A 57671-nucleotide genomic window follows, 5' to 3' on the forward strand; every position below is an offset into this window, starting at 1 on the left:
CATTGAACGAACTCTCTTTTTAATAAAACGATGATCTTGCTCTACAATGTTATTAAGGTATTTTACCTGCCTTATTTGGATGCCTACAGGCATCTTTTTCTCTGTCTTCAACTCTTCAATCGCTATAGGATAGGCCGGGTTTTTGTCCACTGTAATCACACGGGGCTTTGAAACATGAAAAGACTGCAAAGCTTTCTTGAAAAAACGCTTTGCAGCCCTATGATCTCTTGTTTTGCTTAAATGAAAATCAATTGTATTTCCTTTCGAATCAACAGCACGATATAGGTACATCCATTGACCTTTGACTTTCACATACGTCTCATCGACTCGCCAAGAATCATTGGTTGACTTAAGATGACGTCGTACTCGCTTATCTAATTCGGGACCATATTGATGAACCCATCGCATGATAGTTGTATGAGCAAGGGATAGCCCGCGTTCTTCCATCATTTCGACTAAATCACGAAAACTGAGGTTATACCGTAGGTACCATCTCACGGTTAATAAAATAATATCCGGTTGATAATGTTTCCACTTGAATAGATTTTTCTTTTCCATACCAATCACATCCTTTTTTAGAGTACTAGTATCAGTATGTCCAAGTTTAGGAGGTTACTTACAAGCGTTTTGGAGTGTTTGCACCAGAACCAAATTAAGTGTGATAGAGTGATAGATTGAAAGAAAAAACTTTTTCAATAATTTTCTGATAATTCAAAGGGTAATTAGAATATAAATAGAAATTCAACTAGGATTCCTTAGGTGGTGATCATTTATTTATTGTCAAAAAATAAGTGAATCGAGCAAGTATGACTATTGCACTTAAAATAAATAACAGCCTTTTTTTAAAGTGAATCTACATAAACTGATTCAGAATCTTATAAGAATCCATATGGAAAGTATTCATTCAAATAACAAACAGCCCAAGTTCCAATGAGGAACTTGGGCTGTTTGTATGTTTTATTTTCTTAGTATTGTAAATAAGCATTTTACTCCATCGCCATCAAGATAAAAGAACGAGTGACCCCACTTTATGGTTATATGCAAAACTTAAAAAACATAAACCAGCAGAATCTTTGTATTTTGCTATCCTACGCATTTCACCCTGCACAAAAAAATATTTCTCAACATTTCATTCGTTGAAAAATATTGAATATTCGTATTATAACGAATATTATGTTGTTATCGACAAAAAAACGATAATTTGCAGACACTGGGGAGGAAATGCATTGAAAAAGAATAAGAAGTTAAAACCGTTATCAGTATTAGCAACAGCGGCAGTGCTAAGTAGTAGTTTTGCTTTTGGAAGTCATGCAGCGTATGCTGATACACCGACACCATCTCTACCAATAGATGAGCATTTAATACCGGATGAGCGTTTGGCAGAAGCACTAAAACAACGGGGCGTAATTGATCAATCTGCATCACAAGCTGAGACGTCAAAGGCTGTCGAAAAATATGTTGAGAAAAAGAAAGGGGAAAACCCTGGTAAAGAAATCTTGACAGGAGATAGTCTTACGCAAGAAGCTTCTGATTTTATAAAAAAAGTAAAAGATGCAAAAATGAAGGAAAATGAACAGGCGCAGCAGCCTACAGTAGGGCCAGCAGCTGGACAAGGTGCTGGATTGAATTCTAGTAAATTAAATGGAAAAGTACCTACTGCACCAGCGAAGCAAGAAGAGTACAACGGTGCTGTTCGAAAAGATAAAGTACTTGTTTTACTTGTAGAATTTAGCGATTTTAAGCATAACAATATTGATCAAGAGCCAGGATACATGTATTCTAAGGACTTTAATCGTGAACATTATCAAAAAATGTTATTTGGTGATGAACCATTTACGTTATTTGATGGATCGAAGATTAATACATTTAAACAATTTTATGAAGAACAATCTGGCGGGAGCTACACAGTTGATGGAACTGTAACGGAATGGCTTACTGTTCCAGGGAAAGCTTCAGATTACGGTTCGGATGCGGGTACTGGTCATGATAATAAGGGTCCTTTAGGGCCACGTGATTTTGTGAAAGAAGCATTAAAGGCAGCGGTAGCAAAAGGAATTAATTTAGCAGACTATGATCAATTCGATCAATATGATCAAAATGGTGATGGAAATAAAAACGAGCCAGATGGCATTATTGATCATTTAATGGTTGTACATGCTGGCGTGGGTCAAGAAGCTGGCGGCGGTAAATTGAAAGATGATGCGATTTGGTCTCATCGTTCAAAACTTGGATCAAAACCATATGCGATTGATGGCACAAAATCTTCTGTTTCAAATTGGGGCGGAAAGATGGCTGCATACGATTATACAATCGAGCCTGAAGATGGAGCAGTTGGTGTGTTTGCGCATGAGTATGGTCATGATTTAGGCTTACCAGATGAGTACGATACAAAGTATTCAGGACAAGGTGAACCTGTTGAGTCATGGTCTATTATGAGCGGCGGCAGCTGGGCTGGAAAAATTGCAGGAACAGAGCCAACAAGTTTCTCACCACAAAATAAAGAGTTTTTCCAAAAGAATATGAAGGGCAACTGGGCGAATATCGTTGAGGTAGATTATGATAAACTTCGCACAGGAGTCGGTGTTGCAACATATTTAGATCAAAGTGTTACAAAATCAAAACGACCAGGAATTGTTCGTGTTAACTTACCAGACAAAGATATCAAAAATATCGAATCGGCATTTGGTAAGAAGTTTTATTACAGTACAAAAGGAAATGACATTCATACAACACTTGAGACACCAGTATTTGATTTAACAAATGCAAAAGATGCTAAGTTCGATTATAAGGCATTCTACGAACTTGAAGCGAAGTATGATTTCCTTGATGTATATGCGATTGCAGAAGATGGAACGAAGACACGTATTGATAGAATGGGCGAAAAAGATGTAAAAGGCGGCGCGGATACAACTGATGGTAAGTGGGTTGATAAAACTTACGATTTAAGCCAATTCAAAGGGAAAAAAGTAAAACTGCAATTTGAGTATTTAACAGATATTGCAGTAGCTTATAAAGGATTTGCGTTAGATAATGCAGCATTAACTGTAGATGGCAAAGTTGTTTTCTCTGATGATGCAGAAGGCCAGCCAGCAATGACGTTAAAAGGATTTACTGTATCTAATGGATTGGAACAGAAAAAAAATAACTACTATGTAGAGTGGAGAAATTACGCTGGTTCTGACACGGCGTTACAACATGCGCGTGGCCCGGTGTTTAATACAGGAATGGTTGTATGGTATGCGGATCAAAGCTTTACAGATAACTGGGTAGGCGTTCATCCAGGTGAAGGATTCTTAGGAGTAGTAGATTCTCATCCAGAGGCAATTGTAGGGACATTAAACGGACAACCGACTGTGAAGAGCAGTACGCGTTATCAAATTGCCGATGCGGCATTCTCATTTGATCAAGCGCCAGCATGGAAAGTGAATTCGCCAACTCGCGGTATCTTTGACTATAAAGGATTACCAGGAGTTGCAAAGTTTGATGATTCTAAGCAGTACATCAACAGCGCTATTCCAGATGCAGGACGTAAGTTGCCGAAACTAGGATTGAAGTTTGAAGTAGTAGGTCAAGCTGAAGACAAGTCTGCAGGTGCAGTTTGGATTCATCGATAGAATAAGGTGAAATTAAGAGGGAGCTGCTTCATAAGTTGGTGAAACCGACTTATGGACAGCTCTATTTTTATTGTAGAAACGGGCAGTTTAGTTTAGAAACCAGTTCATTGGAAAGGAAGATATAAAATTCATTTTCAATAAAAACGAGAAATGATATTGTTAGACAATTTCCTTTTCCTTCCACATTCGAGGTATAAAACAAAGGGAGAAAGTCAGTAGCGGTCCTGTTATATTCTGCATAGCAGCGATTTATATGTCGAGAAATCAAAATAGATTTATGTAGCATGTCGCTTTAGTTTTAAAAGTGGAAATAAATCATTAAATTACAATATAGAATAATTCAAATTAAATGAAATGCATGAGCAAAAATACATTCTCATACGAGATTTTTATTAAATTACAAAATACTTATCAGACTTGATTGTAAGAAATGATAAGTATCGTTGGTATAATTGTATTGTTATTATCCTTAAGACCATGTAAAGAAGACTTTGATAATTGATTTTTTATGATGTAAAGAAAAAACTAATTATCACATCCTTTTATTTTCACGCTAGAACCTAAAAAGAGGTTCTGTTACAAAGTTTCTTAACAAGAAAAAGTTATGTTGCAAAAAGGGTTGTGCCTATTAATTATATGAAGAGAGGCATGTATTGTGTTGCTAGACAAAAATACTTAATACACCAATGTTACCTTCACTCACCCTCCTCATTATTATAAGCTAATAGTGGTTCGTACATCATTATAGCGTGATTCTCCGTTACATATTGGTCTTCTATAAACTGTTTCTGTTGATTATATACTCTACGTTGAATAACATTATGTCGTATATAACCACCCCAGTATGCAGATTGGATTGAGTGTTCTTTTTCATATACTTCATATTGATAAAGCTGCGGATGGGTAACTCTCCATTCACCGACTAAATGCTTATCTGTAATATAAAGGTGAAGTTGATACGATTGGTCCGTTTCATTTTTGATTTGTAAATCCAAATAGTTATAAGAACAAGTCGCACCACTTCCAAATGGTTGGGTCCGCTTGGAATCAGGAAAGACATCAAAACTATGACGATATCGCTCTGTTACTGTCAATGGTGTATGTAAGGTCATCCAATATATTAAATTTGAAAGCTGACAAAGCCCTCCTCCAATGCCTGCTTGAAAAGATCCATAGTGTAGTATCATGCCCTCTACATACCCTTTTCTCTTCGTGGGCTTACCTATTAAACGCCAGTAAGAGAATGTTTCTCCCGGTCTAATGACGATACCATTTAGTTGTTTAATAGCAATCTTCAAATTAACAACTTTATTCTGTTGATACCACATATCTACATCTTTGAGCTTACGAAGTAGTATCGTTCGGTGCTGAATCGCTGTATAGGGTAACTTTTCTTGTTGAAACGTTTTTGCATATGTTTTTCCGTCTGCTAACCACTGAATGTACCTCTTTGTAGAGTAATACCATGTCCCTAGTAGAATGCGATACTTAGACCGCTGTTTAGGACGTAAGTTCACTAAATTCATTTTATTTCCTCTCTCCATCGTTTTCATATGTTACCATTTCCGTAATTACGATCCCAATCAATTGCCGTATTAATGCCTTTGAATTTACCCAAGTTTTCCCGCACAGAACTGTAATATTAATTGTCGCATTCTCTCGTTTTTTAACTACATTCCTATATGTATATCCATCAATAAATTGTACTTTTCTTAGCTGAATAGTAATTAACATAAATAGATAAAAGACGCAAAAAAACAGTATAATTAATCTAATGGGGACCTTGTTTTTTCCATTTTTCGAATTGCTTATAGTCATGTGAAACTTTGCTTCAATACGATAAATTCAAATAAACACATTATAAATATAAAGGATAACCTTTAATAAAGAATAATGAAAATTAAAGAAATTCTAAAGTATTAATATATTTTTACTAAATATTGATTGATAATAAGTTGTTTTTTGAGACTTTACTAGGTTCTGTTGCAAAGTTTCTTAGCAAATAAAAAGTTAAGTTAATTACAATGAATCATGTTAAAAGGTATGTTCTCAGGATTATATTGCGATTTTAATGGAGATAGTATTGTTTTTTAGGCTACATTTTAGCGAAATAAAAGCTCAAAAAGCGATATGTATATTAACAATGTTACATTCGTGTTTTTCTTTTTATTTATATATTCGCAAGTAAAATAGCATAATATCAGTATGAATCCCTATAGTAATATGAATTTTTGCATATTTTGAAATTCAGTATATCCTCCGAAAACTTTTGACTGTATAATGTGTTTTGTCATATTCTTTTAGATTTTTCGACAAAAAATAACAAAAAATAGAAGACGTATTGGGAGAAGGCATTATGTACACAAAACTATTAAAATCAATTACATCATTATCACTAATAGGTGGTGCTTTATTATATACAAATGGCAGTGATGTGAAAGCTGCTGAAGCGGGCGTTTTTTCTGATGTGCCTACATCGCATTGGTCGTATCCTGCGATTAAAGATTTAGCGAGCAAAAATATTATTTCAGGTTATGGAAATGGGATATTTGGCTTTGGGGATGTTGCGACGAGGGAGCAAGTTGCAGCTTTAATTTATCGAGTGCTAGTGCCGAATAAGCAAGGCGGTTCGTTTAGTAATGATGGAACTCGTTACGTATTAAAAGATGGCTCTACGTTTAAAAATCCTTACGGTGATATTAATACCTCTTCTACAATGTTTCCAGAAGAGGTATTAACTTTAACGAATTTAGGGGTTTTTAAAGGTGATGAAAATGGCCGGTTTAGACCTAAAGCTTCTGTGAGTCGTGCGGAAATGGCACAAATTCTTACAAATGCTTTTCATCTTGCTGCTAAACAAAAACATACATTTAATGATGTTCCAAGTCCATTTTGGGCAGAAAATGCGATTAGTGCGGTGCAATCAAACGGAATCGCAGATGGTACAGGCAACGGGGAATTTGAACCATATGGCACAGTAACACGTGAACAGTATGCACAGTTTTTATATAAAACTTTGAAATATAAAAATACTGATGTAAAGGATACAGGAGATGCGGCATTATTAACAGCATTCAAAAATGAAGTACAAAAGCGTATTAATACATACGAAACGAATATTACACTTCCATATTACACGAGAAATAGTAATAAAGAAGAAGTTATGAATACACTTTTTAACGCATATAAAGAAGTCGCAAATAAAAATGAGTATACAAATTATAATAGATCGAATGTTTCATACTCACTATCTGGATCGCCCGGGAATTATACGTTTACGCTACATATTACATATCGCGAAACGAAAGAACAAACCGAGTATGTGATGAAAGAAGCGAAAGCGATCGTTTCTTCTATTATTCAAGTCGGTATGGATGATCATGAAAAAGTGAAGGCGGTTCATGATTACGTAGTAAAACATGTTTCTTATGATACGTCTTATAAAGCGTATACAGCATATGAGGCACTCGCGAATCGTTCTGCCGTTTGCCAAGGTTACACCCTATTAACCTATCAATTATTAAAAGAAGCTGGAATTGAGAATCATTTTGTAGTAGGAACTGGAGACGGTCAGCCTCATGCTTGGAATTTAGTTAAAATCAATAACAAATGGTACCATCTTGATACAACATTCGATGATCCTGTGCCAGATGAACAAGGGCGTGTAACGTATTCATATTTCAACTTATCAGATGAGCAAATTGCAAGAAATCACGAGTGGAACCGGGGAGACTATCCGCAGGCTACAACAAATTATTATGATACACTGACGAGTAAAATTGCAGGGGGTAGCTCGAAATCAGCTGCATACGGACAAATATTAAAAGATACAAAGTTAAATTATTTAGGAAATGAATACATCGCAAATAGCTATAACGAATTAAAAAATAAAATGCAGCAGCGTTATAGTGCAAAACCAGAGAAAATTGAAATTCTGTATAAGCAATCAATGGACGGCGCACTGCAAGATGTGAAGAAGGCAATTGGAGAAATAGGTTTTCCAAAAGGAGCGAACCGTGTTTCTTATAAAGCGGAGCCGTATAATGCGAAAGAAGGATATTCTTTAGTGACGATTACGTTTATGTATTGAGAATGAGAAAAAGCATCTGTTTCAGATGCTTTTTTATTATTTTGATTCGACATAATGTGATAACGGAACATAACCGCATCTGTTATGATAACCTTTGAAATTTTACATTTCGGAGGATTAGTAATGAACAAAAAGAAGATTTTTGCTGCGTTAATAGGAATCGTGGTTTACTTGCTTTTGTTATCCATCCAGGAGTCCCAGACAAACGTGTCCCTCTAAAAAATAAACTTGCAGTAATCCTTCCGTTGATTGTTATATCCGGTTTAATTTCCTTATATAGAATTAAAACAAGTACTTATCAAGTAACGTTAAAGATATCGATATAGTTAACTGGAAAAATGCATCTCACGCAATCAATGGTGAGTTCTCTAACGAAGTTAATGCCAGGATTCTTGATTTTGTAGAAAAACATTCTAATGACAACTAAGTTGAAAGTGGAAAATATGTTGTAATAACAACTTTATCTCTATATAGCTATTTAAGGGGATTTAGCTCATTTTTTATTTTGGGATATTTTAAAATCTTAACTTGCTGGAGATAGGGTATCGCCAGCATTTCGGAAAAAAACACGCTAAGAGTATGCTTTTGGTCTTGCTCATAACGATATTAGTACAAGTGTAATGCGTGATAAATGGCCGCAAGTACTTGCGCCAAGTAAAGCTGATTTAGATGAAATTACAAGGATGTACCCATAATAATTAATAGGAGGACCTTAAAATGAAAAAATATATTCCATTTTCTATAATAACAACAGTTGTATTATTGGCTTCTGGATGTTCTCAGTTTAATAGTAAAACCGATGCAACGGTAAATAAAACTCAGATAAAAACTGCTGAGGTAGCAAATAACTCCCAGTCAAATGATTTTCCTGTAATTAATATGGGTGGAAAAATGGTGAAATACTATGACGACACATCCACTTTGGTAAATGACAGCTCCTCTGCAATTGAAGGGAATATAGTTAAAAATAAATATATTATATATAACGAAGTATATTTTACCATTTCAACAGTTGTTGTCACAGATGTATTAGAAAGTAATGATAATATTAAAGTAGGCGATAAAATAACGGTTCTTCAAACTGGTGGAGTTTTCGAATATAAGTCCGATCCAAAAAATAAAAAGACATTTGATACGGAGCAATCAATGAAAGATGGCCAACAATTTGAAGTAGTTTTTGAGAATGCTCCTGTGATAAAAGAAAATAAAAAAGTAATTCTTTTTTTGGAAAAATATAAAGGCCCAATTAGTTGCCAATATGTAACTAGTGGTGATTTCCAAGGGAGATTTCCAGTGGATGAAAATACAGATACTGTGAGTCCGCAAAATAAAGATTTTAAAGAAAAATTCATAAAAACAAATGACTTAAAAGAAAAAATTAAAAAGTTAAAAAAGGAAAAACAATAAAACGAAAATAATTAAGCTACTAAATAATAGAAACGAAACCAACTGTGCTATTTAAAATGGTACAGTTGGTTTCGTTTTGGTACTAACGCTTGCGAAGGTAAAGTTTTTTGCGATTTTGGGCATTTTTTCATGAAGAAAAGACACTCACATGAGTGTCTTTTCCGATAGTTTTTTAGCAGAAGCAAGAAGCTCCAACTATGATTAATAAAATAAATAATACAACTAATAAAGCAAAGCCGCCGCCACAACTACTACAACTACCACCAAAGCCCATAACAGTTCCTCCTTTAGATAAGAGGAGAAAACAAGAGGTCACTCATGTATTTTAACGGATTCAATTTACTTTATGTTTTTACGCATGAATTGAGCAGGTCCTTTTGAAAATAAAGAAAAGACACCTTCTAAGGTGTCTTTCTCCGCTTTGAACCATCTCAAGTTTAATGATAGGGGGTCTCGCCACATACCTATCAAGCTGAAGGGGATCTTTTTTAGCTTTTAAAGAAATCCTTCATCATTTTAGCGCCTTCAATGTTCAATGTCACACCTTCTACTTTATCTTTCTTTTCATCTTTAGCGATCGTAATTTGCTCCGTATTATCAACCCACACAAGAAATTCTTCTTTTGAGTCATCTTTATATGTAACGGTTATAGTAGAATGCGCAGATGCCCTCTTTTTTTGATCTAGTGTGATTGTTTTAGGTGTTCCATTTTGAACTGCCGAAACGATAGATTGTATCATTTTTTCGTTATCTGTTTGAGATTTGGAACTAGTATTACTTGATGTTCTAAGCATCTCAATGTTTGTAATGTCTGCAGAGTTTAATTGAATGGTATTTTTCGTATTTTCTTGCTTAGTTTTTGGAGTATTATTTGTAGTAGAAGTGCTTGTACAACCTATTAAAGTGAAAGATAGAACACTTAGAGCACATATATAAGTGATTTTTTTCATTTTATCTCCTCCTCTAATTTAATTATAACAATATTCTGTTAATTTAGGTAGTTATTGTAAGGGGAAAGGTAAAATAATATCTCATCCTTACAAAATTGTCACACTCATGTAAGGTAATTCAATAGATTCGTTACTTTTTCCATGTCATAATAAAGACATAAGAAAGCTAATCAAAAAACTATAAGTTATTAGGAGAGTGTCAGTCATGATTGTAACAACAACGTCTGGAATCCAAGGTAAAGAAATTATTGAGTATATTGATATTGTAAATGGTGAAGCTATTATGGGTGCAAATATTGTTCGTGACTTATTTGCTTCAGTTCGTGATGTTGTCGGTGGCCGTGCTGGCGCTTATGAAAGTAAGTTAAAAGAAGCTCGTGATATTGCAATGGGAGAAATGAAAGAACTTGCAAAACAAAAAGGTGCGAACGCTATCGTTGGTATTGACGTAGATTATGAAGTTGTTCGCGATGGAATGTTAATGGTTGCTGTAAGTGGTACAGCTGTACGTATATAATTAAATAAAAAACAGGCTCACCCCTTGAAGCGTATGCTTTGAGGGGCTTTTTTTGTTTTCAAGTAGTAGAAGTAAAAAGAATGAGCTTGATCCTTTAGGAAAAAGCTCATTCTTTTTATTTAAGCTATAAGATCTTTTGCTTCTACTTTCTTTTTGTTCATGACTAAAGTTAAAATGAACAAAATTAAGCTTAAAAGTGCCATTATAATAAAAACTTGCGTATAACCATCAAAATAATCACGAGCGATTCCTGCTAAGACAGGAATGAATCCGCCCATAATATATCCTCCTGACTGCATCATAGCAGTCCATGCACTCGCATCTTCTGAAGTTTTTGTTTCATATAGCGGTAGCATAAGAGCGAGTGGGAATACGCCGCCGAGCCCGATACCTAGTAAAATAGAAGGGATCCATGGTGTAGTTAGTGGATAAATCATAAGCGATAAACCTACGAGTACGAAGCATATACTCCCTAATAACCAAAGTGCTCGGTTTTTATAAATATCCGCTAATGTTGGAATTAAAAAGCTGCATATCATTTGAATAACTGTAAAAACAGTTATAAGAGTACCAGCTTGTTCGCTACTGACACCCATACTTTGATTTGCTGGCGCAAGCCACGTCGTAATGGAGTAAAAGATTCCTGATTGTAGTCCGAAAAAGATTGTGAACAACCATGCTTTTTTATTTCTTAAAGGTAAACTATTATTCTTTTTATCTTGTGTACTCGTATTCTTTTTTCGTTTCATAACCGGATACCAAAATATAATAGCGATAATAGTAAGTACACCCCAAAAAGCGAGTGCCATATTCCAAGATCCTTTTAATACATGTTGTAAAGGAATCGTTAATCCTGCACTTAAAGAAGCGCCAGTTCCCATGCCTACTGAATATATTCCAATCATTAAGCCGATTTTCGTAGGGGATTTTTCTTTAATAAAACCTGATAGTAACGGACCTGCAAGTGCGATCCCAATACCGATAAATAAAGAGCTCGCGAATAATGTGGAAATGGAAGAGGTAAAAGCCCTCATACATGTTGCGAAGCCAATTAAAATAAGACAAGCCATAATTGCTTTTTCTGCCCCATATTTTTTAATGACCTTCCCAGTCAGTAAGGCGAATGTCCCCATACAAAAAACAGGAATAGCTGTTAAAAAACTAACGGAAAAATTGCTTATATTTAAGTCTTGTCGGATTGTTTCTAATAAAGGTGAAATAGATGTAATTCCGATACGTAAATTAATGGAAACAAAAAATAGTGCTAGTATATACAAATAAGTTCGTCCTTGATGTTTCAATTTAATTTTCTCCCCTCTTAAACATCAGACGTTATTGAGTATATCATCTGATGTTTGAGTGTAATATATAAGGAGCTTATTTCAGCTCCAAATTTTGAACGGCGTATGTTCGTGCCTCTTCGGCATTTTGTTTAAAAATAGCTTGGAATAACTTTTCATGAATGTCAGAGTTATCTTCATAGTTCACTGTATTTAATATTAATTGGCTTAAAATGTGGCGAAGGGCAGGTACGAAAGATTGATATAAATCAAGTAGAACTTCGTTTTTGCTCGCCTTTGCAATTGCTAGATGAAACTGAATATCTGCGTCTATGTATGCTACATAATTTCCTTCTTGAAGGGCATTTTTTCTTTTATTCAAATGTCCTTTTAAGTATAAAAGGTCCTCTTCACTTCGGCGCTGTGCCGCTAACATCGCTACTTCTTTATCCAACATATTTCGTGCTTCATATACATGATTAATATTAGCTGTTTGCAATCGTTTTTCAAATGAATCCTGTGTTGTATTTAGTGAGACAATACGAGTACCTTGTCCTTGTCGAACTTCTAAGATGCCGGCATGTACTAATATCTTTATGCTTTCTCGCAGCGTCGAACGCCCTACACCTAACTCTTCCATTAATTGCGGCTCTGTAGGGAGGCGATCACCAACTTCATACTCGCCAGAAAAGATTTTTTCTTGTAAACGTTCCAACACTTCATCGACTAATTTCCGTCGAGAAACTTTTGAAAAAGATTTCTTTTCGTTTATATTCATCTGCTCATCTCCTGTTATATTCGCTTTTATGATAACCAATTTAAGTTCTGTTGACAATGTTATTTTTTAGATAGTTGGAGCGGGAGGGGATAACGTTGATGAATAAATGAAAGGACAGCACATATTTTATATGACTCATATGTACTGTCCTCGCTTATTCCACAATTGTGTTTGTTTTTAGATTATGAAAAATCGTTTCCTGTCTTGCTATAAATTTCATAAGCAAAAAATCCAAATAAATAGCCTATTCCAGCTCCTAAACCAACTGTAAACAGTGAATAATCCGGGGAAAATATGTCGACAATTATACCGATTAAACACCCTAAAAGCATTCCCATTGGTATTAAACTATCTAATAAAACTTGAGCATTTTTTGATTTTTTCTTACCTAAGTTACCGTTGTTATATTTATGTTTAAGCCTTCCAATTACAAATAATATAATTCCTCCGACTATTACAACAGGCGCAATTGCTGTGATTAACCACATGTTAGAATCTCCTTTCACCTTTCAATAGAATTATACCAGATACTTACAATTTTGTCGGGTGGGAGGATAGTTGAACGTACTATCCTCTTATTAATTTAGTCTATTTAAAAGATCAATCAAAATGAATCTAATAACTCGTTAAAAATACTTTTCCTTTTGTTTTCTCGGCAGACTGCACAACATCAACCGCAGTTTTCAAATCTGCTAAGTCATACGTAGAATGTACTGTCATGAAACGTAATTGTTTATCTTCTACTAAGCGAATTAAGTGACGAAACGTTTCTTGCCATTTATATGCGGACACTTCTTTATTCCAATGTCGTAAATGAAATATATTCGCGTGCACTTTTGCTTTCGTGACAATCTCTGCCCAGTTTACTTGTATTCCTGATAGAAGGCCTATAGTTAAAAAGTGCCCGTTTGGACGTAAAGAAAAAGCTAATTCATTTCCATCGGATCCTCCAATAGAATCAATCGCAGCATCTGCACCTAGCCCATTTGTTAACTCCATAACTGTTTCATAAAGAGGGGTAGTGGAAGTATCTATTACATATTCGGCACCGAGCTGAAGTAATGCCTCTGTATGTTTGCTATTTCTAGTTACTGCAATTAATCGGAAGTTTAAAATTTGTGATAACTGAGCAAATAGATGTCCAATAGCAGATCCACAAGCATTCACTAATAAAACATCATTACATTTTAAGTTTAGAATTCCTGTACATGTGACCCATGCCGTAAGGGGATTAATATACATTTGTGCCGCTGTAAAATCATCAATGGAATCAGGAATAGGGACTACAAAGTCAGCTGATGTTGTAACAAACTCTTGCCAAGTACCTTCTCCGCGTAATGGCAAAACACGTTTGCCGATAAGATCTCTAGAAACGCCCGCGCCTACATCTTCTACAATACCAACACCTTCATAACCAGGTACGTTAGGTAAAGGGATTCTATGTGAGTATGCTCCACTTACTGGAATTAAATCAGATGGATTAATCGGTCTGACTAGCATACGAACTAAAACTTCATTATCTTTTAATGGTTCTATATTTTTATATTCAACTTGTAACACATCTTTCGGATTGCCAAACTCATGAAATTGAATGTATTTTACAAGCAAAATAAATGTGCCCCCTTAGTGTGATTGGATTAATTATAGCATTTTTGGTTTAAATGATTATTTCATTAGCACTAAATAAAGAGGAACAGACAGTCGTCGTTTATACATTTGATAAAATCGTAGAAAATGGTATTGTTGTGTTTAAAAAATTTAATGAAAAATAGGCTCGACCCTTGAAGTTTATGCTTTGAGGGGATTTTTATTGTGCAAATTTCAAAAAAACACATGAATTATGTAGCATTGTATGAATTGTAGAATTGATTTTCTAAATAAGTTATTAGGTACATAGTAATATAATAAAAAGACGCCCTTGTGAGCGTCTTTTTCCAACTTGAGATAGATGTATCATTATTGTTCTGCTAAGGTACATAATTCTCGTTTAAAGCTTTCTCACACAAATGATCTGTGTATCAATTTTTTTGATATACAGATCATTTGTATGATAATTCTTATAGATAATTGCTGAATAATAATTTTACATAAATGCTTTTAAAAGTTCTTGAACCAATGGAATTACTCCACCTACAAATTTTAAAACTGCCATTGCGATTTCCATATGATTGCCTCCTTTTTTTAATAGTAAGATGTAATGAATCTTTATACCCTCATTATAGTAAGCGTTTACAAATGCATCAATGCATTTCGATATGCAATATTTCATATTTGTATTCGGTAATGAGGATAAAGAGGAATCAGTAACCTATCAAAATATAAGTCGCATCTTGTATAGTATAATGTAATGGTGGAGGTCAGATATGAAAAAAATAAGTTCAAATATAGATTTGGATACAAATGTATTGGAAGCGGTATTTATTCCAAGAAGGTTTATTATTTTATGGATCACACTCGTATATATAGCTTCAATGCTTTTAGAATTTCGTAATAATATTTTCTCTATGGATAGTTTTTTCTTTACAATAGTCATTGTTATTCATACTATTTTTCATTGGTATTCGAGTTCATTAAAAAATAGGCAATTGTTGTACTTCTTTTTTGTACAACTTTTCATTGTGTTTTTGGCTGCATTTATTGCAACAAATGCTTCGATAGCGATTTTTGTTGGATTAACTCCTATTTTAATCGCTCAAAGTTTATATGTTTATCACAATATATTTAAAGTAATGATAGTTTTTACTCTCATGTATGCAATATTTTGTGCTGCAATTAGTATTAATTATGGTGTGAATAAATTAGCTATTCTTATCTCTATGTTTCTTTTAGTGTTAGCAATTATTATTCCTTTTTCTTATATTAATAAGCAGCAATTTGATGCACGTAATCGTATACAGAGCTATATTCAAGAGTTAGAGTCTGCATATATGAGAGTGGAAGAATTGACATTGGCTAATGAAAGGCAGCGTATGGCAAGAGATTTACATGATACGTTAGCGCAAGGTGTAGCGAGCTTAATTATGCAATTGGAAGCAATAGATGCCCATATGCAAAAAGGGAATACAGGACGATCTCAAGAGATTATGAAACAAACTATGATAAGAGCGAGACAAACTTTACATGATGCAAGGTTGGTTATTGATGATTTGCGTCATACTACTAATTCATTTAATGAAGCAGTAAAGGAAGAGGTTCAACGTTTTTCTGAAGCTACGTCTATACATGTGAGACTTACTATTCAAAGTCCACCGTATATTTCAAGCGTAGTAAAAGAGCACTGTTTATATGTAATTAGTGAATGTTTAACGAATATCGCAAAACATTCGCAGGCAACAGATGTAAATTTAAAAGTTGAATACATCGCTGACATTGAAAAGCTTACTATTGAAGTTGAAGATAATGGAATTGGTTTTGACACTGGATATATCGGTAAGAATCCTGGACACTATGGTTTAATTGGCTTAAATGAGCGTGTTCGATTGATTAAGGGAGAAATACATATATTGAGTGAAAAGATGAAGGGTACGAAAGTGTATATTCAAGTGCCTATAAATAAAGAAGGAGATAGCCATGAAGTATAACGTATTAATTGTGGATGATCATTTCGTTGTAAGAGAAGGTCTGAAATTAATAATAGAAACGAGTGATTCATTTCAAATTATAGGTGAGGCTGCAAACGGAGAAGAAGCCCTTTCTTTCATAGAAAAAAAGAAACCCGATGTTATTTTAATGGATTTAAATATGCCTAAAATGAGTGGTTTAGAAACGATTGAGGCTTTGAATAAAAAACAAAATCATACGCCGATTATTATATTAACTACTTATAACGAAGATGAATTAATGTTAAAGGGAATTGAGCTAGGAGCAAAAGGATATTTGCTAAAAGATACGGATCGTGAGAATTTATTTCGAACGTTGGAAGCGGCTATTCGAGGTGAGATTTTACTACAACCAAATATTATGGAAAAGATAGTGAAGTATAAAAGGAAAGAAGTACATGCTGATAAGGTTGCAGAAAATAACTTAACAGATAAAGAATTGTTTGTGTTGAAAGCTATTGCGCGCGGATATAAGAATAAAGAAATTGCATTTGATATGGGGATAGCTGAGCGAACGGTAAAAGCGCATTTAACAAATATATACAATAAATTAGGCGTTAACTCACGGTCAGAAGCAGTAGCTGTGTCTATTGAAAGGAAGTTAATTCATTTTTAAAACATTATATATGCCCAATCGTACATTATAGGCTTGCCCTTTTGTACGATTTTTTTATTTCTTCCTTATGTTATGCTTCAGAAAGTATGAGAGATCTAAGAACAGTACAATTACAGACTTTTTCTTTTATCCCAACATAGAACGTATTGCTGTAAATTCATTCAAAGATTGCAGTTGATAAGAAATGGGGGAGTTAACACAGATGTTTCTACCTATTACTACATTTGATAGGTTTAGTTGGCTGGGAAATGTTGCATTCTCTTCAGAAAAGATTAGCAGGAATCGAGCGCTTTCGAGGGCCGAAGAACTAAATGCTAATTTGTATGAAGAGAAATGTATAGATTCAGTTAGTAATATTCATGAGGAAATAACGATAGATTTTGTGAAATATGGTGATAATTATGTATCGGGTCATGCGGAACCTTATGCAACAATTGTCATAACGAGCGGCGATATGCTTGTTGGAAGTGGACGGGTTAATGAGTATGGAGAATTTAAAATATATACGAATAATCATCTGGAAGAGTATTTGATAATAAAAGTTCAGTTGATATTAGGTGGTTTTTATCAAGATAGTATAATAGTAAAGGTAGATTGTTAATTTATAATGATTCCAGTTTTCATTTTCTAAATAAAAATGAAAGGAAGCAACAAATTGTTGCTTCCTTTTTCTATTAAGCCGAAGCTTTCTTCATTCTCTCAAGTAAACTAGATAAAATATGCGTACGATAAGATTCTAGTTTTTTACCTTCGTAAGTACGAATACCTAATTTTTTAAGTTCTTTTACATACCAACCTTTGCTTCCGAAATACATGTGATCGCTCCCCTTCAACTTTTTTTATTTGTCCTGATTGTACTTGGAGGTACGGGCAATATAATGAAGGAAATGAATTTCGCGCGAAAATGGTTAACTTTGTTGCAAAAGACATATATACTAAAGGTAGTATACAACGAGGTGGGCAAGACGTGATTATAGAGAAGCACGAAATTCAAATTGACCAAATTACGAGCGGTAAAGTGAATATCTTTACTTTCTATAGAAATAGAAAGCAAGTTGATGATCATTTTTTACGATTGCAAGAACCATCGCTTACAGCAAACTACTTCTTCCATTTTCATTTTGATGCAGAGAGCTTACATCTTCTGCAGGAAGAGTTTCCGAGCGTATATCCGTACGGCGGTAGTGAAACGATTCACGACTGGACGGAAAAGATGAAAGCGGAATTGCAAAATCAGATCCAAACAGGAAAATGGAATAAGCGCATACGTATCGGTAATCGTATTCTAGATGTGGTGTTTACGTGGTGTGACGAAGATATAGTAGAGTGAAAAAGAAGCGGATGACGCTTCTTTTTTTAGCGCTGGAATAAAACGAGCTTGCCTGCAGTAGATGTGCAGCGATGTGTTTTTTCGTACAATCCTTTTTCTTGTAAAATAGATTCACCTTTTGCTTTCGCTTCTTTTTCAGTTGCCGCCTCGAATGATTCATCTAATGCTTTTGAACCATCTTTTTCAAAGACTGTTAGAACGTATACTCCCATGAAAATTCCCTCCAATGATTAAAATCAGAATCTTATAACTATTTTGTCATAAATCAATAGAATATGCAAAGAAATATATGACATTGCGTGGTAAAATAAAGTGAAACTTTAATTAGTGGGAAGTCTTTTCACTCCGCTAATTATTAGTTTTTAGCTATTTTAATATTGATAAAATGAAACTTTTGAACTATAGAAAGGATCGTTATTTGTGAAACAAGTGAAGTTTATACATGCGGCTGATTTGCATTTGGATAGTCCGTTTAAAGGGATGGAAATGAATGTTGCGCAGTCTGTTTGGGAAAGAATGAAGCAAAGTACGTTTGAATCGTTCGAGCGTATTGTTGATAAAGCGATTCAAGAGCGCGTTGATTTCGTATTACTAGCTGGGGATTTGTATGATGCGGAGACGAGAAGTTTGAGGGCGCAAGTGTTTGTGCGTGAGCAAATGAAGAGACTTTCGCAGTACGATATTCCTATTTTTATTATTCATGGTAACCACGATTATTTAGGAGGAAGCTGGGCAGCGATTGAGTTTCCAGAAAATGTTCATGTGTTTACGGAACCTTATGTAGAAGAGAAGTCGTTTTATAAAAATGGTGAGTTGTTAGCTTCTATTTACGGGTTTAGTTATTTGCAGCAAGCAGTAACGGATAATATGACAGCGCAGTATATGAAAATGAGTGATGCGCCTTTTCATATTGGGATGCTTCACGGGAGTGTGGAAGGGGATGCAGAGCATAATCGCTATGCACCGTTTCAAATTCGTGAGCTGAAAGAAAAGCAGTTTGATTATTGGGCTCTTGGCCATATACATAAACGTGAAATTTTATCAGAAGAGCCATGCATTATTTATCCAGGTAATATACAAGGTCGTCATCGTAAGGAAATGGGCGAGAAGGGTGCATACCTTATCGAGTTAACGAAACAAGGATCGCAATGTTCGTTTTTCCATACGGCGGATGTTGTATGGGATGAGATAGAAGTGAGTATCGATGGACTTGAAACTGTTGATGATCTTATGACGAGCGCGTCAACTGCGATGAATGAATGCCGAAGAGAAGAGGAAGGGACGCTTTTAACTGTCGTATTTACAGGGCAGGGACCACTTTCTCCATATTTACGTGAAGACAAGCGTGTAGAAGAGATTTTTCATATTTTAGCAGCTGGCGAAGAGCGAAAAGACTTCGTATATGCGATGAAGTGGAAAAATGAGACGGTTTCTTTTGCGGAAATTGAACGTTTGAAAGAAGAAAATCATTTCGTCGGTAGTGTGCTAAAAGAGTTAGAAGCTTTTACAAATATGGACGGAGTGTTGCGCAGTATTTGGACATCTCCTGTAGCGCGTAATAGTATTGAATCTTTTACAGAAGAAGAGAAGAGAGAGATTCAAAAGGAAGCGGAAAATATTATTTTAGAGCAATTATTCCAGCAAGAGAGGGATAAGAAATGAGAATTGAAAAACTCCATATTTATGGGTACGGAAAATTAGAAAATGTGGAAATGGATCTTTCATTGCTGACGGTGTTGTATGGTGAAAATGAAGCGGGGAAATCAACGATTCGCTCGTTTATGAAAAGTATTTTATTCGGTTTCCCAACGAGAGGACAGCGCCGTTATGAGCCGAAAGAAGGCGGAAAGTACGGCGGAGCGATGACTGTGCAAACAGAGAAGTACGGCCGTTTGAAAATTGAACGATTGCCAAAGACGGCAGCAGGCGAGGTGACCGTTTATTTTGAAGACGGGAAAACTGGCGGCGAAGATATTTTAAACGATATATTAAGCGGTGTGAATGAAAGCTTATTTGATTCTGTTTTTTCATTTGATATGCATGGTCTTCAAAATATTCATCAGCTTGGCGAAGCGGATATCGGTAATTATTTATTTTCGGCAAGCGCAGTCGGAAGTGATGCGTTATTGCAGTTAGATAAAAAGTTAGAAAAAGAAATGAATCAGCGTTTTAAGCCGAGTGGTCGTAATCCTGAAATTAACGTGTCACTGCAAGAGATGAAGAAAATTGAGGAAAAGATGAAAGAGTGGCAAGGAAAGATTGGCACGTATGAAAAACAGGTCGAGCAGTTAAAAGAAAGTGAAGAGAAACTTGCTTCTGTTCGTGCGGAGAAAGAGAGTGCGGAAAAACGAAAGCAAGACTATGAAATATTAGCGGCGCTTGAGCCTCTTGTTATTGAAAAGAGTGCGCACGAGAAAGTGTTAGAAAACGAGCACGGGCAGTTTCCTGTAAACGGGATGGCGCGCTATGAAGCGGTAAAGGCAAAGATGGAGCCGCTGCAAGTACAAGTAGATTCACTTCAAAAAAAGATAGAAACAGTGCAATCAGAAATTGATTCCACAAAAATAGATGAAGCATTTTTACAAAAAGAAAGTTATGTAGAAGAACTTCGTATGCAGCATATGTCTTATGAAAATGCACGTCAAGAAATGCGTGATATGACAGGAAGTATTGCGAATATAAAAGAAGAAATCGCAGAACTACAGCAACAAATTGGTGCTACTTGTGAACAAGAGACTGTTCTTTCATTTGATATAAGTTTAGCGACGAAAGAATTAATTACGCAAACTGTGCAAAAGGCGCGCGAATTAGAAACGCAAAAAGCACAACTTGATGATCGTTTTAAAACGGCTCAAGAGCAATTAGAAGAGCAAGAAGAAAACATAAGACAGATCAAGAAACAAATGCTAGCTGATGAAGAACGAAATACGTTAGTTGAGAAAGAAAAATCATTTCAAGATGCGGCGTTTATCGGTATGGGCGCAGAGAGAATGAAGCGTAAGTATGAGGAAAAAGCAGGAGCGGCTACGCAAAAGAAAAAGCAGTGGCAAAGAATTTGTCTTCTGTTACTTCTTATTAACACGCTTGTTTTATTCACGAGTCTATTTATAGATAACCGCGTGCTGTTATTTATTAGTGTGATTGTTTTTGTAGGGATTGTCCTTGCTCTTGTTTTATACAAAGATCCATCAGGTGGATTACAAGAAGAGCTTCTTACTCTTCAGCAAAGTGCTGGCGGACGTCAAAGTGAAGAAGTGATGTCGGTTCGCTATCGGTTAGAAAAGGATGAAGAGATTCGAAAATTATTTGAGCGAGAGTCGTATAAATTACAGCAAATGGAACGTACATATGATAAAGTCGTTTCATCTTATGAAGAATGGGAGAGAGAAACTTTCCGTACGGGAGAACAAGTAGATGCGTATAAAACGCGCTATATGCTCCCTGAATTTTATACGTATGCGCACATATTGCCGGCGTTTGAGCGTATTGAAAAAATGCAGTCATTATATCGTGATTTAGAGAAGCAAAGTAAGCGAAAATCTGCATTGTATGAAATGATTTCGCACTTTGAACATAAACTAGAAACTGTTATCGGTAGTAAAGAGTATAGTAATTTGCATGAGGCGCAAAGTCGTATGCAAAATGAGAAAGAAAAGCGCCAAACTTGTAAGCAGCTGAAAGAGAAGCTGGCGGAATGGCAAGAAGAATATGAGTTCATGCAAGAGCAATTAAAACAACTGCTAGTAGAACGAGATGGATTATGGCATATTGCAGAATCTACAGATGAAGAGATGTTTTTAGAAGCAGGTAAACTGGCAGAGAAACGTGAAGATGCGGATAAGCAAGTGGGGCGTTTATTACCTCAAATTGATCTTTTAGAACAGCGCTTAACGAGTTTGTCATTAGCTGAGCATTATGAGGCTGACGGTTATGATGAAAAATTAAAGCAAGAAATTACAGCCGCGCAAAACTGTCTTGCACAAGAGAAAGAATTGACAGAGCGTATTGCGAAGCATCGAATAGAAATTGCGAATTTAGAAGAAGGCAGTACGTATGGTGATTTACTACATGAGTGGGAAATGAAAAAATCACAAGTGCGTGAACAAGTGAAGAAGTGGGCTGCATATGCGGTCGCAAAGACGGTGTTAACGAAAACGAAGCAATATTATCATGAAGTGCATTTGCCGCGTATTTTACAAAAATCAGAAGAGTATTTCGTGTATTTAACGGGCGGACGATATAGTAAAATATTCTCACCGTCAGAGGCGGAACCGTTCATTGTCGAACGTAACGATGGTATGCGTTTTTACAGCCATGAACTAAGCCAAGCGACAGCGGAGCAGTTATATTTATCGTTAAGATTTGCACTAGCGAAAACGTTTGAGCATGATTATCCATTTGTTATTGACGATAGTTTCGTGCATTTTGATGCGGTAAGGACGAACCGAACGATTGAACTAATAAAGGAAATTGCGAAAGATAGACAAGTTATCTTCTTTACGTGCCATGCGCATTTATTAACATATTTTACAGAAAAACAGATTATAAAATTAACGCGTAAGCGTAAAGAAAATGAGTTGTAGTATGCTATACTAAAAGTAATTGATTTGGTGGAGGAATTCGAATGAAAAAGAAAATTGTAGAATATGAAGTTGGAGAACAAGTCGATGTTTTCTTGTTAATTAAAACAGCGACAAAAGGTCTCGCAAGTAATGGGAAGCCGTTTTTAACAGTGATTTTACAAGACCCAAGTGGAGATATTGAAGCGAAGCTATGGGATGTATCACCAGAAGTTGAGAAACAATATGTAGCGGAAACGATCGTTAAAGTAGCTGGCGATATTCTAAACTACAAAGGACGTATTCAATTACGTGTGAAACAAATTCGAGTTGCGAATGAGAATGAAGTAACGGACATCTCGGACTTTGTAGAAAAAGCTCCAATAAAAAAAGAAGATATGGTTGAGAAAATTACGCAATACATATTTGAAATGAGAAACCCGAACATTCAGCGTCTAACAAGACATTTGTTAAATAAGCATCAAAATGAATTTTTAGAATATCCAGCAGCGACGAAAAATCATCACGAGTTCGTATCTGGACTAGCTTATCACGTAGTATCGATGTTAGATTTAGCGAAAGCTATCTCGGCTCTATACCCATCGTTAGATAAAGACTTACTATATGCGGGCGTTATTTTACACGATCTTGGTAAAGTATTTGAGCTATCTGGACCAATTTCTACGACGTATACGTTAGAAGGAAATTTACTTGGTCACATCTCTATCATGGTGAACGAAATTGGTAAAGCAGCAGAGGAACTACAAATCGATGCAGAAGAAGTATTAATTCTTCAGCACATCGTCCTTTCTCACCACGGAAAAGCAGAATGGGGTAGCCCAAAACCACCATTAGTAAAAGAAGCAGAAATTCTGCACTACATCGATAACTTAGATGCAAAAATGAACATGATGGACCGCGCATTAGGACGTACAAAACCAGGCGAATACACAGAACGTGTCTTTGCACTTGATAATCGTTCGTTCTATAAACCGACGTTCCATAATTAAGATTGTAAATAGAAGGGCCTCATTAAGTGTTAAAAAACTTAATGAGGCTTTTTTTGTATGAATAACATATTAAAAATATCTCGAATTCGAGATAAATCACTTGCTTTTTAATCACTTGAGTTGTAAAGTGATAGTAACGAAAGGAATTACTACTTTCGTACGAATCGTTTTACACATTGAATTATTTTTTTAACTATCACTTGACTAGTAAAATGAATTGATTACTTATTATAAACACGTGCTTCGTTGACCAGCGAGCCGAAATAAAACCATTAAATATAAATTAAAATTATTGGAGGAATATATAATGAACCAATTAAAAGGAATACACCACGTTACAGCGATTACAAGTAGTGCAGAAAAGAACTATGAATTTTTCACTTATGTGTTAGGAATGCGTTTAGTTAAAAAAACGGTAAACCAAGATGATATTCAAACGTATCATTTATTCTTTGCAGATGATAAAGGTAGTGCAGGAACAGATATGACATTCTTTGACTTCCCGGGCGTTCCGAAAGGTGTACACGGGACAAATGAAATTTCAAAGACTTCATTCCGAGTTCCAAGTGATGCGGCATTAGCATATTGGGTGAAACGTTTTGATCGTCTTGAAGTGGAACATACAGGAATTAAAGAGCAATTCGGTAAGAAAACTCTTTCTTTCGTTGACTTTGATGATCAACACTATCAATTAATCTCTGACGAATTGGATAAAGGGATAGAATCAGGTACACCGTGGCAAAACGGTCCAGTTCCATTAGAATATGCAATTACTGGATTAGGACCTGTATTTATTCGTATCGCGAACTTTAGTTATTTCAAAGAAGTACTAGAAAAAGTTCTATTATTTAAAGAGATTGCTCAAGAAGGAGAATTCTATTTGTTTGAAGTAAACGAAGGTGGAAATGGTGCCTCTGTCATTGTAGAACATAATACGGTTCTTCCTGAAGCACAACAAGGTTTTGGTACAGTGCACCATGCTGCATTCCGCGTAGAGGATCGAGCTGTATTAGAAGAGTGGATTGAGCGACTAAGTCGAGTTGGACTCCCTTCATCTGGTTATGTAAATCGTCACTTCTTTGAGTCATTATACGCAAGAGTTGCGCCGCAAATTTTATTCGAGTTTGCAACAGATGGCCCTGGTTTTATGGGAGATGAGCCATATGAAACGCTTGGAGAGAAATTATCTTTACCTCCGTTCTTAGAGCCAAAGCGTGAAGAAATCGAAAAATTAGTTCGTCCGATTGATACAGTGAGAAGTACTAAGGAATTTATTAAAGAGTAAAAATAGAGATAATAAGTAGAAGAGCAAGTAGTTTTAGCGAATCGCTAGAATTGCTTGTTTTTTTATCATTAAAATAATTGACTTACTTTTAATGCGTAACTATAATGGTTACATAACAACCATCGGTAATAGCGGTGAGTGATATTTTTTTAGTATAATTGTAACTATAACAGTTACAATTAAAAAAGAACATAAAACAACCAAAAAATGTAAAAACTTTAAATAGCAACATGAGAAAGGAGACTTGAATTTTGAAACGGTTTAAGTTTTATATGATTAGCGGTATTGTTCTTGTTTTATTAATAGTATGTAACTTCGTTGATAAGCCGATTGCGAAGGTTGAAGAAGTGAAGGATACTGTTATGATGAAGATAAATACGAAAGAGAAGATGGCACAGATTGATGGACAGACGATTTATTTTAAGCAAATTGGTGAGGGAAAACCGCCCTTACTTATGCTTCACGGATTCGGTGGTTCTTCAGATGGATTTAGTGATATTTATCCGGAACTCGCGGGAGACCATACGATTATCGCTGTTGATATTTTAGGATTTGGGCGTTCTTCTAAGCCGATTGATTTTCAGTATTCGTTTCCTGCGCAAGTGAATTTATATTATAAGTTAATGAAGAAACTTGGATATGATCAATTTGCGGTACTTGGTCATTCGATGGGGGGAGAGATGTCCCTTAATTTAGCGTACTTATATCCGGACGCGGTTACGCATCTTATTTTAGCGGATTCTACAGGGATTGAATCTTTCCAGCAAAAAGAAAGTTATGAAGTGACGCCACTATCGACGGACTTACAAACTGTAACAGAGATTACGGATTATAATAAAAATGAAGTGAAAAATAGTCGTGATGATAAAGAGCATTATGATCAGCTTACGAAAATGAGAGAGCGCCGCATTGCGATGGAAGCGGATAAAATTAAGGTGCCGACTCTAATTATTTGGGGTAGGCACGATAAGAGCGTTCCTTGGAATAATGGTGAGCTGTATCATCAGTTATTTGCAAATAGTACGTTTCATATTATTGAAAAAGGATACCACGCGCCGTTCCGTCAAGAGCCAATCGAGTTTATGGAATATGTACAAGCGTTCTTCGCGAAGAATCCACAATGAAAAATTTAAGCATAAATCCACTTCTTTCCTCATAGAGTGAAACTAATAAGGCTTGTCTAAGGAAAGGGATGAACGAAAGTGGAAATTTTACCATGGTGGATTTATCTTGTAATCATTGGGATTGTATTGAGTGGCTACATGGTTTTATATACTTCGAAAAAAGAGCAAGAGATGGATAACGATTTTATCGAAAAAGAAGGCGAAGTATATATGAAGCGCTTAGAAGAAGAACGAGAGAAACGTAATCAGGATAGCGATAAAGATTCGGTATTGCTTTAATAGAAATTTTTGAAGAAGAGAAAAGGATTTTGTTTCTCTTCTTTTTATTGTTCGGGAAATTATTATAGGAAAAAAACATGTGAAATCTGCATGACATAGAGTATGAAATGGCGCCATTATAAAGTGTAACGCACAAGTTGCACAGGCTATGCAACAATAACTAGCTTTACTCGTCATCATTTATTTGACCATACTAGACGTAGAGAGGTGATAAACACAGTATGATTTTTAGCGAACGCTTAAAAGAAGAAAGGGAAAAAAGAAATTGGTCGCAAAATGATTTGGCTGAAAAAATTCATGTAAGTAGGCAGTCTGTTTCGAAATGGGAGACGGGAAAGAACTATCCGAGCATTGAAATTATTATTCATTTAAGTGATCTGTTCGGTATTACGATTGATGAGTTATTGAGGAGTGATGAAGAGTTGACGCAAAAAGTAATTGAAGATAGTAAACAATTAGCGCATCCAAAATGGAAGGTGTTTTTTGATAGTCTATTTATGATGGGAGTATTTTTGTTTATTACAAAAATCGTTGTATGGATGTTAAATAAGTTTGCAGGAGCAAGCATTACAATTGTAGCAGATGCACCATATGTAATGAATTTTTTACCGCTCATACTGATGGTTATAGGTGGCATGGGATCTGATAAGTTGAAGAAAATATATAGGTAGAGGAAAGATTCGAAAGAAATTCCCCACACTAGCTGTTCTTTCTATTCAAATTGTGTACTATAAAGGATAGATAGGAAGGGGACATTTAGAATGGAATTTCATGAACAGAAGATTTTGCCGGCAGTGAGGCAAATTAAAGATTTGGAAAAGCTATTACATAGTTCGTATGAGTATATTGTTATTTTAGATATTCATGTTGGTCAATTGAAGAGTGTTGTGTCACTCGCGAAGCAGCATAATAAAAAAGTATTTTTACATGTTGATTTGATCCATGGATTACAAAGTGATGGGCATGCGACGGAGTTTTTATGCCAAGAATATAAACCGTACGGGTTATTATCGACAAAGGCGAGCGTAATTATGAAGGCGAAGCAAAAAGGTGTCGTCTCCATTCAACGCATCTTTTTAATTGATTCTAGCGCAATGGAAAAGAGCTGTAATTTACTAGAAAAGACGAAGCCGGATTATATAGAGGTGCTTCCTGGTGCGTTAACGGGTGTCATTGCTGAGGTGAAAGAGCGTACAGGTGTACCGATTTTAGCAGGTGGTTTTATTCGAACTGTAGAAGACGTTGAAAGAGCGTTAAATGCTGGTGCGACAGCAATTACGACATCGAAAAAAGAATTATGGAAACATTACCAAAAAAAGTGACGGAAATGTGAAAAAATTCTGTTGACACCGCTTTCATTAGAGGTTAACATTATAGACAAGTTAATAAACGTGACGGAGAAAAGAAGAGATCCACATTTTATTGTTTCTATATATTATATAGAAGCATGTAAGCTGTGGATCTTTTTCTTTTGAAAAAAAAACGAATGGCCATTCATTTTACCTCTATCGCATTTGAAAACGTTAAAATTGATAGTGGAGGGATACTATGTCAGCATTTTTAGGAGAGTTAATAGGGACTGCGTTGTTAATCTTACTTGGTGGCGGTGTTTGCGCTGGTGTAAGTTTAAAGAAATCGTTTGCGAAAGATTCTGGTTGGATTGTAATTACAATGGGCTGGGGCTTAGCGGTAGCGATGGCAGCGTATGCAGTTGGATCAATTAGTGGGGCACATTTGAATCCGGCTTTAACGATAGGACTTGCTTTTAAGGGAGCGTTCCCATGGAGTGACGTACCTATGTATATCGCAGCACAAATGATTGGGGCAATTATCGGGGCAGTTCTCGTATATTTACATTACTTACCACACTGGAAAGAAACAGAAGATCCAGGAACAAAGTTAGGCGTATTCGCAACAGGTCCAGCAATTCCGAACACATTTACAAACCTTTTAAGTGAAATGATTGGAACATTCGTTTTAGTATTTGGTATATTAGCAATTGGAGCAAATAAATTTGCAGATGGTTTAAATCCATTTATCGTAGGTTTCTTAATTGTAAGTATTGGTTTATCATTAGGTGGAACAACAGGATACGCAATCAACCCGGCTCGTGATTTAGGTCCGCGTATTGCACACTTCTTCCTTCCGATTGCAGGAAAGGGCGGTTCAAACTGGAAGTATGCATGGATTCCAGTAGTTGGTCCGATTCTAGGTGGATCACTTGCAGGATTATTCCATCAAGTTGTATTTGAAGGAAAACAAAATTCAGCACTTATTTATGTGATTATTGCAACTGTGATTGTACTAGCAATCTCTTATATGACAAGTAAAAAAAGTGAAACTACTACAAATAGTAGAAAAGTAGCATAGGGGGAAACTGATATGAAAAAATATATTCTTTCATTAGACCAAGGAACAACAAGCTCACGCGCAATTCTTTTCAATAAAGAAGGAAAAATCGTTCATTCAGCTCAAAAAGAGTTTACGCAACATTTTCCAAAGCCAGGCTGGGTTGAGCATAATGCACAAGAAATTTGGGGATCTATTTTAGCAGTTATCGCAACTTGCTTAAGCGAAGCAGATGTGAAGCCAGAACAAATCGCTGGTATCGGTATTACGAACCAACGTGAAACAGCGGTTGTATGGGATAAAACGACTGGAAAACCAATTTATAACGCAATCGTATGGCAATCTCGTCAAACAGTTGAAATTTGTGATGAGTTAAAAGAAAAAGGTTATAGCGAGATGGTTCGCGAAAAAACAGGTCTTTTAATTGATGCATACTTCTCTGGTACGAAAGTAAAATGGATTTTAGACAACGTTGAAGGTGCAAGAGAAAAAGCGGAAAACGGCGAGTTATTATTCGGAACAATTGATACATGGCTTGTATGGAAATTGTCTGGCGGGAAAGCGCACGTAACAGATTACTCAAATGCATCACGTACATTAATGTTTAACATTCACGACTTACAGTGGGATGATGAGCTTCTAGACATGTTAACAGTACCAAAGAGCATGCTTCCAGAAGTACGTCAATCATCTGAAATATATGGAGAAACAATTGATTACCACTTCTTCGGTCAAAATGTACCGATTGCAGGTGTAGCTGGTGACCAGCAAGCAGCATTATTTGGACAAGCTTGTTTCGGTGAAGGTATGGCGAAGAATACTTATGGGACTGGTTGCTTCATGTTAATGAACACAGGCGAAAAAGCAGTAGCTTCTGAGCATGGCCTATTAACAACAATTGCATGGGGTTTAGATGGTAAAGTGAATTACGCATTAGAAGGAAGTATTTTCGTAGCAGGTTCTGCAATTCAGTGGTTACGTGACGGAATGCGCATGTTTAAAGATGCGAGTGAGAGTGAAGTGTATGCTAGCCGTGTTGAATCAACTGAAGGTGTATACATAGTACCAGCATTCGTAGGATTAGGTACACCGTACTGGGATAGTGAAGTACGCGGCGCTATGTTTGGTGTAACGCGCGGTACGACGAAGGAGCATTTCATTCGTGCAACGCTAGAATCTTTAGCATACCAAACGAAAGATGTACTATGCGCGATGGAAGCAGATTCAGGTATTGAACTGAATACATTACGCGTTGATGGCGGGGCAGTTAAGAATAACTTCTTAATGCAGTTCCAAAGCGATATGTTAGACGTTCCTGTAGAGCGTCCAGTGATCAGTGAAACGACAGCTTTAGGTGCAGCATACTTAGCTGGTCTTGCGGTTGGGTATTGGAAAAACCAAGATGAAATTAAAGCGCAGTGGAATATGGATAAACGCTTTACACCGGCAATGGAAGCGGAAACAAGCGAAGAGCTATATGCTGGATGGAAAAAGGCAATTGAAGCAACTAAAGCTTTCAAATAATCATAAACAGTGTTATAATGATGACAAGTTAATAATTCGGTAGGAGATTTGGAGAGACCACAACACGCTATAGAGGCGAAATCTATAGCGGAGTTCGTGGTCTCTTTTTTCGTTATCAAAGGGAGGAATTACCATGAAATTTTCAAGTAAACAACGTAAAGACGTATTAAACGGAGTAAATAAACAAGAGTTAGATGTGATCGTAATTGGTGGAGGTATTACTGGTTCTGGTATTGCATTAGATGGGGCAACACGCGGTTTATCAACAATTGTGTTTGAAATGCAGGACTTTGCAGCAGGTACATCAAGTCGTTCAACGAAACTTGTACACGGCGGTTTACGTTATTTAAAACAACTTGAAGTGAAAATGGTAGCAGAGGTGGGGAAAGAGCGTGCGATCGTATATGAGAACGGTCCCCATGTAACAACACCAGAGTGGATGTTACTTCCGTTCCATACAGGCGGCACGTTCGGGTCATTTAGTACATCAATTGGTCTTCGTGTATACGACTTCCTAGCAGGTGTAAAACGAAGCGAGCGCAGAAAGATGTTTAACCGTGAAGAAACGCTAAATAAAGAGCCTCTTGTAAAACAAGAAGGATTAAAAGGCGGCGGTTACTACGTAGAATATCGTACAGACGATGCGCGTCTTACAATTGAAGTAATGAAAGAAGCGATTGAACACGGTGCGAAAGCTGTTAACTACGCAAAAGTAGACAGTTTCTTATATAAAGATGGAAAAGTATGCGGTGTACGTGTAATCGATTTACTAGACGGAGAAGTGTACGAAGTTTACGGTAAGAAAATTGTAAACGCAGCTGGTCCTTGGGTAGATACACTTCGTGAAAAAGATAACTCTAAAAAAGGGAAAGTACTTCAATTATCAAAAGGTGTGCATTTAGTAATTGACCAAAAACGTTTCCCATTAGGGCAAGCGATTTACTTTGATACACCAGATAAACGTATGGTGTTCGCGATTCCTCGCGAAGGAAAAACGTACGTAGGTACAACAGATACGTTCTATGATAAAGACGCAGCTGTACCGCACATGACAACAGAAGATCGCACATATATCATTAATGCGATTAACTACATGTTCCCAAGCGTGAAAATTACAGAAAAAGATGTGGAGTCAAGCTGGGCTGGTGTACGTCCGTTAATTTATGAAGAAGGTAAGAATGCATCTGAAATTTCTCGTAAAGATGAAATTTGGACTTCTGAATCTGGTTTAATTACAATCGCAGGTGGTAAATTAACAGGATACCGCAAAATGGCTGAAATGGTAGTAGACTACGTAACGAATCTATTACAAAAAGAAGGACATAGCGCATATCCGAAGAGCGATACGAAACATATGCCAATCTCTGGTGGTCATGTAAGTGGTTCACACGGATTCTCAGCATTTATCGCGAAAAAAGCAGGAGAAGGTACGAAATATGGTTTAACGACAGCTCAAGCTGAAGAATTCGCGAAATTCTACGGCTCTAACGTTGACGTACTGTTCGACTTAGCGAAAAAACATAAAGACGAAGCGAAAGAATACAACATGCCGTTAGATGTTCTTATCCCGCTTGTATACGCAATGGATTACGAAATGACAGCAAAACCAGTTGACTTCTTCGTACGCCGCAGAGGCGCTGTATTCTTCAACATCCACTGGGTATACGAGTGGAAAGAAGCAGTAATCAACTACATGGCTGCGAAACTTGGCTGGAGCAAAGAAGAGCAAATGAAATACACAGCTGAACTAGAAAAAGCATTAAGAGATGCTGTAATTCCTGTAGATCAACAAGAGCAGGCAGCTGCGTTAGCGTAAAATAGAGAACCACCTGAAGGGGAGCCTTTAGGTGGTTTTCTTTATGGTTTATTTTTCTAACTATGTTGCATAGCGACATATGTTGTTATACGATGTATGTAAGGAGGTGGTATTGTTGGACAAAGAAATCTTGAAGGGAAGTATAGATATTTTATTACTTTCTATCATTGCAAAACGTGATACATATGGATATGAAATAGCCCAAAGTTTAAAGGATGCAAGTGAAGATTTGTATAGTATGGGGCAGGGAACTTTGTATCCAGCTTTAAAGCGATTAGAAAAAAAGGAATTTCTTGAATCTTATTGGAATCAATCTGAGAATGGGTTGAAAAGGAAATTTTATACTATTACAAGTAAAGGGAAAAAAGAATTGCAGAAGAAAGTGAACTCTTGGGAGCGTGTAACATCATTAATTCAAACTTGTCAGAAAGGAGTTATTTATGAGTGAATTTGATGAGTATATTAAGTCCATTTTAGCTTATTCAGAACTTAGTAATATTGAACAGGATGAGCTATTTCTAGAAATATATGATCACTTGAACAGCTTGAAAGAAGAATATATGGAACAAGGTATGAATGAAAAAGAAGCGGTGTATAAAGCGATTCAAAGTTTTGGCGAATCAAAAGTTATTGGTTTAGGGATTAATCAATCGGTATACGAAGTTCCTAGACCATTAAAGATATTATCAAAAATTTTATGTATTCCTTATATAATGATTTGTTTTATTGTCTTTTTGGGAACATTTATTTCAACTTCTACATTTGACTCTATTCGTAGTTTGACAGGTGGAACTGTCTATCGTCCTCTTGAATTTTGGCAGCAATTTTTACATATATCTGATTTAGAAACGTTATTACAACTTTTTGGAATAACACTTTGGCAAATTAAAGATTTTATTGCGCATCCGGGTCTGTGGGGGAACTCAACTTATTGGTTAATCGTTTTACAACATATAATATTGTTAGTTCCATTTGGATTTTTGGTTCCAGTGTTGATTAATAAAGTGACGAACTATAAGAAAGCTTGTAAGTGGTATGTTATGACCTTTCTTGTTTGGGAGTTATTACATTTACTAACTTTATCTGATGTTTTTGATGTGTGGCGGATTGCTATAAATATGCTCGGTGCATCGATAGGATATCTTTTATTTATAAGCATGATACAAATGGATAATAAATTTAGGGTTATGCGCAAGAAGATATTTGAAAATTAACTTGCTATCATGTAGTTAAAATTATATACATTTAGTTCGGTGGTAATAGAGTATCACTGAAAACATAGGTATTATGTATTGATCCGATTTTTTATACTCGTAATAGGTGTTGTTAGTTGTCTATTCATACTGTTATGAAACTACTGCATAATCCGTCTTTATTGGCACCATAAATGATGATAGCGTCGGAATGAAATACACAGCTGAACTAGAAAAAGCATTAAGAGATGCTGTAATTCCTGTAGATCAACAAGAGCAGGTAGCTGCGTTAGTGTAAAATAGAAAACCACCCGAAGGAGAGTCTTTAGGTGGTTTTTTTATGGGCTATTCAGATGTTTGTGGATTCATTATATGACGTTTCTAGGGTGGGGCGTTTGAATCATAGCCATCTTTATAAGGGTGAAATTATTAAGAACGTAGAGATTGAATTGGATGATTAGATGTGGGAATGTATCAATCCTAATATGGGCGGATGAAAATCAAACAAAAGTGTTAGTTAAATTAAAAAAGCAGTTAGCTTTTGCTAGCTGCTTCACTCCCTAGAGAGTGTCCGTTATATAATTTAGATAAAGATACTAGCTATTAAAAATATAGCTCCTATCAAAATTAGAGAATCAAATAAAATCAGGAACTGGCTTCTCTGTGGCTTTCGAAATTCCTTTATTAAGCTAAAAACTGCACTCATTCCGAAACAGATGTATAACAAAATCATTATTGTTTCTGACACACTTAACACTCCTAATATATTGATAATTTAATTATACAACGAAAAACAGATGCATGTAAGTTTTTGACAAAATTCTTATTTGGAGTGATTTTATAAATAGAATTTAATAAAAAAACCCCTATCCTTAATAAGGATAGGGAAATGGTATAACAGCTTTTAGGAAGCTTATATTTAATATACTAAAAGAGTAAAAAAATGTATTTATGTAAAATTTGGTAATTGTTGTTGGTGAAATGAAAACAAAATTGTTGTTTGAGAGGAAGGTAGAATAATGGGATATTCCACGAGGCAAATTCGATGTAATTGCGGAAGCGATGGCAAATGACCTGCAATTTATAGATAATCTACTTAATTTTACGGATGATCACTTTGAAACATTTGCAGACAACTACTGGGACGGATTTTAAAACAAAAATGCTATTTTAGTAGGAAGAGGAGAATATGAAGCCGAGAGTTAGACTATGATGGCGTGTATAAAACTTGAAATAAAGGTTTAACAAAACGGTATGAACATTACTATCCGTATTTTTTTATGTATTTATAAAACTTTTCCATAGAGTGCGTCGTCTAATATATGGGAAGGAGGAAATGATGTGGATGAATTAACGGTAGAAGCGTTTGAAATAGAAGATAAGGAGGACCTTATCGACGAAATAATGAACAAGTATGGACAAGAAGTCTTACAGCTTGTGTACTCATATGTGAATAATAAAGAAGTTGCGGAGGATTTAACGCAAGATATATTTGTGAAATGCTATAAATCTCTTCATACATATAAAGGAAATTCGAACTTAAAAACATGGTTATGGAGAATCGCAATTAATCATTGTAAGGATTATATAAAAAGTTGGTATAACAAAAAGGTAATCGTTACAGAGGATGAATTTGCTTATATTGAGGTTCAACATGATAGTGTCGAGCAAACAGTTATTCAAAATGCAGAGGATAGTAGGCTTGCTTCTGCAGTAATGAATTTACCGATAAAATATCGAGAAGTGATTTATCTATTTTATTATGAAGAATTATCAATTAAAGAGATTGCGATTGTAATAGAAGTGAAGGAAAATACGATAAAAACTAGACTGAAAAAAGCGAAGGAGCTTTTGAAGAAAGGATTGGAGGAATAATCAAATGGAAGATCGATTAAAAGGCCTACGAAAATCAATGGAGAATACAACTTTTAAACATTTGAGTTTTTCTGATCAGCATCGAAAACGGGTGCGCGAAAAAATCAATCAATCGTCCGAAAAGGAAGAAGATATCCTTTTAGCAGTGTTGCAACTTCTTATGAATGAAAAAACGGGTTATGAATTGATGCAGTTACTGAGGGGGAGAGGGATTCAAAAATTCGAAGGCGATGAAGGGTCTCTATACACTTTATTACATCGTCTAGAACAGAATCGCTTTATCCAATCTAGCTGGGATCACGCGGGAGCTAAATATTATCAATTAAATGATAAAGGAAACAAGATGCTGCGAAAGGCAGAGAAGAATGCTACGAAGGCACGATTTATATTAAAAGGCTTAGTACAGGAGTGAGGCGGAATTGAATAAAAAAGGGGAGCGTTTTTTAACGGAAGTTACCAATCATATTAAATCAAAAGAAGCAAAGAGCTTTGTGGCTACTGAACTAGAGTTTCACTTAAAACAGGCGAAGAACACGTGGATAGAAAAAGGATTAAGTGAGGAAGTTGCTGAAGTCAAAGCTGTTGAACAAATGGGAAGTCCGGTCAAACTTGGGCAAGAACTTAACAAACTTCATAAGCCAAAGGTTGATTGGTTCCTAATTATTTTATTAGTGACTGCTATGGGGCTAGGATTTCTGCCAATTATAGCTTTTGGACATACGAATGATTTACTAATGAATAAGGTGATTTTTGTTATTCTCGGCATTGCAACAGCTTTTGGGATGATGCTGATCGATTATCGGAAATTAGAGAGACTTGGATGGCTGTTTTATACAATCGGAGTACTTATTCTGTTAATGATAAAATGTTTTCCGAATGCTTTCATGAATGGAGAAGCGTTAATACAAATTAATCCCATCGCAATTGGATGTTTAATGGCAGTACCATTCTTTCTGTTAGCTTGGGCTTCTTTTTTTAATAACAGTAGATTAAAGGTAAGGCACCTTCTGATTTTGTACTTATTTTCTTTGTATTTATTTTTAACTGTATCGGTTCTTGCGCCAATTTTCATCTATGTCACGATGGTATTCGTTATGCTTTGGTGGAGTAAGTTAGGAAAGAAAAAGGCATTGATTATTACAATTGTACCAATTTGTTTATTTATTATCAGAGTATTCTATTCCTGGTCCTCAGTAAAAGAATACCGGATGGCCAGAATTTTAGGGTATTTAAGTCCAGAGCGTAATGCGGATGGTCCAGGATTTATGTATATGCGTTTAAAAGAGGTAATGTCGTCAGCAGGTTGGTTTGGTACATATGGAAATGTGAAGTCTATCCCTGCTGCCCATACTGATTTTGTATTTGCAAGTTTGACTTACTATTATGGGTATGTGCTTGCGCTAATTCTTGTCTTCGTTCTTTCTCTTTTTGTAGCAAGGATAATGGTCATATCTTATAAAATAAATGATCGGTATGGTAAATTGCTTCTCGTTGGAGGAATGACTCTTTTTGTAGTCCAGTTTATTTATAACGTTGGTATGATCATAGGTTTATTACCGATTGCTTCTATATCCTTGCCTTTTATTAGCTATGGATTGATACCAACTCTGTTTCACGCATTTTTAATGGGTATTGTGTTAAGTGTGTATCGACGTAAAGATATGTCATTTAGAATGAAAAAAACACCTTGATAATCATCAAGGTGTTTTTGTTATACATTTAAAACTCTCCGAATCAGCCCCAAGTACAAAAGGACTAACCTCACCAACGCTATAAAGCTGCAATTCATGCATCGCGCGCGTACAAGCAGTGTAGAACAATCTACGAAGGCTTACATCACTGTACACATCTTTAGAGGCATTGTAAATAATGACAGCGTCAAATTCGATACCCTTCGCTAAATAAGCAGGAATAACGACAATGCCTTGCTCATACTCGGCTGAGTTACTTTTCACAAGTTTAATATTCTCGATATGACTGAGTGCTTCGTAGGCAGCGGCACTTTCGGCTGCGGATTTACATATAATTGCGATCGTATTGTGCTGTTGTTCTTGTAGTTCAACAACTTTGGAAGTAATACAATTATGCAGTTCGTTGTAATCAGAAACTTTCGTTACTGTAGGTTTCTCGCCGTCACGTTCAAAGGCGTTAATGTTCTTTCCTTCCGGTACGAGATAGCGTGTAAATTCAATAATCGGTCTTGTTGAGCGATAGCTACGAGTTAAGTTGATGCCGTTTGTTTCGTCTGGCCCGTATAAGCTAGTAAGTGTATTGAAATTAACCGTTTCCCTCGCATGAGCGAATATCGCTTGGTTAAAGTCTCCGAGTACCGTCATTTTTGCGGCAGGGAAGAGACGTTTTAAAAACTCGAATTGAAACGGAGAATAATCTTGTGCTTCGTCGACGAGTACGTGTTTAATCGATCTGTTCGTTTGGAAGCCTTCAATTAATTCTTTTAAAAGTAAAAATGGAGTCGCATCCTCGTAATATAGCTTTCCTTCATTAAGCATGTTTACCGTTAATGAGCAAATGTCGTCCCATTCTTTAGGTTTTTCTCCAGTAACCCATGATGAATTTGTGAAGAGTTGTTTATATATGCCTGTGAAATTGATGAAGCGTAGCGTTTGAACGCCTTTACGAAGTGGCTTTAATTTTTTGCGGACAATCATACGTCCGAGTACTTTCGTTTCTTTTTCATAATCATTAAAGGAGTTGTCGTCAAACTCGCCCTTTTTCTGTAAATATTTATAAGCCTTTTGATATTCATCTTTACTAAGTAGTTCAATTTCCTCTTCTACCCAAGGTTTTTTCAGTTCTGCTTTTTCGATTGCATCTATTTGTTTATTTAGCCAATCCGTTAACTTTTCAATTCTATTATGGAAACGGAGGGAGGAGTCTGTATTGTAAAATTGCTCTGAGATTTCTTTAGCAGAGGCAATCAGTTTTCCTCTAAACTTCATTCCTCTAAATAACATGCCTGAAGATTCAAGCGATTGTCTGTACGTTCTAATCATATCGAAAAATTGAGTAGATGCTTTAAATCGAATGCTCGCATTTCTAGTTTTATAGGCAGGGCTATTCGTTTCAGTTAGCATATATTCTAGTTGTTCATAAGGGTCTTCAACGTCAAATGACTTGCTTAGTCTATGGTTTAAATATTCCTGGAATGTAACTTGCTGCATATTCTCTTCACCGAGTTCAGGTAGTACGTTAGACACGTAGCTGTTGAACATGGAGTTAGGGGAGAAGAGAATGATTTGATCCGCTTTTAGCCATTCACGATATTTATATAGTAAGTAGGCGATTCGCTGCAATGCAGCTGATGTTTTACCACTACCAGCAGCGCCTTGAACGATAAGTAGTCGCCCTTCATCGTGACGGATAATTTCATTTTGCTCGCGCTGGATAGTAGCAACAATACTTTGCATATGTTTGTTTGTACCTTTTCCGAGCGCTTGTTGCAGGATTTCATCTCCAATTGTGAGGCTCGTATCGAACATGGAATCAATCTCGCCATTTTGAATAATATATTGTAATTTTTTCTCCACATTACCGCGGATTACGCCTCCTGGTGTACTGTACTCAGCTGGTCCGGGTGGATAATCGTAGTAGACACTTGAAATGGGTGCGCGCCAATCGTATATAAGAAAGTTTTCTCCGCTTGCATCGGTAAGGGTAGCCACCCCGATATAAATTTGTTCTGCACCAACTTCTCCTTCTTCTTTGAAATCGATTCGTCCGAAGTAAGGTGCTTTATGCATACGGCGTAGTGCGGCAAGTCGATTAAAGGTGTGCTTATGGGTAATTTGTGTTACGGCTAGTGACTGAGCTTGTTGTCTTAAGTTGATAACTGTTTCAAGATAATCGTCAAAAGTATCAGTGTTAACTTTTACATCATCCCAGAAGTGTTTACGAATGTTGATTACTTCTGCCCGGCGTCTGCCAGTTTCGCTTTCCAGTTTATCAATTTGCTCCGTAATCGTTTCTATTACGGTATCCAAGCGTTTTTGCTCTTGATCAAGTTTTTTGTTCATACGGTAAGCACTCCTTTAAAAGTGAAAAATAGAGGTTGACTGAAGATGTGTTTTGTTGTACAATTAAGATACGGATAAATACATTCTCTTATTTTTTAAGAATGCGTTTCTGTACTAATTTAACATAGTTTTTTAATTTAATCAATGATAATAAGATAAACCTTGGTTCCGCATGTGGTGGAATCGAGGTTTTTTGTTGTTTTTTAAGAGGGAAGAGCGATCATTGTCAGTTTTTGTCGGTAAGTCGATATAATTGAAAAATCGCTGATATAATTAGATCCGCAGCTGATTGATCCGGAGAACGGATCATATAATTTCATTTACCGAATCTGAACGTAATGTAACGCAAGGAGAGGGCATACAAAAAAAGCTCGGGCTTAGCCCGAGCTTTTCATTATTTCTTTTCGTCTTTTTTAGCGTCAGCTTTTGGTTCTTCGAAAAGATCTTTCAAATCTTTATCGTCAACTTTTACGTCAGCTTTTTTGATTTCTTTCATCATAAGATCGTTCATGAATTGAGCATCTTGTGCTTTCTTTTGAACAAGTTCTTTTTTGATGTCGCCTTTTACTTCATCAAATGGTTTTTGTTCTTTAATATCTGTTACTTTAATGATGTGGTAACCGAATTGTGATTTTACAGGTTCGCTTACTTCATCTTTTTTCATTTTATAAGCTGCGTCTTCGAATTCTTTAACCATTTTACCAGCTGTAAAGTAGCCAAGGTCTCCGCCTTTTTCTTTTGAACCAGTATCTTCAGAGTATTGTTTCGCTAACTCTTCGAAAGATTTACCTTGTCCAAGCTCTTCTTTAACCTTTTTCGCAGTAGCTTCATCTTTTACAAGAATGTGGCTTGCTTTAATTTCAGGCTTGTAGTTTTCTTTTAGTTCTTTATCAGTGATTGTTTTTTCAATCGCTTGTTCTTGAGCTAATGAAGCGCGAACGCCATTTTTAACTGTTTCTTCTTTAAGACCTTGTTGTTTCATTAGTGTATCGAATTGGTCACCGACTTGCTTTTTCATTTCATCGTACTTTTTGTCCACTTCTTTGTCATCGACTTTGTAGTTTTTAATAAGTACTTTTTCCATAACCATGTTATTTAGTACTTGTTTACCAGCTGTTTGTTTCATTTGAGTGTAGAACTCTTCTTTAGTGATGTCACCAGCTTTAGATGTAACAACTTTGTCTGATGATGATGATGTTCCACATGCTGATAATGCGATTACACTTGTTGCGGCTAAGGCAAGCATAGCTTTCTTCATTCAATAAACACTCCTACTATTATGTATTTTTAATTTATCCCGTACAAATGAAGAAACGCCTTATGATAGGTTATTTTCGTTCATAAGAACCTGATTAAGTCTCACTGATGTCTTTGCTTTTTTTATATGTAAAAGCACGCTTAACAGGGCTTACCTAGGCTTTAGGATAAAGTTTAGATGCGTGTCGTTTATTTCATAGTATAAGCAATATGTACAAAATTTAATATATCATATTTCGACGAGTTTTCCTATTGATAAAGAAATTTTAACCAGTTTGTGTCAGATTTTGAAAGGGTACCATATTGGGCGAATGCCGCATATATAGAAAAGAGGAGGGGATGGGGGATGAATTCTCAACTTATTTTATTACTTGTACTGTTTATTTTATTGGTTATAGTAGGTATAATTTGCTTATAGAGGAAAAAAATGAGGAAGGGGCTTTCCTTCCTCACTTTCCATGAAATATAATTTCTATATAACTAGAAATTAATAGAATGGTAATACATACATTAATAACTCGAAAGACACCGGGCTGGCGGCTCGCAGATATTTGTTTTCGCTCACACAGTGTATGTGTCATGAAATTCGTGTAAAATATAACAAGAAGTGCGAATGCAACAAAAACAACGGTTATAAGAGTCATGAGGCGAGACCTCCTTTTGGCTAAAATACATATACTTTATATATTGTATCATACGATATTTTGTTCGTGTTACAAAATTCAGAAATAGAAGACTTTGTGTTAGGAAGCGAGGGAGAAAATGGACGTTGTAAGAAGACTAGAACAAGCTGAATATTACGTAGACCTACTATTTAAAATGATTGATGAAGAAAAGTGTCCATTTTATTCTTTAATCATAAAGAAAAAAGCTCGTAAAAAAGACATTGAACGTATACTAAAACTTTGTGAAAAACTGAACGAACAATATGTAGTGGAGAAAGCAGAAGGCCTACTATTGTTTGATGCGTTATTAGATCAATTTGAAAAAGCGCTTCCACATCAGCTCGAAGTACACGAAACTGCGGAAGCGCTAGCAAAACAAGGTTTATTTAAGCCACTTATGAATGAATTCTTACGCATGATTGCGAAAAAATAAATAGATTATTTCTTAACTAACTTTTGATCGGATTCCGTAAAGTTCTCCTCGATATCTTCTAATGATTTCTCAAAAATATCGATGAAGTCTTGTCCGTAAATATTACGAAGGATTGCAATCAGTTCGATATTTTCTGGGAACTTACCGTAAAAATTACGAAGTTCAAGTGCCCCATTAAAAACAGAATTATTTTCAGGATCATACTCCTCCATTAAGCAAAGTAGTAATTCTTCCCCTTTGTCTGTAATTTCAATGTACGTATTTCGTTTATCATCTTCTTTTTTTGAGAATACAAGATAGCCGCGTTCTTCAAGCTTTTTAGAGAAGTTAAACGCTGTTGAGACGTGCATAACTCCAAATTTAGCAATCTCAGAAATAGAAGCCCCTTTTAAATGATAAGCGATGGTTAAAATGTGATGCTCATTAATGTTTAAATCGTAAGGTTTAATCCACTGTTGCCAATCTTTCTCTACGCATTTCCATAACGCTTTCGATAATTGAGCAATACGTTGGCTGAAAATCATCGCTTCTTTTACCGAGTAATTTTTTTCTCCACTTTTCATTTACTCACCCACTTTAACATTCTTTTTTCATTATTATCTATTATGCCAGTAAAATAAAAATTAATAAAGTCTTTTTGTGAGAATTGTGAAAATTTTTCGGAAAAACAACATTCTATACAAATCATGCATAACTATGGAAGCGTTTTATGAGTCAAGAATACATGTGTTTTCTTTACATGTTAAGAGATAACATATATTGTAAATGCATAAAAACACGGCATATCTATGTGATATGCCGTGTTAAGGTCAATTCGTGTGAAAAATATTTGTTATATGCAAAAAACTAAGCAGGAATATGTTTACGCTTTTTCTGGAACGGCTTCTTGTAGTTTCTCAATTGACTTTTGAATGTCTAAAATTTCTTTTTCAATATGTCGTTTGTTTTGAGAAATATCTTGTTTCCAGTTAGAAAGCGTGTCTTGCATATCGTCTTTTAGTTCTTGAAATACTTCTTTACCTTCTGAAGCAGTTTCAACGATTTGGCGCTTTAATAATTTTGTATCAGCTGTAATATCAGCTAATGTCTTTTTAATATCAGTTCCTTTTTCTTTCAGCTTACCGCGCATAGCTTTACCAGAAGAAGGAGTTGAGAAAAGAACGGCTATTCCAGCAACTGCTCCGCCGCAAAGTACACCTGTAATAAAGGATTTAGCTTTTGACATAAAAGGAAACCTCCTTATTTTTCGTTCGTATTCATGATGTATAAAAGTGTGCATATCTTTAAGACAAGGGGAAGAAAAGTGAGCTTTTCTCTCTCTTGTACATGCTATGCACAAAAAATCATATCCCCGGCATTTTTTGTGAAGAAACAAGCCATACAATAAATGCCAGAGGAATCGGCTTGATATGTATTACTTCTTATTATAGTGGCACTATTTCACACTATTTGCAATTGTGCTTGCGATGTTTTGTAAATTTTCCATTGTATATTCATTTTGGTGTGATTTCCAAACAGCACCGAAACCATCGTTTTCACCGTAGCGTGGAATTAAATGAAGGTGGAAGTGGAATACAGTTTGTCCAGCTTTCTCGCCGTTATTGTTAAGTAGGTTGAAGCCAACTGGATTAAATTCTGCTTTCATTGCATTTGCGATTTTTGGAACGACAGCAAAAATATGTGATGCGATTTCTGGCGTTAACGCAAAAATGTCTTGTTTGTGAACTTTCGGAATAACAAGAGTATGTCCTTTTGTTACTTGACTAATATCTAAAAATGCAAGTACATGTTCATCTTCGTATACTTTTGAGCAAGGGATTTGCCCGTCAATGATTTTACAAAAAATACAATTGTCCGCTGTATGATTCATCGATCTCATCCTTTCAAATAGTCTTAGCCGTATTTTACCATAATTACATAGGAGAACAAACACGAAAAACAGGAAGCTGACTCAGCTTCCTGTTTTCTGAAGAGGGATTGAAAAAGCATTTTTTATAATTTACGGTTCGCAGACACCTCATTTATATAAGAAATGCACGGTAAATCGGCTAAAGTTTCTGCCGTAGACACCCCATTTTCAAGTGAAATGAATTGCAATCTTTTTAAAAATGAAATTGTTTATTTTTTAAAACAGTATATGCTCTTTCGGAGACACCCCGTTTCGAAAATGAAACAAATTATCTGGTTATGTGTAAATTTCATTGTCCAATTTGGACACCCCATTTCATGATGACTTCACTATGTTGTTGTACTCATCAATTGGTGGTTGCTTTTTCAAGTGTGTTCCTTCTTCACTAATTATGATGTCCGCTTTCGTAAAAATATATGCGAAGAAATTTAAATTTTTTTTTGGAGACATCGATACTATGTAGTGCACCATGATTTTTGGTAAGATGAATATATACATTTCTTACAAAAGAGAATGAATATAAATGAAGAAAGTGGTGTCGTATGAGCGAGTTATTGCGTGTAGAAAATGTTACAGGAGGATATACGAAACGACCTGTACTGCAAAATGTTTCGTTCTCTGTTAATAAAGGCGAACTTGTCGGCTTAATCGGTTTAAATGGAGCCGGGAAGAGTACGACAATTAAACATATCATCGGTTTAATGGAGCCGAAAAAAGGAACTGTCACAATTAACGGAAAAACAATTCGTGATGATATGACAGCGTACCGTTCTAGTTTCTCCTTCATTCCAGAAACGCCAGTATTATATGATGAGTTAACGTTAGAAGAGCATTTGAAATTAACAGCGATGGCGTACGGTGTAGATGAAAAACAGTACGAAGAACGTGTAGGACAACTATTACAAGAATTTCGCATGAAAAATCGCTTGAAATGGTTTCCGTCTCATTTCTCAAAAGGGATGAAACAAAAAGTGATGATTATGAGTGCATTTTTAGTTGAACCATCACTGTACATTGTGGACGAACCTTTCGTCGGGCTTGATCCGTTAGCGATTCAATCACTTCTTCAAATGATGGATCAAATGAAAAAAAGTGGTGCGGGCATCTTAATGAGTACACATATTTTAGCGACAGCAGAGCGCTATTGTGATTCATTCATTATTTTGCATCAAGGTGAAGTGAGAGCGATGGGAACATTATCAGAACTTCAATCACAATTTAACATGCCTGGTGCAACGTTAGATGATATTTACATTGCACTAACAAAGGAAGAAGATTATGAATAGCACAGCGTTATGGAAAGAACGATTTCGGCACTTTCTAAAAGAAGTTCGTACATATAGTAAATACGTATTTAATGATCATTTGAAATTTATTTTCGTATTTATCATCGGCGCAGGAGCGTATTATTACCAGCAATGGTTACAAACGTTAACACCATCGTTTCCGACAGCGGTCGTTATGGCAGTTTTACTTGGCCTCGTATTAACAGCCGGATCCATACAAACGCTATTAAAAGAAGCGGACCTTGTGTACTTGCTGCCAGTTGAAGAAAAGTTAAAGCCTTACTTTACAAAGGCATTTCTCTTTACGTTTATGATTCAGTTATACATAATCGCAATGGTAGCCGCTGCGCTTGCCCCGTTATACTTCCAGCAAATGAAGCAAACAGGAGCGGCTTACATATGGATTGTAATCGCGTTCGTCATTGTAAAAGCGTGGAATTTATTCGTAGCGTGGGAAAAATCATTTTTAACAGATCAAAGCGTTCAAAAAGCAGATTGGTTCATTCGCTTTATCTTAAACGGCTTATTTGTGTACGTCCTTGTAGAACGTACTTCAGTTATTTTTACCGGTGTAATTGTTTTTCTTATGGCGCTATACCTTGCTGTTATGCATCAAAAGGTGAAGGGAAAGCCGCTAAACTGGGAGTATTTAATTTCTGAAGAAGGTAAAAAAATGATGCTGCTGTACCGCATTGCGAATATGTTCGTTGATGTACCAGCGTTAAAAGAGAGAGTATCACGTAGGAAATGGCTTGATTTCATTCTTTCGATAATTGGTGAGAACCGTACATATTTATACTTATATACGAGAACGTTTTTAAGATCAGGTAACTATTTCGGCTTATATATGCGTTTACTCGTTCTTGGAGGAGTCATTCTTTACTTCATCCCATTTTTATATGGACGTTTTATCGTAAGTCTTATTTTCTTATACTTAATCGGCTATCAGCTATTAACCCTTTGGAAACATCACCGCATGAAAATTTGGCTTGATTTATATCCAGTAGGGGTAGACGAGAAGAAGAACGATTTTCTTACTTTATTAAATGCGATTCTCATCATCGGTAGCGTTGTATTTACAGTTATATTTGCACTTGCGACGAAAGATTTCATAATGACCGGCATTTTATTTGTCGTAAGCATATTATTTAGTATTGGTTTCGTTTATCAATACGGTGCGAAACGCATTGAGCGTTTAAACTGAAGGGAATGAACCTATGATTACATATGAAGAGAAGGTTATAAAAGAATTGGAGCAGTGGAAAGCTACATTCATGAAAGATTCTTCTATGATGACACGGTTCTCTAAAAAAGTGCAGGTGAAAGTGCAGCAACTAGTGCCGGCGAAAGTGCAAAAGGTACTAACAGAAACGATTCGGATGATGGTACAAACAATTAGTGCTGGATCAAACTTCATAAAACCGAAGCTAAAAGAAACGAACTGGTCACTGCAAAGACGAGACGATGAAGTACGTAAAAAAATGGATGAGTACAAAAAAGTCGCAGCGGCAGAAGGAGCCGGAACGGGAGCAGGTGGTATTCTCCTCGGTCTTGCTGATTTTCCGCTTCTACTTACCATTAAAATAAAATTTTTATTTGATGCAGCAACATTGTACGGATTTGATACGAGTAAAAAAGAAGAGCGCCTTTTTATTCTTCACGTTTTCCAACTTGCTTTTTCGAGTGATGACCATAGAAAAGAAGTATGGAAAGCAATTGAAACGTGGGATACAGAAGAAGAAAATCATATGGACTGGGAAAAGTTCCAAACAGAATACCGAGACTATATTGATTTAGCAAAAATGCTTCAGCTTGTCCCAATCATCGGTGCCCCGGTCGGCGCGTATGCGAACTATCAATTATTGCAAAGGCTTGGGGAAGTGACGATGAATTGTTATCGTATGCGCTTGCTTAATAGAAATTAATTTGCTTTATAAAAAAGAAGGCATCCTAAATTACACATTTAGGATGCCTTCTTTTTATTTATATTTATTATTCCCTGACGAATGAAGGAATGGAGCGCAGTCCCTATAATATATTTACGGAAATCTTATTAAACCATAACAATATCTTTACCACCTCTAATCAATTACTTATAAGTGGGGTCTCGCTACATCGCCATCAACTTAAGAAATTGGCATTTCCCCATATCGAAAAAAATGAGCTGAATTATTATAAATAACTCTGGAAAGATAAAATTTTCATTTTGGGGATACTTCAAAATATTAGCCTGGTGGACATAGGTATCACCACATGTCCATGGATTAAAGAAAGAGCCTATTATTAAACTGTACCCTACTCTTTGGGTCGGAAGAGGTGCTATAGATGAATGTAAAGACATATAGGGCTCAAGTGTTTTCTTGGTCTAAGGAGGCCGAGGTAGAAATAGTAGAACTCATTTCCGCCGGCATAGGTATGGCCGGACCTGTTCTGTTCGCCACAGTTCTAGGCTATCCCGCTCTTGGTTTTGCTGCATCGGTCGGCAGTTTGGCAGTCAGTAGCGTGAAAGTCGGTTCGAGTTTTATAAATCACGGGAAAAAGTTGGCATCAGCGCTGCTATCAGTAGTGCTCGCTGCGACTGCTGCTGTTCTCTCTTTCGGACATGGCTATCTGACATTTGGAGTCTTGATCCTGCTGGTAAGCCTTGCTGCGTTAATTGGCGGATATAGTCGTGCCTTGGCGGTGGCAACAACACGCTTTGTCGTATTCCTGATCATCATCCTCAACATGGTCGACCAGACGGAGTACCGGATGGAACTAATTTTTTCAATCTTAGCAGGGGCGATTTGGACCGTCAGTATCAGCTTGGTGCTAGGCATCTGGGTACACCGTTGTTATAAATCATCGCTGGATGGAGATGTGAAAGGGCCAACATCGAAAAAAATCATTCTATGGCGGAATTCTCTTGCACACCTATCCGGTTGGCAATTCCCAATCAGGCTCGCATTATGTCTAGGTATAGCTGAGGGATTGCGAATACTTTGGCCCGAGCACCACTTCTATTGGATTGCAATTACCGTAGCGATCCTTACTCAGCGGAAAATAGAACTCTTTCCAATCAAAACAACACAACGAGTACTTGGTACAGTAATCGGCGTGATTGTTGCGAGCTTGCTTCTCGCAACTAGTCTACCAATTTGGGGGTTAGTTATAAGTATCGGGCTATTCGCAGGTGTTCGACCTCTTCTAAAGGTTCGAAATTATCTTGTATACTCTGCAACCATGATCCCGCTCATTATTTTGATCATGGAAGCCGGCAAGCCGTTCCAGTTTATCATTCTGTTCGACCGTGTATTTGCAACCCTTATCGGTGCAGTCATCGTGATTGCAGTGAACTTGATATTCAGTAGAGCGATGGCGAAATCAGTGTAAAGGTGGTTATCTAGCCAAAGATGCTTTACTTGGAATAAAGTTTGATTAAATTAACTTAATAAACCTTGATAAAAGAGCAAATAAAAAAAGCGTGGTTCGAAAAAAGATTGTTCAAAACACGCTTTTTCTATATTCAATTAAATCATCCTTTTATTAAACTTTGTTTCATGGCCACAAAATGACATCCAAAAGTTAGACACGTTATTTCATTAGGAAGCTTCTTGGGCATGGGTCCGGTATTGTACGAGGGCTCATGCCTTTTAGTTTTACCTTTGCTGTTGTGTATTTTATATTGTGGATCCATTGACAGTTACTTTTGCGTCTATAGTAAATCCTAATCTTGCATCTACAGATGCCTACAACATTATTATCCTGCCAATATGGAGAATCATAGAAACATAGGTTGTCCACTTTAGACACGACACGTTTTCCTACATTTAAATTGTTTCGTTCCAATCGACTGCAAAATGAAAGAATACGTTTCTCCCTGTCTCACCAGATTTCTTGGATTTAAAGCCATTTTCCCTTTTAGGGTGATGTAGTCCTTAAGATCTTGTTAAACCTGTGCAATTACGGTTGGAATTTCATGCTGTTTGACACATATCCCCAGGCTATCTGGACATGATAAAAGATGAGGTGACTGACATGAAGGATAAAATATTAGAATTAGTACCAGGATCGGTAAAAAAATTACTCCAGAAAAAAGTTAAAGATGGAAACCGATGCATCATTGATTTGGTTGTGGATGATGCAACTGCTTATGGATTTGAACCGGAGCAAGTAGTCCCCTGTATCATGGCGGGTTATTATGTTTATGAATCCACCACCTATCCCAGTGAAATGGAGGAAGAATGGAAGCTGAACTTGGTTTTTCATGCGGCCAATCGCTCGGCAATGAAGCTTCTGTCTTATGGGAAGTATAAAGCGAAACAATCTGAAAGTGGATGGATGAGATATACAAATCCATAAGGTTTACTTAACATACACTAACTAGCTTGGTGAGCATGAGGCACCGTCACATGCCCATCAACCTGAGATTTTGAAATAGCACCAAGTATTTTGGTGAAAAAAAGAAACATTTAAGTTCCTAATGACATTTTTCTAATGTAAGTTATAACATTGCCTAAACAACAACTACCTTGTGGATTGTTTACTTCACAACCACATCGGTTTTCTCTTATGTTTTCGCGAATAAGCTCTACTGGATTAGGAGTAAGTCCATTTTTCACATATTGTTTAATTTTTTTTAGTTCTTGAATTTTACGTTGGATGTCCTCTAATTTAAGAACAGTGAAATCATATATGTCACCGCACTTTGCTTCATTGCGATCGACCATTTGTATCGAATGGTCTCCGTGTTAACGCCACACTTTTCAGCCAGTCCTCCAATAAGATATTGCATCTATCGCACCTCATATAAAGTATTATTTACTATATTATCGATCTACTTTCTTAAAATAAACTGTCATTATTCAATAAGTCTTATTCAACAATATGGTCCGATTGCGAAATTCTAAAACTACATTTAGAGCGATTAACCTTTATCACCACGTAACTCTTTACTACAACGTTTTACAAAAAACGCTGTTATTAAAATAATAATTCCTATACTCAAAACAAGTAATTGATCGAGTGCAATCACATCACGAAAAATCCAACGAGAAACAAAACCGAAGCTAGACATGCACACACATATAAAACCAAAATAATTTAACCATCTATGTACATTTTTCATTCTTTCCCCTCCTAAAACTACATTTTATCATTCCCTCCTGTTTTTGGGTGTGAGTGCTGGCTAGTCGTGTGGCGATACCCCATACCCATCAAGATAAGGTCTTTAAGTACCCCCTAAACAAAATTTTTAATTTTTTTACAGTTATTTATGTGAATTCAACTCGTTTTTTTCGTTTTAGGAACAATGCATTTTTTAAGTTGATGGCTATGCTCAAATTTGAGAGTCTTTTTTTTGCTATTTCTATTCATATTTTTTTGTTTTTTACCAATAATATACAGATAAGGTGGATTTGTTTATAAAGCTACTTGAGCTTACTTTAGTGTATTTAGGGGTGCAAATATGAAAGTATCAATATTTATTACTTGTGTTGCAGATGTTTTTTATCCAGAAGTAGGAAGAGATGTTGTGGAAATTCTTGAAGATTTAGGGTGTGAAGTGGATTTTCCTAAAACTCAAACTTGCTGCGGACAACCAGCTTATAATAGCGGGTATGTTAAAGAAACAAAAACAGCTGCAAAACATATGATTGAAGCCTTTGCTAGTTCAGAATATGTTGTGGCACCATCGGGCTCTTGCGCTATGATGGTTCACGAGTTTTCTAGCTTATTTTCTGAAAGTGAAGCGGAGTGGAAGAAAAAAGCTACTGAACTTGGAAATAAAACATATGAGTTCACACAATTTCTTGTGGAAGTATTAGGGAAAGAAGACTTAGGTGCGGAGCTTCATAAAAAAGCAACGGTTCATACATCTTGTCATATGAGCCGATTAATGGGGATTAAGGAACCACCGCAAAAATTATTAAAATGTGTAAAGGGACTGGAAGTTGTTTCACTGCCGCATAATTATGATTGCTGCGGATTTGGGGGTACATTCTCAGTGAAAATGCCAGAAATTTCTGAGCAAATGGTTGAGGAAAAAGTAAAGCATATTATGGAAACCGGTGCGGAAGTGTTAATTGGGATGGATTGTAGCTGCTTAATGAATATAAAAGGACGTTTAACACGCAATGGTTATCCAATTGATGTAAAACATATTGCTCAAGTATTAAATGAAGATCGAAAACAAGGGGGGATATAGAGATGGGAATGAAAATTGGGAACGATCCCTTTCATAAGCGTACTAAAACAGGCATTGGGGATCCATTTATGCGACAGGCTGTCAGGAAAGCGCAAGATGGTCTTAGAATCAAGAAATTAAAAGCTACTGAGAGTCTTGGAAACTGGGAAGAATGGCGAGCTTTAGGAGAAGAAATTCGAAAGCATACATTAGAAAACCTTGATTATTATTTATATGAGCTGAGTGAAAATATCGAGAAAAACGGTGGTTTTGTTTATTTCGCAAAGACTGCAGAAGACGCAAGGGAATATGTAAAAGGGATTGTAAAAAAGAAAAACGCGAAAAAAATTGTGAAATCAAAATCGATGGTAACGGAAGAAATCAGTTTAAATGAAGCGATTGAAGAAGCTGGAGCGGAAGTGTTAGAAACAGATCTTGCTGAATTTATTCTACAAGTGAACGACCACGATCCGCCGTCACATATTGTTGTTCCGTGCCTTCACAAGGATAAAGAACACATTTGTGAAATATTTAAAACAAAGTTAGATTATACGGGAACATCTGATCCGACGGAAATGGCGAGGTTTGTAAGATCGTATATACGTGATGATTTTTTTGCAGCGGATATAGGGGTGACTGGATGTAACTTTGCTGTTGCAGAGTCTGGATCAATTTCTATCGTAGCAAACGAAGGAAATGCAAGACTTACTACGACACTTCCGAAAACGTTGATTACAGTTATGGGGATGGAACGTATTGTTCCAACATGGGAAGAGCTTGATGTTTTAGTAACACTTCTATGCCGAAGTTCTGTAGGACAAAAGTTAACAAGTTATATTACAGGGTTAACTGAGCCTGGCGGAACAGATGGACCTGAGGAATTTCATTTAGTCATTGTTGATAATGGTCGTTCCGATATTGTAGGAACGGAATTCCAAAGTGTCCTCCAGTGCATTCGTTGTGCGGCATGTATTAATGTGTGTCCTGTATACAGGCATATTGGTGGACATGCATATGGTTCTATTTATCCAGGACCAATTGGAGCTGTGTTGACACCGCTTTTAGGGGGATATGATGAATATAAGGATTTGCCTTATGCGTCTAGCCTTTGTGGTGCTTGTACAGAAGCGTGTCCAGTGAAAATCCCGTTACATGACTTATTAATTAAACATCGCAGCCGTATTATAGAAGAAAAACAATCCCCCGTAGCTTGGAACGTGGCTATGAAAGGTTTTGAAAAAGTGGTGAAGAGTCCTAGACTATTTTCTTTTGCAGCGAAGAGCGCTCCGTATGCATTAAAACCTCTCGCAAAAGGAGATAAGATTGAGCGCGGCATTGGACCGTTAAAAGCTTGGACGGACGCGAGAGATTTTCCAGTTCCGAAAAAACAACCGTTTCGAGAGTGGTTTGAAAAACACGTAAAGGAGAACGATGATGGCCATCCAAAATCGTGAGGAATTTTTACTCCAATTATCAGAAAAGCTTGGTAGGAAACGTCCAGAAGCAGTGAAAAAACCGAAATGGTCTTTTTCCCCGCAGTGGAATGTTTTTGACGGACTGGCGCAAGAAGAACTTGTATTAAAGTTAATAGAGCACTGCGAAGTGATTCATACAGAAGTAAAGCGAACAACAACGGAAAATCTTGTTGAAACATTTCAATCTTTTATAAAAGAATGGAATATCAAATCTGTTATATGTTCGAATGATGAGCGCTTTAATGAGTATGGTCTTACGCCATGTTTCAGCAATGAAGGTACAACACATTTTCGTACATGGGGATTAGATCATAAAGAAGAGGACATAGAATTTGCGAAAGCTGCCGACCTTGGCATTACGTTCAGTGATATGACTCTGGCAGAATCAGGAACCGTTGTGCTATTTAATGATGGGTTAAAAGGAAGACATGTTAGTCTGCTTCCAGAGTCATACATTGCAATTGTTCCCAAAAGTACGATTGTACCAAGATTAACCCATGCTACAAAACTGATTCATGATCAAAATAAAGCGGGAGAAAACCTGCCCGCTTGTGTGAATTTCGTTTCGGGTCCGTCAAATAGCGCGGATATTGAAATGAATCTTGTCGTAGGTGTACATGGACCAATTAGAACAGCCTATATTATTGTGGATGATCAATAATGAAACACACATGATGTATAAGAATGCTGAAAATAGAAAGCACTGACCGTTACATACAGCCAGTGCTTTCTATTTTATTTGTCTTCAATAGTCAAAGGAGCCAAGTTGTCTGGTAGCTTGCAGGCAACTGGTGGAGAAACCCTTATGAATAAGTTAGAACTTACAGCTCATACAGAAAAGTCGAGGCTAGTGAATATGTGTGATGTGATTTTCTAGGAAGAATATCGGACAGCGTGGCTTTGAAAAAAGTTTAATCGTGTATAAGAAAGGCGGACCAGAATTTTCTATTGCTTTAAAGATGGGGTTTATTGGGATGGGAAATATAAGAAGGATTACAAACTTTTCTTTTATACAAGAGTATTATTATATTAAAATGAATATTGATACTTTATAACCTTTATGTAACTATTATTTATACAATCTAAAGGTAATAATTCAGAAAGTGAGACGTAAATTAGTGTTAAAAAAAATTAAAGATATTACAAACGCATTTACACAAAGAGAAGAAGTAAAGAAAGAATTAATGGGACTCTTATCGAAGGTTGTCAAAGCAAAGAAAAATTTAAAAACTCTTGATTTAAAAATAAATAAGCAACATGAAGAATTAGACTCAATTTCAATCAAAATAGAGTCTAAGGTAGCACAACTTAAACGTGTAACTGAAGAATTGTATATTAAAGAACAATTACTTCAAAACTGTGTTATAGAGGTTGAGGAAAAGAATATAGAAATTCAAAAATTTGATTCTATTATTGAGGAAAAAAAAGGGGAATTAATGAAACAAACCCGTTTAAGTAGAAAACAAAAGGAAAAAATGGAAGCTTATTTTGAGATGCAGGGGCAAGTGTCCACTGATTTTGTCTCAAAAGAACTTAATAGTGATAATAATATTGATTTACTGGGCAAGGAAAAATCAACCCAAATTAAATTTTTTGCTGAAGTGATTTGTAAATATGCTAACAAGAGATACGAAGAAGAAAGAGTACAACGTCACTTAGAAGAACATAAATATAGGAAAGAAGATGAAGAGTTTAACGAACTCTTTGGAAACTTTGTTGAGCTTCATGATGTGTCAGGAATTATTCATTCTAATTCAGATGAGCTTCTACTAGCGCTAATTAAAGGTGAAGAAAAAAAAGATAATCATTCAGGGTCATTCCATTATCAAAATTGGGGCTGGGTAATTTCCTTTTATGAGGAATTATTTGATCCATTCTTATACGTGCTACAAAGTAAAAACTATAAAATTAATGGTAATGAAGATTATTTAGTTCTTACTTTAAAAGAAATGGCTTTTTTGAATAACTTTAGTGAACATAGTGATGAATTCATTCCATTGTTTAATCTATCTCCAGAATATAATAATATTGTTGATGTTATACATAAATATATTAGTCTGGTAGGTGAAAGTAACTTTAATCAGATTACGTATTTAGGATTTTTAGCAGTATTTTTAAAAGAAAAAGGCTTTATAAGTTACATTCAAGGAACAACGGAAATGTACATACTTGTAAAAAAAGAAATAAAAAGTTTTAAGGCTGTACAGTTAGAGAATTCACTTAATAACAGTAGAACAACTGCACATAAACAGAAAATTATTACTATTAAGGATATAGATTTATTTAGTGGAGAGGAGTTTGAAAAATACCTAGCAGATTTACTTAAGAGTCTTGGTTTTAGAACAGAATTAACGAAAGGTAGTGGAGATCAAGGCGTAGATATTTTAGCATTCAGACAAAATAAAAAATATGTAATTCAAGCAAAACGATATAAAAGTACGGTGGGGAATGCAGCGGTACAACAAGTTGTAGCGGGGAAAGCGTACTATGGTGCCGACGAATCATGGGTAATTACAAATAGTACATATACTAAAGGAGCTATCGAGTTAGCTAATACGACTAATACTAAACTATGGGATCGTGAAAAGTTGAGTAATTTGATTGAAACTCTTATGATTTAGTGTAGTGAAAATGGAGATTTCAAATATAAATTAGTTTTTTCTATTTGCCTCTTTTATCAAGGTTTATTAGGTTAATTTAATCAAACTTTATTCTAAGGATACAGAAAGCCGTATGAAGGAAACCTCGCATACGGTTTTCTACGCTACTATAACTAATTGAATTGTGTCTTTTCTTAGAAGCTAAGCACACTATAACTAGCTCCAATTATAATGAATACGATAAAGAGCAGAATGAGTAATAAAAGCCCACTACTACCGCTCTTACCATCTTCACCACCGCCGCTACCACCTTTACCGCCAGATCCCATATGAAAATCCTCCTTATCGTTATACATTGCTTTTACTTTATATTTTTCTAGGTTCATCAAGAAGTTCCTTTTAAAACTCTAATTAACTTGCAAATCATTCATTTTCATTTTACAATTTACTTACCGACCGGTAAGTAAAAATAAAAGAGGTACGCTATGACAAAAAATTTACAAACATCGCACAACATTGTAGAGGCATCATTTAAACTGATGGCAGAGCATGGCATTGAGAAGATGAGTCTTTCAATGATTGCGAAAGAAGTAGGCATATCAAAGCCCGCTATTTATTATCATTTTCCGTCTAAAGAAGCACTAGTTGATTTTTTATTTGAAGAGATTTTTTCTGAATATCAATTCGCGGGTTACTTCGTTAAAGAACAATATACGAAAGAAAACTTTGCAGAAAAGTTAATCGAAGATGGTTTACATATGTTGTCCGAGTATAGAGGTCAAGAAGGCATATTACGCGTTATAAATGAATTCATCGTAACTGCGACGCGAAATGAAAAGTACCAGAAACGCTTATTTGAAATACAAGAAGATTTCTTAAATGGATTTCACGATTTATTGAAGCAAGGTGTGGAACTTGGTGTTGTGTCACAACATGCAACAGAAGAAAACGCGCATACGTTAGCGCTCGTTATTGATAATATGAGTAATTACATATTAATAGGATTCCAGTTAAAGTATAAAGAAATTTGGATTCGAAATGTGAAAAACGTAATGAAGGAGAAATAAATAATAAATTTTCAATTTTATGTAAAGTTATGTAAAATATAGATTGAGACAATTCATATATTAGATTAATAGATTTGGAGTGGTTACATGGATCGATTGAAAAATGAAATTCATCCTGACATGGTCAAGGTGTGGAAAACGCGTTCCTTAATTGAGCTAGGAATTAGTATTATAGTCATTTTGGCATATCTTTTCTTTATGATTAAGTTTAATTGGTGGGCTTGGATTTTCTATGTGCTCATCGGATTAACAATTGTATATACGCCGTTTGATTACTTTACGTTTCCGAAACTGCGTCAGCGTTATTATAGCTATCAATTAAATGAAGAAGAGCTTGAAATTCAGCACGGTCTTTTCGTTGTAAAGCGCGTATTAGTACCGATGATTCGTGTACAGCACGTTACAATTGAACAAGGGCCAATTATGAGAAAACATGGATTAGCAGAATTACATATTTCAACGGCAGCAACTTCTCATAGCATTCCCGGCTTAACGATGTATGAAGCTGAAATGCTGAAAACGAGAATCGCAGAATTAGCGAAAGTGAGTGATGAGGATGTATAAGAGGCAGCATCCAATCACGATGTTATTAGAATTAAAATTAACAGATTTTATACCATTAATTATTTTCATGTTTAGTTTAAACGGAAAGTTCCCATTTTGGTATTTAATTCCCGCTGGATTCGGTTTACTCACCGTTTTTTCAGCGTTTGAAAAATGGTATTACACAACATACTGGGTTGAAAATAACGTATTACATGTTAAACAAGGGCTCTTTGTGAAGAAGGAGAGCTACTTAAATAAAGAACGTGTCCAAACGATTAATACGAGTTCAGGCATGCTGTATCAAGTGTTAGGTCTAAAGAAAATTAAAATCGAAACAGCTGGCGGAGGCGATGATGCAGAAGTTAGCTTAGCTGGTATTACAGTAGAAGAGGCGACTGAGCTTATTGCAATGCTAAATGAGCCAACTCCAGAAGTGAAAGCAGAAGAAACATCAGAAGAAGTAGTAGAAACAGAAATTATTACAGAGGAAGAACAAGCGACAGAGTACAAGTTAACGTGGAAAGAAATTTTATTAGCGTCTATTACATCTGGTCAATTTGGATTATTATTCTCTTTAATATTTGTCGTTTATAACCAAGTGGATGAGTACATTCCGAAATGGATAAAAAATAGCGTAGAGTCGTATGTAATGGATCATGATATATATGGCTGGATTTACATGGTAGCCATTTTACTCGTCGTTTCTTGGATTATATCCACAATTGGATATGCGTTAAAACATGGTAATTTCACAGTAAATCGAAAAAATGATGAAGTTCGTATTTCGCAAGGGTTACTTGAAAGGAAAGAACTTGTACTAAAATTGCACCGCATTCAAGGGATTACGATAAAAGAAAGTATTTTACGTCAACCATTCGGTTATTGTGCTGTGCAAGTGGAAGTCATTCAAAGTAAGGGATTGGGAGAAGAGAATGACAAAGTTACACTGCATCCGATTATTCGAAAGAGTCGTGTGCAACAGTTACTCGCACATTTACAGTTACCATATGAACTGAATACAAACATTACATCATTACCAAA

The 57671-nt window shown here is 36.0% G+C and carries 57 protein-coding genes and 3 pseudogenes (1 of these 60 running past the window's edge); 38 read left to right on the plus strand and 22 right to left on the minus strand.

The genetic code is table 11. The features are described 5' to 3' along the window. Nucleotides 1-558: IS6 family transposase (locus NSQ47_RS00005; RefSeq protein ID WP_341035753.1), on the minus strand; the 558-nt coding region annotated here is incomplete at its 3' end. A gap of 668 nt (nt 559-1226) precedes the next feature. On the opposite strand from NSQ47_RS00005, the gene NSQ47_RS00010 reads away from it, so the two are divergent. After that, nucleotides 1227-3614, plus strand: coding sequence for an immune inhibitor A domain-containing protein (locus tag NSQ47_RS00010; protein WP_341035754.1), 2388 nt, complete (start codon nt 1227-1229; stop codon nt 3612-3614). Nucleotides 3615-4309: 695 nt separating this feature from the next. Here the strand turns inward: NSQ47_RS00010 and NSQ47_RS00015 are convergent. Together NSQ47_RS00015 and NSQ47_RS28145 are read right to left on the minus strand one after the other, a co-directional pair. After that, complete coding sequence (locus tag NSQ47_RS00015; RefSeq protein ID WP_070168078.1) at nt 4310-5140, minus strand: VanW family protein; 831 nt, start codon at nt 5138-5140, stop codon at nt 4310-4312. Nucleotides 5141-5228: 88 nt separating this feature from the next. Continuing rightward, nucleotides 5229-5432, minus strand: a pseudogene (locus NSQ47_RS28145) (hypothetical protein); the annotation flags it as partial. A gap of 538 nt (nt 5433-5970) precedes the next feature. On the opposite strand from NSQ47_RS28145, the gene NSQ47_RS00020 reads away from it, so the two are divergent. The 3 genes and pseudogenes from NSQ47_RS00020 to NSQ47_RS00030 all read left to right on the plus strand — a co-directional run bounded on the left by NSQ47_RS00020 (nt 5971) and on the right by NSQ47_RS00030 (nt 9111). Then, the gene (locus NSQ47_RS00020) at nt 5971-7704 is read left to right on the plus strand and encodes an S-layer homology domain-containing protein (protein WP_341035757.1); all 1734 of its coding nucleotides are present in this window, start codon (nt 5971-5973) and stop codon (nt 7702-7704) included. A 307-nt stretch (nt 7705-8011) separates the two neighbouring features. Further along, nucleotides 8012-8131 (plus strand): annotated as a pseudogene (locus NSQ47_RS00025) (alpha/beta fold hydrolase); the annotation flags it as partial. A gap of 290 nt (nt 8132-8421) precedes the next feature. Continuing rightward, the gene (locus NSQ47_RS00030; RefSeq protein WP_070146251.1) at nt 8422-9111 is read left to right on the plus strand and encodes a hypothetical protein; all 690 of its coding nucleotides are present in this window, start codon (nt 8422-8424) and stop codon (nt 9109-9111) included. Between the two features lie 172 nt (nt 9112-9283). Here NSQ47_RS00030 and NSQ47_RS00035 read toward each other — a convergent pair whose 3' ends face one another. Both NSQ47_RS00035 and NSQ47_RS00040 read right to left on the minus strand, forming a co-directional pair. Beyond that, nucleotides 9284-9385, minus strand: a complete 102-nt coding sequence (locus NSQ47_RS00035; protein WP_000505688.1) for a YjcZ family sporulation protein — start codon at nt 9383-9385, stop codon at nt 9284-9286. 214 nt (nt 9386-9599) lie between these two features. Next, complete coding sequence (locus tag NSQ47_RS00040; protein WP_002201515.1) at nt 9600-10061, minus strand: hypothetical protein; 462 nt, start codon at nt 10059-10061, stop codon at nt 9600-9602. 205 nt (nt 10062-10266) lie between these two features. Here NSQ47_RS00040 and NSQ47_RS00045 point away from each other — a divergent pair, with 205 nt between their 5' ends. Beyond that, on the plus strand, nt 10267-10578 hold the full coding sequence (locus NSQ47_RS00045; protein WP_000637508.1) for a heavy metal-binding domain-containing protein: 312 nt from the start codon (nt 10267-10269) through the stop codon (nt 10576-10578). 119 nt (nt 10579-10697) lie between these two features. Here NSQ47_RS00045 and NSQ47_RS00050 read toward each other — a convergent pair whose 3' ends face one another. From NSQ47_RS00050 to NSQ47_RS00070, 5 genes are all read right to left on the minus strand, one after another. After that, a complete protein-coding gene (locus NSQ47_RS00050) occupies nt 10698-11885 on the minus strand; it encodes an MFS transporter (RefSeq protein ID WP_341038194.1) in 1188 nt (395 codons plus the stop codon). Between the two features lie 70 nt (nt 11886-11955). Then, complete coding sequence (locus NSQ47_RS00055) at nt 11956-12636, minus strand: FadR/GntR family transcriptional regulator (protein ID WP_002201513.1); 681 nt, start codon at nt 12634-12636, stop codon at nt 11956-11958. A gap of 182 nt (nt 12637-12818) precedes the next feature. Beyond that, on the minus strand, nt 12819-13124 hold the full coding sequence (locus tag NSQ47_RS00060; protein WP_341035760.1) for a hypothetical protein: 306 nt from the start codon (nt 13122-13124) through the stop codon (nt 12819-12821). 127 nt (nt 13125-13251) lie between these two features. Beyond that, on the minus strand, nt 13252-14244 hold the full coding sequence (locus NSQ47_RS00065; RefSeq protein ID WP_341035762.1) for a zinc-dependent alcohol dehydrogenase family protein: 993 nt from the start codon (nt 14242-14244) through the stop codon (nt 13252-13254). A gap of 475 nt (nt 14245-14719) precedes the next feature. After that, on the minus strand, nt 14720-14905 hold the full coding sequence (locus NSQ47_RS00070) for a hypothetical protein (RefSeq protein ID WP_033711678.1): 186 nt from the start codon (nt 14903-14905) through the stop codon (nt 14720-14722). A gap of 94 nt (nt 14906-14999) precedes the next feature. Here NSQ47_RS00070 and NSQ47_RS00075 point away from each other — a divergent pair, with 94 nt between their 5' ends. The 3 genes from NSQ47_RS00075 (at nt 15000) to NSQ47_RS00085 (ending at nt 17452) form a co-directional block, all read left to right on the plus strand. Then, complete coding sequence (locus NSQ47_RS00075; protein WP_340822301.1) at nt 15000-16217, plus strand: sensor histidine kinase; 1218 nt, start codon at nt 15000-15002, stop codon at nt 16215-16217. Beyond that, entirely contained in the window at nt 16207-16851 is a 645-nt protein-coding gene (locus NSQ47_RS00080) for a response regulator (protein WP_016103945.1), read from the plus strand. Before NSQ47_RS00075 ends, NSQ47_RS00080 begins: the two co-directional genes overlap by 11 nt. A gap of 202 nt (nt 16852-17053) precedes the next feature. Further along, the gene (locus NSQ47_RS00085) at nt 17054-17452 is read left to right on the plus strand and encodes an Ig-like domain-containing protein (protein WP_215569947.1); all 399 of its coding nucleotides are present in this window, start codon (nt 17054-17056) and stop codon (nt 17450-17452) included. Nucleotides 17453-17525: 73 nt separating this feature from the next. On the opposite strand, the gene NSQ47_RS00090 is transcribed toward NSQ47_RS00085, so the two are convergent. Continuing rightward, nucleotides 17526-17666, minus strand: a complete 141-nt coding sequence (locus NSQ47_RS00090; protein WP_000273535.1) for a YflJ family protein — start codon at nt 17664-17666, stop codon at nt 17526-17528. 152 nt (nt 17667-17818) lie between these two features. Between NSQ47_RS00090 and NSQ47_RS00095 the strand changes: the two genes are divergently transcribed. Then, nucleotides 17819-18181 (plus strand): hypothetical protein, encoded by a 363-nt coding sequence (locus NSQ47_RS00095; protein ID WP_341035765.1) that lies wholly within the window; start codon nt 17819-17821, stop codon nt 18179-18181. 26 nt (nt 18182-18207) lie between these two features. On the opposite strand, the gene NSQ47_RS00100 is transcribed toward NSQ47_RS00095, so the two are convergent. After that, nucleotides 18208-18393 carry a YhzD family protein gene (locus NSQ47_RS00100; protein ID WP_000539552.1) on the minus strand — a complete coding sequence of 62 codons (186 nt, stop codon included), beginning with the start codon at nt 18391-18393 and terminating at the stop codon, nt 18208-18210. 208 nt (nt 18394-18601) lie between these two features. Between NSQ47_RS00100 and NSQ47_RS00105 the strand changes: the two genes are divergently transcribed. The 16 genes from NSQ47_RS00105 (at nt 18602) to NSQ47_RS00180 (ending at nt 36886) form a co-directional block, all read left to right on the plus strand. Next, complete coding sequence (locus NSQ47_RS00105) at nt 18602-19843, plus strand: metallophosphoesterase family protein (RefSeq protein ID WP_341035767.1); 1242 nt, start codon at nt 18602-18604, stop codon at nt 19841-19843. After that, complete coding sequence (locus tag NSQ47_RS00110) at nt 19840-22764, plus strand: ATP-binding protein (protein WP_341035768.1); 2925 nt, start codon at nt 19840-19842, stop codon at nt 22762-22764. The genes NSQ47_RS00105 and NSQ47_RS00110 overlap by 4 nt, the downstream gene beginning before the upstream one ends. Nucleotides 22765-22805: 41 nt before the next feature. Then, nucleotides 22806-23750, plus strand: a complete 945-nt coding sequence (gene yhaM / locus NSQ47_RS00115) for a 3'-5' exoribonuclease YhaM (protein WP_002030183.1) — start codon at nt 22806-22808, stop codon at nt 23748-23750. A gap of 307 nt (nt 23751-24057) precedes the next feature. Further along, nucleotides 24058-25035: a ring-cleaving dioxygenase gene (locus NSQ47_RS00120; RefSeq protein ID WP_199661887.1), complete on the plus strand. Its 978-nt coding sequence runs from the start codon at nt 24058-24060 to the stop codon at nt 25033-25035. A gap of 251 nt (nt 25036-25286) precedes the next feature. Further along, entirely contained in the window at nt 25287-26159 is an 873-nt protein-coding gene (locus tag NSQ47_RS00125) for an alpha/beta fold hydrolase (protein ID WP_341035769.1), read from the plus strand. A gap of 78 nt (nt 26160-26237) precedes the next feature. Further along, the gene (locus tag NSQ47_RS00130) at nt 26238-26438 is read left to right on the plus strand and encodes a sporulation YhaL family protein (RefSeq protein WP_002064098.1); all 201 of its coding nucleotides are present in this window, start codon (nt 26238-26240) and stop codon (nt 26436-26438) included. A 221-nt stretch (nt 26439-26659) separates the two neighbouring features. Continuing rightward, entirely contained in the window at nt 26660-27109 is a 450-nt protein-coding gene (locus NSQ47_RS00135) for a helix-turn-helix domain-containing protein (protein WP_016104077.1), read from the plus strand. A 90-nt stretch (nt 27110-27199) separates the two neighbouring features. Next, nucleotides 27200-27760, plus strand: coding sequence for a glycerol uptake operon antiterminator GlpP (glpP, locus tag NSQ47_RS00140; protein WP_000394293.1), 561 nt, complete (start codon nt 27200-27202; stop codon nt 27758-27760). A 226-nt stretch (nt 27761-27986) separates the two neighbouring features. Continuing rightward, nucleotides 27987-28808 (plus strand): glycerol uptake facilitator protein GlpF, encoded by an 822-nt coding sequence (gene glpF / locus NSQ47_RS00145; protein WP_002159020.1) that lies wholly within the window; start codon nt 27987-27989, stop codon nt 28806-28808. Between the two features lie 12 nt (nt 28809-28820). After that, nucleotides 28821-30311, plus strand: coding sequence for a glycerol kinase GlpK (gene glpK, locus NSQ47_RS00150; RefSeq protein ID WP_002201498.1), 1491 nt, complete (start codon nt 28821-28823; stop codon nt 30309-30311). 133 nt (nt 30312-30444) lie between these two features. After that, nucleotides 30445-32127 (plus strand): aerobic glycerol-3-phosphate dehydrogenase, encoded by a 1683-nt coding sequence (glpD, locus tag NSQ47_RS00155; protein WP_070128066.1) that lies wholly within the window; start codon nt 30445-30447, stop codon nt 32125-32127. 115 nt (nt 32128-32242) lie between these two features. Beyond that, a complete protein-coding gene (locus NSQ47_RS00160; protein WP_002159017.1) occupies nt 32243-32575 on the plus strand; it encodes a PadR family transcriptional regulator in 333 nt (110 codons plus the stop codon). Then, the gene (locus NSQ47_RS00165; RefSeq protein WP_341035772.1) at nt 32568-33341 is read left to right on the plus strand and encodes a VanZ family protein; all 774 of its coding nucleotides are present in this window, start codon (nt 32568-32570) and stop codon (nt 33339-33341) included. The genes NSQ47_RS00160 and NSQ47_RS00165 overlap by 8 nt, the downstream gene beginning before the upstream one ends. A 1320-nt stretch (nt 33342-34661) precedes the next feature. Continuing rightward, a complete protein-coding gene (locus NSQ47_RS00170; protein ID WP_002202885.1) occupies nt 34662-35195 on the plus strand; it encodes a sigma-70 family RNA polymerase sigma factor in 534 nt (177 codons plus the stop codon). 4 nt (nt 35196-35199) lie between these two features. Continuing rightward, on the plus strand, nt 35200-35607 hold the full coding sequence (locus NSQ47_RS00175) for a PadR family transcriptional regulator (protein ID WP_002159014.1): 408 nt from the start codon (nt 35200-35202) through the stop codon (nt 35605-35607). A 7-nt stretch (nt 35608-35614) separates the two neighbouring features. After that, nucleotides 35615-36886, plus strand: a complete 1272-nt coding sequence (locus NSQ47_RS00180) for an FtsW/RodA/SpoVE family cell cycle protein (protein WP_341035775.1) — start codon at nt 35615-35617, stop codon at nt 36884-36886. A gap of 6 nt (nt 36887-36892) precedes the next feature. Here the strand turns inward: NSQ47_RS00180 and helD are convergent, their stop codons facing one another. From helD to NSQ47_RS00195, 3 genes are all read right to left on the minus strand, one after another. Next, on the minus strand, nt 36893-39229 hold the full coding sequence (helD, locus tag NSQ47_RS00185) for an RNA polymerase recycling motor HelD (RefSeq protein ID WP_341035777.1): 2337 nt from the start codon (nt 39227-39229) through the stop codon (nt 36893-36895). A gap of 394 nt (nt 39230-39623) precedes the next feature. Continuing rightward, entirely contained in the window at nt 39624-40487 is an 864-nt protein-coding gene (prsA, locus tag NSQ47_RS00190; protein ID WP_002159010.1) for a peptidylprolyl isomerase PrsA, read from the minus strand. Between the two features lie 448 nt (nt 40488-40935). After that, a complete protein-coding gene (locus tag NSQ47_RS00195) occupies nt 40936-41130 on the minus strand; it encodes a hypothetical protein (RefSeq protein ID WP_000172692.1) in 195 nt (64 codons plus the stop codon). 118 nt (nt 41131-41248) lie between these two features. Here NSQ47_RS00195 and NSQ47_RS00200 point away from each other — a divergent pair, with 118 nt between their 5' ends. After that, nucleotides 41249-41584 (plus strand): DUF1878 family protein, encoded by a 336-nt coding sequence (locus NSQ47_RS00200; protein ID WP_002150076.1) that lies wholly within the window; start codon nt 41249-41251, stop codon nt 41582-41584. A 5-nt stretch (nt 41585-41589) separates the two neighbouring features. Here NSQ47_RS00200 and NSQ47_RS00205 read toward each other — a convergent pair whose 3' ends face one another. The 3 genes from NSQ47_RS00205 to NSQ47_RS00215 all read right to left on the minus strand — a co-directional run bounded on the left by NSQ47_RS00205 (nt 41590) and on the right by NSQ47_RS00215 (nt 43454). Beyond that, nucleotides 41590-42147: an HTH-type transcriptional regulator Hpr gene (locus NSQ47_RS00205; RefSeq protein ID WP_002159009.1), complete on the minus strand. Its 558-nt coding sequence runs from the start codon at nt 42145-42147 to the stop codon at nt 41590-41592. A 299-nt stretch (nt 42148-42446) separates the two neighbouring features. After that, complete coding sequence (locus NSQ47_RS00210; RefSeq protein WP_002159008.1) at nt 42447-42809, minus strand: YtxH domain-containing protein; 363 nt, start codon at nt 42807-42809, stop codon at nt 42447-42449. 210 nt (nt 42810-43019) lie between these two features. Then, nucleotides 43020-43454 (minus strand): HIT family protein, encoded by a 435-nt coding sequence (locus NSQ47_RS00215; RefSeq protein WP_001016832.1) that lies wholly within the window; start codon nt 43452-43454, stop codon nt 43020-43022. A 581-nt stretch (nt 43455-44035) separates the two neighbouring features. Here NSQ47_RS00215 and ecsA point away from each other — a divergent pair. From ecsA to NSQ47_RS00235, 4 genes are all read left to right on the plus strand, one after another. Further along, complete coding sequence (gene ecsA / locus NSQ47_RS00220) at nt 44036-44779, plus strand: ABC transporter ATP-binding protein EcsA (protein ID WP_105586545.1); 744 nt, start codon at nt 44036-44038, stop codon at nt 44777-44779. Then, nucleotides 44772-45983, plus strand: a complete 1212-nt coding sequence (locus NSQ47_RS00225; RefSeq protein ID WP_070128071.1) for an ABC transporter permease — start codon at nt 44772-44774, stop codon at nt 45981-45983. Before ecsA ends, NSQ47_RS00225 begins: the two co-directional genes overlap by 8 nt. A gap of 13 nt (nt 45984-45996) precedes the next feature. Next, the gene (gene ecsC / locus NSQ47_RS00230) at nt 45997-46704 is read left to right on the plus strand and encodes an ecs operon protein EcsC (RefSeq protein WP_002030211.1); all 708 of its coding nucleotides are present in this window, start codon (nt 45997-45999) and stop codon (nt 46702-46704) included. Between the two features lie 400 nt (nt 46705-47104). Next, on the plus strand, nt 47105-48151 hold the full coding sequence (locus NSQ47_RS00235; RefSeq protein ID WP_341035780.1) for an FUSC family protein: 1047 nt from the start codon (nt 47105-47107) through the stop codon (nt 48149-48151). 142 nt (nt 48152-48293) lie between these two features. On the opposite strand, the pseudogene NSQ47_RS00240 reads toward NSQ47_RS00235, so the two are convergent. Then, nucleotides 48294-48586 (minus strand): annotated as a pseudogene (locus NSQ47_RS00240) (hypothetical protein); the annotation flags it as partial. A gap of 210 nt (nt 48587-48796) precedes the next feature. Here NSQ47_RS00240 and NSQ47_RS00245 point away from each other — a divergent pair. Further along, nucleotides 48797-49120, plus strand: coding sequence for a hypothetical protein (locus NSQ47_RS00245; RefSeq protein WP_002146752.1), 324 nt, complete (start codon nt 48797-48799; stop codon nt 49118-49120). Between the two features lie 110 nt (nt 49121-49230). On the opposite strand, the gene NSQ47_RS00250 is transcribed toward NSQ47_RS00245, so the two are convergent. Both NSQ47_RS00250 and NSQ47_RS00255 read right to left on the minus strand, forming a co-directional pair. Further along, nucleotides 49231-49488, minus strand: coding sequence for a hypothetical protein (locus tag NSQ47_RS00250; RefSeq protein ID WP_002158999.1), 258 nt, complete (start codon nt 49486-49488; stop codon nt 49231-49233). A 197-nt stretch (nt 49489-49685) separates the two neighbouring features. Beyond that, on the minus strand, nt 49686-49886 hold the full coding sequence (locus NSQ47_RS00255) for a hypothetical protein (RefSeq protein WP_002158997.1): 201 nt from the start codon (nt 49884-49886) through the stop codon (nt 49686-49688). Between the two features lie 339 nt (nt 49887-50225). Here NSQ47_RS00255 and NSQ47_RS00260 point away from each other — a divergent pair, with 339 nt between their 5' ends. The 4 genes from NSQ47_RS00260 (at nt 50226) to NSQ47_RS00275 (ending at nt 55038) form a co-directional block, all read left to right on the plus strand. Next, on the plus strand, nt 50226-50963 hold the full coding sequence (locus tag NSQ47_RS00260) for a (Fe-S)-binding protein (protein WP_002158996.1): 738 nt from the start codon (nt 50226-50228) through the stop codon (nt 50961-50963). 2 nt (nt 50964-50965) lie between these two features. Then, nucleotides 50966-52396 (plus strand): LutB/LldF family L-lactate oxidation iron-sulfur protein, encoded by a 1431-nt coding sequence (locus tag NSQ47_RS00265; protein ID WP_002158995.1) that lies wholly within the window; start codon nt 50966-50968, stop codon nt 52394-52396. Next, entirely contained in the window at nt 52377-53078 is a 702-nt protein-coding gene (locus tag NSQ47_RS00270) for a LutC/YkgG family protein (RefSeq protein ID WP_341035782.1), read from the plus strand. The genes NSQ47_RS00265 and NSQ47_RS00270 overlap by 20 nt, the downstream gene beginning before the upstream one ends. Before the next feature lie 457 nt (nt 53079-53535). Then, on the plus strand, nt 53536-55038 hold the full coding sequence (locus tag NSQ47_RS00275) for a restriction endonuclease (protein WP_341035783.1): 1503 nt from the start codon (nt 53536-53538) through the stop codon (nt 55036-55038). Between the two features lie 173 nt (nt 55039-55211). Here NSQ47_RS00275 and NSQ47_RS00280 read toward each other — a convergent pair whose 3' ends face one another. Beyond that, nucleotides 55212-55403 carry a sporulation protein YjcZ gene (locus NSQ47_RS00280; protein WP_445662087.1) on the minus strand — a complete coding sequence of 64 codons (192 nt, stop codon included), beginning with the start codon at nt 55401-55403 and terminating at the stop codon, nt 55212-55214. Between the two features lie 99 nt (nt 55404-55502). Here NSQ47_RS00280 and NSQ47_RS00285 point away from each other — a divergent pair, with 99 nt between their 5' ends. From NSQ47_RS00285 to NSQ47_RS00295, 3 genes are all read left to right on the plus strand, one after another. Next, nucleotides 55503-56084, plus strand: coding sequence for a TetR/AcrR family transcriptional regulator (locus NSQ47_RS00285; protein WP_341035784.1), 582 nt, complete (start codon nt 55503-55505; stop codon nt 56082-56084). 87 nt (nt 56085-56171) lie between these two features. Then, nucleotides 56172-56648: a PH domain-containing protein gene (locus tag NSQ47_RS00290; RefSeq protein ID WP_341035785.1), complete on the plus strand. Its 477-nt coding sequence runs from the start codon at nt 56172-56174 to the stop codon at nt 56646-56648. After that, a protein-coding gene (locus NSQ47_RS00295; protein WP_341035786.1) for a PH domain-containing protein crosses the window boundary here: on the plus strand, nt 56641-57671 show its 5' portion. 409 nt of this gene lie beyond the right edge of the window; 1031 of the gene's 1440 nt are visible here — the first part of the coding sequence; its start codon is at nt 56641-56643; the stop codon falls past the right edge of the window. The genes NSQ47_RS00290 and NSQ47_RS00295 overlap by 8 nt, the downstream gene beginning before the upstream one ends.

It is taken from the genome of Bacillus sp. FSL R10-2780, from assembly GCF_038006125.1.
GTDB lineage: Bacteria > Bacillota > Bacilli > Bacillales > Bacillaceae_G > Bacillus_A > Bacillus_A cereus_U.

Bases quoted from the DNA above. Each gene is read 5' to 3' on its own strand.
- NSQ47_RS00015 (WP_070168078.1), bottom strand. From the start codon at position 5,140: ATGAATTTAGTGAACTTACGTCCTAAACAGCGGTCTAAGTATCGCATT.
- NSQ47_RS00020 (WP_341035757.1), top strand. From the start codon at position 5,971: ATGTACACAAAACTATTAAAATCAATTACATCATTATCACTAATAGGT.
- NSQ47_RS00030 (WP_070146251.1), top strand. From the start codon at position 8,422: ATGAAAAAATATATTCCATTTTCTATAATAACAACAGTTGTATTATTG.
- NSQ47_RS00035 (WP_000505688.1), bottom strand. From the start codon at position 9,385: ATGGGCTTTGGTGGTAGTTGTAGTAGTTGTGGCGGCGGCTTTGCTTTA.
- NSQ47_RS00040 (WP_002201515.1), bottom strand. From the start codon at position 10,061: ATGAAAAAAATCACTTATATATGTGCTCTAAGTGTTCTATCTTTCACT.
- NSQ47_RS00045 (WP_000637508.1), top strand. From the start codon at position 10,267: ATGATTGTAACAACAACGTCTGGAATCCAAGGTAAAGAAATTATTGAG.
- NSQ47_RS00055 (WP_002201513.1), bottom strand. From the start codon at position 12,636: ATGAATATAAACGAAAAGAAATCTTTTTCAAAAGTTTCTCGACGGAAA.
- NSQ47_RS00060 (WP_341035760.1), bottom strand. From the start codon at position 13,124: ATGTGGTTAATCACAGCAATTGCGCCTGTTGTAATAGTCGGAGGAATT.
- NSQ47_RS00070 (WP_033711678.1), bottom strand. From the start codon at position 14,905: ATGAAATATTGCATATCGAAATGCATTGATGCATTTGTAAACGCTTAC.
- NSQ47_RS00075 (WP_340822301.1), top strand. From the start codon at position 15,000: ATGAAAAAAATAAGTTCAAATATAGATTTGGATACAAATGTATTGGAA.
- NSQ47_RS00080 (WP_016103945.1), top strand. From the start codon at position 16,207: ATGAAGTATAACGTATTAATTGTGGATGATCATTTCGTTGTAAGAGAA.
- NSQ47_RS00085 (WP_215569947.1), top strand. From the start codon at position 17,054: ATGTTTCTACCTATTACTACATTTGATAGGTTTAGTTGGCTGGGAAAT.
- NSQ47_RS00090 (WP_000273535.1), bottom strand. From the start codon at position 17,666: ATGTATTTCGGAAGCAAAGGTTGGTATGTAAAAGAACTTAAAAAATTA.
- NSQ47_RS00100 (WP_000539552.1), bottom strand. From the start codon at position 18,393: ATGGGAGTATACGTTCTAACAGTCTTTGAAAAAGATGGTTCAAAAGCA.
- NSQ47_RS00110 (WP_341035768.1), top strand. From the start codon at position 19,840: ATGAGAATTGAAAAACTCCATATTTATGGGTACGGAAAATTAGAAAAT.
- yhaM (WP_002030183.1), top strand. From the start codon at position 22,806: ATGAAAAAGAAAATTGTAGAATATGAAGTTGGAGAACAAGTCGATGTT.
- NSQ47_RS00120 (WP_199661887.1), top strand. From the start codon at position 24,058: ATGAACCAATTAAAAGGAATACACCACGTTACAGCGATTACAAGTAGT.
- NSQ47_RS00135 (WP_016104077.1), top strand. From the start codon at position 26,660: ATGATTTTTAGCGAACGCTTAAAAGAAGAAAGGGAAAAAAGAAATTGG.
- glpP (WP_000394293.1), top strand. From the start codon at position 27,200: ATGGAATTTCATGAACAGAAGATTTTGCCGGCAGTGAGGCAAATTAAA.
- glpF (WP_002159020.1), top strand. From the start codon at position 27,987: ATGTCAGCATTTTTAGGAGAGTTAATAGGGACTGCGTTGTTAATCTTA.
- glpK (WP_002201498.1), top strand. From the start codon at position 28,821: ATGAAAAAATATATTCTTTCATTAGACCAAGGAACAACAAGCTCACGC.
- glpD (WP_070128066.1), top strand. From the start codon at position 30,445: ATGAAATTTTCAAGTAAACAACGTAAAGACGTATTAAACGGAGTAAAT.
- NSQ47_RS00165 (WP_341035772.1), top strand. From the start codon at position 32,568: ATGAGTGAATTTGATGAGTATATTAAGTCCATTTTAGCTTATTCAGAA.
- NSQ47_RS00175 (WP_002159014.1), top strand. From the start codon at position 35,200: ATGGAAGATCGATTAAAAGGCCTACGAAAATCAATGGAGAATACAACT.
- helD (WP_341035777.1), bottom strand. From the start codon at position 39,229: ATGAACAAAAAACTTGATCAAGAGCAAAAACGCTTGGATACCGTAATA.
- prsA (WP_002159010.1), bottom strand. From the start codon at position 40,487: ATGAAGAAAGCTATGCTTGCCTTAGCCGCAACAAGTGTAATCGCATTA.
- NSQ47_RS00195 (WP_000172692.1), bottom strand. From the start codon at position 41,130: ATGACTCTTATAACCGTTGTTTTTGTTGCATTCGCACTTCTTGTTATA.
- NSQ47_RS00200 (WP_002150076.1), top strand. From the start codon at position 41,249: ATGGACGTTGTAAGAAGACTAGAACAAGCTGAATATTACGTAGACCTA.
- NSQ47_RS00205 (WP_002159009.1), bottom strand. From the start codon at position 42,147: ATGAAAAGTGGAGAAAAAAATTACTCGGTAAAAGAAGCGATGATTTTC.
- NSQ47_RS00210 (WP_002159008.1), bottom strand. From the start codon at position 42,809: ATGTCAAAAGCTAAATCCTTTATTACAGGTGTACTTTGCGGCGGAGCA.
- NSQ47_RS00215 (WP_001016832.1), bottom strand. From the start codon at position 43,454: ATGAATCATACAGCGGACAATTGTATTTTTTGTAAAATCATTGACGGG.
- ecsA (WP_105586545.1), top strand. From the start codon at position 44,036: ATGAGCGAGTTATTGCGTGTAGAAAATGTTACAGGAGGATATACGAAA.
- NSQ47_RS00225 (WP_070128071.1), top strand. From the start codon at position 44,772: ATGAATAGCACAGCGTTATGGAAAGAACGATTTCGGCACTTTCTAAAA.
- ecsC (WP_002030211.1), top strand. From the start codon at position 45,997: ATGATTACATATGAAGAGAAGGTTATAAAAGAATTGGAGCAGTGGAAA.
- NSQ47_RS00235 (WP_341035780.1), top strand. From the start codon at position 47,105: ATGAATGTAAAGACATATAGGGCTCAAGTGTTTTCTTGGTCTAAGGAG.
- NSQ47_RS00245 (WP_002146752.1), top strand. From the start codon at position 48,797: ATGAAGGATAAAATATTAGAATTAGTACCAGGATCGGTAAAAAAATTA.
- NSQ47_RS00250 (WP_002158999.1), bottom strand. From the start codon at position 49,488: ATGGTCGATCGCAATGAAGCAAAGTGCGGTGACATATATGATTTCACT.
- NSQ47_RS00255 (WP_002158997.1), bottom strand. From the start codon at position 49,886: ATGAAAAATGTACATAGATGGTTAAATTATTTTGGTTTTATATGTGTG.
- NSQ47_RS00260 (WP_002158996.1), top strand. From the start codon at position 50,226: ATGAAAGTATCAATATTTATTACTTGTGTTGCAGATGTTTTTTATCCA.
- NSQ47_RS00265 (WP_002158995.1), top strand. From the start codon at position 50,966: ATGGGAATGAAAATTGGGAACGATCCCTTTCATAAGCGTACTAAAACA.
- NSQ47_RS00270 (WP_341035782.1), top strand. From the start codon at position 52,377: ATGGCCATCCAAAATCGTGAGGAATTTTTACTCCAATTATCAGAAAAG.
- NSQ47_RS00280 (WP_445662087.1), bottom strand. From the start codon at position 55,403: ATGAACCTAGAAAAATATAAAGTAAAAGCAATGTATAACGATAAGGAG.
- NSQ47_RS00285 (WP_341035784.1), top strand. From the start codon at position 55,503: ATGACAAAAAATTTACAAACATCGCACAACATTGTAGAGGCATCATTT.
- NSQ47_RS00290 (WP_341035785.1), top strand. From the start codon at position 56,172: ATGGATCGATTGAAAAATGAAATTCATCCTGACATGGTCAAGGTGTGG.